Annotated in this window: 37 protein-coding genes (1 of these 37 running past the window's edge); 8 read left to right on the forward strand and 29 right to left on the reverse strand. The window is 46.5% G+C overall.

Going from position 1 to position 57,671, the window contains the following annotated elements:
• The 3 genes from EPL05_RS23325 to EPL05_RS23335 all read right to left on the reverse strand — a co-directional run.
• Positions 1-6,163, reverse strand: a 6,163-nt coding sequence (locus EPL05_RS23325; protein WP_134240090.1) for a cadherin-like beta sandwich domain-containing protein, incomplete at its 3' end; no start/stop codon positions are given.
• A gap of 309 nt (positions 6,164-6,472) precedes the next feature.
• Entirely contained in the window at positions 6,473-7,018 is a 546-nt protein-coding gene (locus EPL05_RS23330; protein ID WP_128536402.1) for a phage tail protein, read from the reverse strand.
• 50 nt (positions 7,019-7,068) lie between these two features.
• On the reverse strand, positions 7,069-7,614 hold the full coding sequence (locus tag EPL05_RS23335) for a phage tail protein (RefSeq protein WP_128536403.1): 546 nt from the start codon (positions 7,612-7,614) through the stop codon (positions 7,069-7,071).
• A gap of 480 nt (positions 7,615-8,094) precedes the next feature.
• On the opposite strand from EPL05_RS23335, the gene EPL05_RS23340 reads away from it, so the two are divergent.
• From EPL05_RS23340 to EPL05_RS23355, 4 genes are read left to right on the forward strand one after another with little or no spacing between them, the layout of a single operon-like run.
• The gene (locus tag EPL05_RS23340; RefSeq protein ID WP_128536404.1) at positions 8,095-8,679 is read left to right on the forward strand and encodes a hypothetical protein; all 585 of its coding nucleotides are present in this window, start codon (positions 8,095-8,097) and stop codon (positions 8,677-8,679) included.
• 6 nt (positions 8,680-8,685) lie between these two features.
• Complete coding sequence (locus tag EPL05_RS23345) at positions 8,686-9,360, forward strand: hypothetical protein (RefSeq protein ID WP_208394825.1); 675 nt, start codon at positions 8,686-8,688, stop codon at positions 9,358-9,360.
• The gene (locus EPL05_RS23350) at positions 9,327-10,115 is read left to right on the forward strand and encodes a sensor histidine kinase (RefSeq protein WP_128536406.1); all 789 of its coding nucleotides are present in this window, start codon (positions 9,327-9,329) and stop codon (positions 10,113-10,115) included. Before EPL05_RS23345 ends, EPL05_RS23350 begins: the two co-directional genes overlap by 34 nt.
• 12 nt (positions 10,116-10,127) lie before the next feature.
• Positions 10,128-10,784: a response regulator transcription factor gene (locus EPL05_RS23355; RefSeq protein ID WP_128536407.1), complete on the forward strand. Its 657-nt coding sequence runs from the start codon at positions 10,128-10,130 to the stop codon at positions 10,782-10,784.
• A 167-nt stretch (positions 10,785-10,951) separates the two neighbouring features.
• On the opposite strand, the gene EPL05_RS23360 is transcribed toward EPL05_RS23355, so the two are convergent.
• Positions 10,952-12,262 carry a hypothetical protein gene (locus tag EPL05_RS23360; protein ID WP_128536408.1) on the reverse strand — a complete coding sequence of 437 codons (1,311 nt, stop codon included), beginning with the start codon at positions 12,260-12,262 and terminating at the stop codon, positions 10,952-10,954.
• Positions 12,263-12,449: 187 nt separating this feature from the next.
• On the opposite strand from EPL05_RS23360, the gene EPL05_RS23365 reads away from it, so the two are divergent.
• Complete coding sequence (locus EPL05_RS23365; RefSeq protein ID WP_128536409.1) at positions 12,450-13,187, forward strand: DoxX family protein; 738 nt, start codon at positions 12,450-12,452, stop codon at positions 13,185-13,187.
• Positions 13,188-13,280: 93 nt separating this feature from the next.
• Positions 13,281-14,468, forward strand: coding sequence for an aspartyl protease family protein (locus EPL05_RS23370; RefSeq protein WP_166727800.1), 1,188 nt, complete (start codon positions 13,281-13,283; stop codon positions 14,466-14,468).
• Between the two features lie 120 nt (positions 14,469-14,588).
• On the opposite strand, the gene EPL05_RS23375 is transcribed toward EPL05_RS23370, so the two are convergent.
• The 5 genes from EPL05_RS23375 to EPL05_RS23395 form a co-directional block, all read right to left on the reverse strand.
• On the reverse strand, positions 14,589-16,337 hold the full coding sequence (locus EPL05_RS23375) for an OmpA family protein (RefSeq protein WP_128536411.1): 1,749 nt from the start codon (positions 16,335-16,337) through the stop codon (positions 14,589-14,591).
• Between the two features lie 8 nt (positions 16,338-16,345).
• Positions 16,346-17,320: a PorP/SprF family type IX secretion system membrane protein gene (locus tag EPL05_RS23380; protein WP_128536412.1), complete on the reverse strand. Its 975-nt coding sequence runs from the start codon at positions 17,318-17,320 to the stop codon at positions 16,346-16,348.
• Entirely contained in the window at positions 17,321-19,111 is a 1,791-nt protein-coding gene (locus EPL05_RS23385; protein ID WP_166727801.1) for a gliding motility-associated C-terminal domain-containing protein, read from the reverse strand.
• Positions 19,112-19,245: 134 nt separating this feature from the next.
• Positions 19,246-20,283: an NAD(P)/FAD-dependent oxidoreductase gene (locus EPL05_RS23390; protein ID WP_128536414.1), complete on the reverse strand. Its 1,038-nt coding sequence runs from the start codon at positions 20,281-20,283 to the stop codon at positions 19,246-19,248.
• Between the two features lie 3 nt (positions 20,284-20,286).
• Entirely contained in the window at positions 20,287-22,902 is a 2,616-nt protein-coding gene (locus tag EPL05_RS23395) for a hypothetical protein (RefSeq protein ID WP_128536415.1), read from the reverse strand.
• Positions 22,903-23,162: 260 nt separating this feature from the next.
• On the opposite strand from EPL05_RS23395, the gene EPL05_RS23400 reads away from it, so the two are divergent.
• Positions 23,163-24,488 carry a cytochrome ubiquinol oxidase subunit I gene (locus EPL05_RS23400; protein ID WP_128536416.1) on the forward strand — a complete coding sequence of 442 codons (1,326 nt, stop codon included), beginning with the start codon at positions 23,163-23,165 and terminating at the stop codon, positions 24,486-24,488.
• A gap of 15 nt (positions 24,489-24,503) precedes the next feature.
• Positions 24,504-25,526 carry a cytochrome d ubiquinol oxidase subunit II gene (locus tag EPL05_RS23405; RefSeq protein ID WP_128536496.1) on the forward strand — a complete coding sequence of 341 codons (1,023 nt, stop codon included), beginning with the start codon at positions 24,504-24,506 and terminating at the stop codon, positions 25,524-25,526.
• A 176-nt stretch (positions 25,527-25,702) separates the two neighbouring features.
• Here the strand turns inward: EPL05_RS23405 and EPL05_RS23410 are convergent, their stop codons facing one another.
• The 20 genes from EPL05_RS23410 to EPL05_RS23505 all read right to left on the reverse strand — a co-directional run.
• Positions 25,703-29,089 (reverse strand): DEAD/DEAH box helicase, encoded by a 3,387-nt coding sequence (locus tag EPL05_RS23410; RefSeq protein ID WP_128536417.1) that lies wholly within the window; start codon positions 29,087-29,089, stop codon positions 25,703-25,705.
• 229 nt (positions 29,090-29,318) lie between these two features.
• The gene (locus tag EPL05_RS23415; protein ID WP_128536418.1) at positions 29,319-30,320 is read right to left on the reverse strand and encodes a hypothetical protein; all 1,002 of its coding nucleotides are present in this window, start codon (positions 30,318-30,320) and stop codon (positions 29,319-29,321) included.
• Positions 30,321-30,649: 329 nt separating this feature from the next.
• Entirely contained in the window at positions 30,650-31,822 is a 1,173-nt protein-coding gene (locus EPL05_RS23420) for a pyridoxal phosphate-dependent aminotransferase (RefSeq protein ID WP_128536419.1), read from the reverse strand.
• Positions 31,823-31,844: 22 nt separating this feature from the next.
• The gene (locus tag EPL05_RS23425; protein ID WP_208394826.1) at positions 31,845-33,428 is read right to left on the reverse strand and encodes a flavin monoamine oxidase family protein; all 1,584 of its coding nucleotides are present in this window, start codon (positions 33,426-33,428) and stop codon (positions 31,845-31,847) included.
• A 365-nt stretch (positions 33,429-33,793) separates the two neighbouring features.
• Positions 33,794-34,267 carry a DinB family protein gene (locus EPL05_RS23430; RefSeq protein WP_128536420.1) on the reverse strand — a complete coding sequence of 158 codons (474 nt, stop codon included), beginning with the start codon at positions 34,265-34,267 and terminating at the stop codon, positions 33,794-33,796.
• 82 nt (positions 34,268-34,349) lie between these two features.
• Complete coding sequence (locus EPL05_RS23435; RefSeq protein ID WP_128536421.1) at positions 34,350-36,737, reverse strand: hypothetical protein; 2,388 nt, start codon at positions 36,735-36,737, stop codon at positions 34,350-34,352.
• Between the two features lie 36 nt (positions 36,738-36,773).
• Entirely contained in the window at positions 36,774-37,943 is a 1,170-nt protein-coding gene (locus EPL05_RS23440) for a DUF4249 domain-containing protein (RefSeq protein WP_128536422.1), read from the reverse strand.
• Positions 37,944-38,029: 86 nt separating this feature from the next.
• Positions 38,030-38,542 (reverse strand): DUF4249 family protein, encoded by a 513-nt coding sequence (locus EPL05_RS23445; RefSeq protein WP_128536423.1) that lies wholly within the window; start codon positions 38,540-38,542, stop codon positions 38,030-38,032.
• A gap of 88 nt (positions 38,543-38,630) precedes the next feature.
• Positions 38,631-41,402 carry a TonB-dependent receptor gene (locus tag EPL05_RS23450; protein ID WP_128536424.1) on the reverse strand — a complete coding sequence of 924 codons (2,772 nt, stop codon included), beginning with the start codon at positions 41,400-41,402 and terminating at the stop codon, positions 38,631-38,633.
• Between the two features lies 1 nt (position 41,403).
• Positions 41,404-42,156: a hypothetical protein gene (locus EPL05_RS23455; protein ID WP_128536425.1), complete on the reverse strand. Its 753-nt coding sequence runs from the start codon at positions 42,154-42,156 to the stop codon at positions 41,404-41,406.
• A 219-nt stretch (positions 42,157-42,375) separates the two neighbouring features.
• Positions 42,376-43,677: a sensor histidine kinase gene (locus EPL05_RS23460; RefSeq protein WP_128536426.1), complete on the reverse strand. Its 1,302-nt coding sequence runs from the start codon at positions 43,675-43,677 to the stop codon at positions 42,376-42,378.
• On the reverse strand, positions 43,661-45,034 hold the full coding sequence (locus EPL05_RS23465) for a sigma-54-dependent transcriptional regulator (RefSeq protein WP_128536427.1): 1,374 nt from the start codon (positions 45,032-45,034) through the stop codon (positions 43,661-43,663). Before EPL05_RS23465 ends, EPL05_RS23460 begins: the two co-directional genes overlap by 17 nt.
• 17 nt (positions 45,035-45,051) lie before the next feature.
• Positions 45,052-46,233: an ABC transporter permease gene (locus tag EPL05_RS23470; RefSeq protein ID WP_128536428.1), complete on the reverse strand. Its 1,182-nt coding sequence runs from the start codon at positions 46,231-46,233 to the stop codon at positions 45,052-45,054.
• Between the two features lie 32 nt (positions 46,234-46,265).
• Complete coding sequence (locus EPL05_RS23475) at positions 46,266-47,495, reverse strand: ABC transporter permease (RefSeq protein WP_128536429.1); 1,230 nt, start codon at positions 47,493-47,495, stop codon at positions 46,266-46,268.
• A gap of 25 nt (positions 47,496-47,520) precedes the next feature.
• Positions 47,521-48,186 carry an ABC transporter ATP-binding protein gene (locus EPL05_RS23480; RefSeq protein WP_128536430.1) on the reverse strand — a complete coding sequence of 222 codons (666 nt, stop codon included), beginning with the start codon at positions 48,184-48,186 and terminating at the stop codon, positions 47,521-47,523.
• 208 nt (positions 48,187-48,394) lie between these two features.
• Complete coding sequence (locus EPL05_RS23485) at positions 48,395-49,852, reverse strand: TolC family protein (RefSeq protein WP_128536431.1); 1,458 nt, start codon at positions 49,850-49,852, stop codon at positions 48,395-48,397.
• A 4-nt stretch (positions 49,853-49,856) separates the two neighbouring features.
• Complete coding sequence (locus EPL05_RS23490; RefSeq protein ID WP_128536432.1) at positions 49,857-51,104, reverse strand: efflux RND transporter periplasmic adaptor subunit; 1,248 nt, start codon at positions 51,102-51,104, stop codon at positions 49,857-49,859.
• 541 nt (positions 51,105-51,645) lie between these two features.
• Entirely contained in the window at positions 51,646-53,673 is a 2,028-nt protein-coding gene (locus EPL05_RS23495) for an alpha-amylase family protein (protein ID WP_208394827.1), read from the reverse strand.
• A 33-nt stretch (positions 53,674-53,706) separates the two neighbouring features.
• Positions 53,707-56,034, reverse strand: a complete 2,328-nt coding sequence (locus EPL05_RS23500) for a glycoside hydrolase family 95 protein (RefSeq protein ID WP_128536433.1) — start codon at positions 56,032-56,034, stop codon at positions 53,707-53,709.
• 145 nt (positions 56,035-56,179) lie between these two features.
• Positions 56,180-57,671 carry the 3' portion of an SGNH/GDSL hydrolase family protein gene (locus EPL05_RS23505; protein WP_128536434.1) on the reverse strand. It continues 485 nt past the right edge of the window, so only the last 1,492 of its 1,977 coding nucleotides appear in the window; its start codon lies beyond the right edge, outside the window; the stop codon is at positions 56,180-56,182.

Here is a 57,671-nt window from a genome sequence, read left to right on the forward strand (position 1 = left end):
AGGTAAGCGATATCGTGCTGGCCAACGAACCTACCGTGGCGGTATAGTTAAGGTCTGCCGGGCCGCTTACCTGGGTAAGTGGCGATAACGGGTTGGTGGCTATTTTGCTCAGGTAAGCATTGCTGGACCCGCTTTTGTTTACCGTTACGGTATAGTTCTGGGTGCTTGAACCATCCGGGGCGGTTACGGCCATCGTGATCACCGTAGGGCCACTGTTCAGCGTTATGGGATCTGAAGCTAAGCCTGAACCGACCGCCGAGCCGTTAACCAAAATGGTTGAACTTGCTTCTACCGAGGTTGGGATCAGTCTTATGGTTGTTAAGCTCAGCGATACCGAGGTGGTAAAATTGTTACTGGTACCTATCCTGGTTACGGTGGATGATGGTGTAAATTCTATTTTGCTTAAGTAAGCCGATTTTAAGCGGGTTACGGTTACCGCATAGGTTTTAACGCCGCCGTCTGTTGCTGTTACTTCTACAGCAATGTTGTTAGCGCCGGGAAGCAGCGTAACCGGGCCCGAGGCTACCCCATTGGTACTGATTGTCCCGTTTACCTTTACGGTCGCCAACGCGTCGCTTGCCGTTGGTGTTAGGGTGAGGCTGGTTACGGCGTTGGCTACGGTGGCGGTATAAGCTACCGTGTTTTTATGGAAGCCAGGGCTTAAACTGCCGCTGCTCAACGTTAAATTGCTCAGCGTAAAGTCGGCAGCACGGGTCACGGTTAACGTATTAACACTCATAGTTGTACCATCCTGTGCAAGGCTGGTGATCACTACGGAATTAGCGCCAATGTTTAGCGGGGCGGTTATCACACCTGCGCTTAGCGCAACATTGCTGCCGTTAAGCGTGGCGGATAGGCTGCCCGTGGTATCAGCAAGTGACGGTGTGATCGCTATGGATGATATTTCATTAGGTACCAATACCGTATATGAATTACCTGCCAATTGGTCGAATACCGGGGAAAGGGTACCAGTGCTCAATAAGATATTCGCCAGGCCCGATTGATTGGATGGTGCACGCGTGATGGATAAGGTATAAGTCTTTGTAGTGGCACCGTCAGCTGCGGTAACCGCAATGGAATAATGATGCACACCTACACTTAAACTGCTGTTGGTAACAGATGCGCCCGAGGCAAGCGGAGCGTTGTTTACTTTTATCGTTGCATTAGGTTCTGTTGCAGTCGGGGTAAAACTAATTGCGGTAGTACTGTTTGGTAAAGCAACATTGTAAGTGGTATCCGTACTGTTAAACGCCGGGTTTAAACTGCCGGTGCTTAACGCTATGCCTGAGAGCGTAGCATCGACGGATGCGTGCTGCACATTAATGGTATAAGTTTTGGTGGTTTCGCCGTCGCCTGCAGTAATTTTTACGGCAATAGTAGTTGAACCATCTTCCGCTATAGTTACAGGTGCAGAAGCATCGCCATAGTTTACGTAATCACCATTTACCAGCATTTGGAAATAGGTTTGGTTGCCCATAGGCGTTACCGTGATAGCCGGGGTGGCCAGATCTACCTTTGCTACGTAGCTGGTAACGTTCGGATCGAAGGCTGGGCTTAAATGGCCAGCGCTAAGCGTAAGTGTTTTTAACCTGATCGGGCGTTTGATCACTAGGGTGTATAACGTGGTGCTGGTACCATCTGCCGATTTAGCAGATATGCTTTTAACGTTGGTACCTTCAAACAGTGCAACCTTCTTTGGCCCGGTGCCGCCGCCTTCACCACCACTTACGCGGGCTGTTGCCAGCGGGTCGTGCGTGGTTGGGGTGATGGTTACCGAATCTGTTTCGGCGCTTACATCAAGGGCGTAGAATCTAATGTTTGGATCGAACGACGGGGTCATGATGCCTGTGCTGGTAACCAGGTTTGATAGTTTAGAATCGGACGGTATCGGCGATACATTGAAGTAATAAGATTTTATGGAGCCGTCTTCTGCGGTTACGTGTACGCCAACCTGCTCGGTGTTATTGTTAGTAAAGTTTATGGTATAAGGCGTGCCCGATGCAATTGGAACAGCAACTGCAGGGTAAGCTCCTATTGTCATAGTTGAAAGCGGATCGGTTATTGTTGCCACCAATGTTGCCGAAGGAACCCCGTTTGGCGTACTTACCGTATAAAAGTCAGTTGCAGGGTCAAAAGGCTCGTTAAAGCCGCCGCCATTTAACGTTGCGCTTGCCAGTGTGTTAATGGTTGATGCAGGCGTTACGGTTAACGTACCGCCTACGGTGGTAACGTTGTAATTAGAGGCGTTTACGCTACCTACAGGGTAAATATTGTAATCGCCGGCCGCCGAGTTTATGGTTGCATCGGTTGTTAAACTAATAGGTGCCAGGAATGTTGTTGCTTCAGCATCACCGTTTCTATAGCCGCTTACGCTATAAGTAAGCGCCGGGTTTGCTTTAGTTGCAACCTTGGTTTTGTTATCAATAGTAATGGTGAGCGGTGAGCGGTCAACCTCAAAATAGCCGCCCTGGAAAGTAAGCTTATAGTTGCTGTCGTTTATGGCTAAAGTACCCTGGGTCACATTATACGGGCCCGCTGTTTCGCCTGCATCACGTGCTAACGCACCGGTAATGGTAGTACCACCAAGTAAGGAACCCGATACAATGCTGTAGTTTATTGCAGGGTCGGCATCGCCATATATTTTTATGGTAGAACCGCCCGATACCACAACTTCCCGCTGTATGATGTTGTAAGGAGCGCTATGGAAAACAAGGTCGTAACTTGCACCATTGGTTATCGCTAATGTACCTAACGTTGTTGCATACGTGCCAATGGCTGTACCCGGCGTGCGGCCGGGAGCGCCTGACAGGGCATCGCCGCTGGCCACTGTACCGCTGTAATAGTAGCCAATACCAGTGTCTGGGTTACCAAATTGCACATCCTGGCTGAGGGTATAAATATCAATGGCGCGTTTATTAATGGTAAAGTTTGCCGGAGTATAATTAAGGGCATAGCTGGCTGCATTGCTTACCGCAAGTGTGCCCTGCCCTATCGGGTAATCGCCTGCTGCCTCGCCCGTGGCCCTTTCAACGTTGCCGCTGTAAGTATCACCTGCTACCAAAGCGTCAGCTGTATAGGTAAGCGCCGGGTCGGTATCGCCAAAGGTTTTGCTGTTTGCAACGGCTGCAACATTTATCGCCTTTTTATCGATAGTGAAGTTTGAGCCGGTAAAGTTTAGCGTATAGTTGCTGCTTAAAGCCAAACTGTTTTGGCCAATAGCATAAGTACTGAAGGTTTCGCCCGCTGCTCTTGAAATTGCACCGGTAAAACTCTCGCCGTTTGGTAATGCTGCATCTGCCGTGTAGGTTAAGGCAGGGTCGGTATCCCCGTAAGTTTTATTTTTAGCATCGGCAGTAACATTAATGGTTTTTTTGCCGATGGTTAAGTTGTTAGTTGTGTAGGTTAAAGCATAGTTGCTGCTTAAGGCCAGTGTATTTTTGTTGATAGCATATGTACCGAAGTTTTCACCCGCAGCTCTTGACAAAGCACCTGTAAAAGCATCGCTAAAAGCCAAACTCACATCGGTGGAATAGGTTAATGCAGGGTCGGCATCGCCGTAGGTTTTGGTTTGGGCACTGGCTGTAACGGTTACAGGTTTTGCTGTTATGGTTACATAAGCCGTTTGAACGGTTACGTCGTAATTAGAGGTAATCTCTATGAAGCCTGAGCTGCCGTTGCTATAGAATTTCTTGGTACCCAAGGTCATCAGATAAGTGCCCACGTTTTCGCCGGGAGCACGCCCAAATTGGTCACCTGTTGCATCCCCGGGTGCCAATGATCCTGCTATGATCTGAAACTGATTTAAGAACGGATCAACCTCGCCATACACTTTGGTTTTGGCTACGGGTAAAACAGTGACAGGCCTTTTGTTTATTGTAAGGTTTGCGCCTACATAGGTAACATTATAATTGTTACCATAACTAAGGGTGCTCTGATCAATAGTATAAGTGCCAATAAACTTATTTTCGTTTGGCAATACCCTGCTTAATGCACCTGTAGGCGCATCAGAAGCTACCACACCTGTTGCGGTGTAAGTAAACGCAGGGTCGCTGTCGCCGTAAACTTTAGTTTTGGCAGCGGCAGTTATGGTAAGGTTTGCTTTATTTACTGTAAAGTTTTGTACCACGTTTGCAGCCGCGTTGTAGTTAGTAGTGCCCGCCTGCGAAGCCGTGATATTGGCAGTACCCTGCCCTACTATGTGTACCTGGTTGCTAACAATGGTGGCAACAGCAGTGTTATCGCTGGCGTAGGTAATAGGCAAAGGACTATTAATAGTAGCACCAGTTACAAAATCGGCGGTGCCGTAGGTTTTTGCGGTTATGGTGCCAAAGGTTATGGTTTGTGCTGCTTTATCAACCGTAAGAGTTTGCGTGGCGCTCGTTGCCGCCAAATAACTGGCGTCGCCGGCCTGCGAAGCTGTGATGGTGGTGCTGCCCGCACCCACGATGTGGATGGTACTGCCCGAAACGGTGGCTACAGCAGTATTGCTGCTGCTATAACTAACAGTAAGCCCGCTGCTTGCGCTTCCGCCGGCTGCAAAATCGACATTGCCGAAGGTTTTTGAATTTGTTGACGCAAACGTAATGGTTTGCACCGCCTTGGGCCTGTTTACCGTGGTGGTATAAGTTTTGGTAGTTGTACCATCCTGTGCGGTTACAACGGTAGAGATAACGTTATCGCCAATACTTAGGTTTAGGTTACCCGATGCAGAGCCCGATGTAACGGTTGTATTGTTAACCTTTATAATAGCATTTGCCTGATTGCGGGTTGGCGTTACCGTAATAGACGTGGTTGCATTTGTTACCGATGCCGTATAAGAAGTTGTGGCCGCAGCAAATGTTGGTGTTAATGTGCCTGAACTGATGCTGAAAGCAGAAAGCGTTGCATCGTTTGATGGGGTTGCGAAAGTTACAACCGGGCCGTATCCTGTACCAGCTGTACTTGTAGCATAGCTTCTTGCATAATAAGTTGTTGATGAGCTAAGGCCGGTTATACTTGCAGAAAAAATACCTGTACCGCTGCCATTTGTAGTCTTATTGTCCGCTATTGTTGGTGTTTGATTGCTGCTGCTGTATACTACGCCGCGCGCGCTCACAGCGGCGTCGGTTCGGGTAACATTGCCCCCTAAAGTTGCCGATGCAGCGGTAATACCGCTTGCGGCGGTAGTTGTTAGCGCCGGAACGTATGCCGATGCCATAGCTGATACTGTTACAGCATTGGGATAACTGGTTAACGACAGTACAGTTGTAACATCACCTGTAGTTAAATTTACTGCTTTAATGGCCCTGTTTGCTATTAAGGCTTCATAAATATACGCCCTGTTGTTGCCTGCGTCCAAAAGCATACACTGGCCCGGAGAACCGGTAACCTGTGCTTTTATTACAATCGTAGTGCTTGCTCCGGGTAATATCTTGTTCAATGCATCCGTAGCGCCAAGGTTTGTTGCCGACCCATCATTCGTTAAATAGTAGATGTAGCCTGTTGGTGAGTCATACGCTATATCAACAACAGTTCCGGCATTTATTGTGGCAGAAGCCGTAATTGTTTTGGAGGTCAGGTCGAACGTTTTTATACCCCTGTTTGCAGGTACGCTTTCATAAATAAACACCCGGCTATTAGCCACATCAAGCGCCAAAAATAAGGGAGATGTGGTAATTGATGAAGCGATTAATGTAGGCGTTGTTTCTGTTGGTTTAACTTTATATATCGCATCCGAAACATCCAGCGCTATACCACCGCTTGTTGTTGTAAAGTAAATATAGTCGGTAGCTGCATCATACCGCATGCAACTCACATTGTAAGGAACAGAGATACTTGCAGTGATCGCTCCGGTTCCGGAATTAACTACTTTGATAGATTTTTGCGCGGCAAGCCCTTCATAAATAAATAGCCGGCTATTTGCCAGATCCTGCTCTATCCGTACAGGTGAGTTGGAAAATGACGAAACCATCCTGGTATTGCTGGTGCCGTCGTAATTCATCCGGTTTAACGCATCATCCGTATTGAGCGACGATGCACTGGCATCAGACGTGAGATAGTATACCTGCGCACGGCTAACATTGCTGGCACACAAAAACAATAACACTAACATCACCAGAGCTTTGCAAGAAAAATGCGCTTTTCTTGTTAAATAAAGCTGTAATAAAAGTAAAGATTTTTCCATAATGAATTGATTGTATTATTTATTTTTTGCCGGCCAAAACCGTTATACTGTACAGATTAACTTTCGCCCGGTTTAACTGTAAACCTGTATGCCGGGCAGGCGTGCAGGTATTATATGTATAAAGTTTATGCTGGCAATTGTAATGCGCTGCATAAAGCTTGTTATTTACGAAGTAAGAGGTGGCCGTTTTTGCGCCGGGTATACTATGGCTAAATAGCAACGCTTAGGTGCCTTTGCAACTAAGTTGTAATGTAAAAATAACAGCCCCCTTTACACATTTTTTAGCAAGGGGGCTGCCTATGTAATTAACTAATCTTGCGGAGGATATGGCCCTTCAATACATATAATATAGTTTATACCGAGTACAGGGGGTGTAGTCTTAACCGGCTGATTATCGCCCGTGTAAGAAACGCTTTTGGGATTTAAAGCCGCAAGCGCAAAAACAGGATCGGTACCGTCGTTGTAGGTGTTAATTGACGCACCAGTAGAACCATCAGCAGGCACCGACAGATAATTATTAAGCGGATCTGACTGGTTAGACGCAGTAGTTACCGCGTGTAATGCATGGCTGTGAGATGGCAATTGCTGTGGCGTTAAGGTAAAGCCTTCTGCGCCTGCCTTTTGCCCGAGTGTGTACGGCGAAAGCCCTTCGCCCTGTCCGGGATGCACCGGTGCCCTGCCTTTTAAGTCAGGAAGTGCGAAAGTATTTACGCCGTCGCCGCCGTAAGTTGTGCCGAGCAATGAAAAAAGAGCCGAATATTGAGCTGTCGACAAAAGTTTTCCGTCGCAAAAAGCCCACCCCCTGGGTGCAAATTTACCGGCAAAAAGAAGAACGGTGGCCATGTATTGATCCATAGTTTAAATTGATTATGTGTTAGGGTTTATAGCTGCTAATTTAATATCAATTATGGTCTCGAAGGATAAATACCTGTCCAGGCAATAATAAATTGCATGGCAACAAACGGAGGAGTTACATCTACCGCTTGGTTGCCACCTGCCACCGAAACAGATGCCGGTGCCAATGTTGCACCAGCAGTTGGAGCCTCGTTGTAAAAGTTTATTCCTGCGCCGGTCTCTGGATCGGCATTAAATCCAATGTAGTTGTTGGTTGCATAACCCTGCGTAGCAGCGGTATTATTTATGGCAACAGTATGGTTGTGCGCAGGCATTTGCTGTGCATTTAAAATAACATTTTGCTGTCCGCCAATTTCACCTAAAAAATAAGTGCCGCCTGGGTGTGAACCGCTAATATTAGTGCACTGCGTAGGGAATGAGCCGCGCAGATCGGGCAATTGAAAGTAAGTAATGCCGTCGCCGCCATAGGTGGTACCCAATATGCTAAATAAAGCGGTATACTGGTTAATAGGCAAACGTTGGCCTTCGCAGGTAAACCAGCCGTTAGGTGCAAAGTTGCCTGCGAATAGTTGGATCGATCCCATTAAAGGTTCCATAGTTGTAATTGTTTAAGGTTGTTGTTTAAAGGTTTATAATTGTTGGGTAAATATAATATATTTAATTGTTAGTAAAAGGTATATTAAATATTAAAAGCTCCTTGTTAATTATTTAAAATGCTAATAAACAGTGATTTATTGGTGTACTGTATACATTTTGTATACGGTTTTTACATATATGACTTATCCCTTTCAGGAATACTTTTAACAACCAATTAATTTATTTAAGTGTACCAGCTAACAATTATTACTATGCACCGACCGGTATATAACCGGTACTTTGTTCCCGGCTATATTTGGTCGCTGGTTTCCCTTAACATTAATTATTTATTACGATCCAAATGTATATGGAAGTTTAAAACTGGTACAGGGTGATAACAGCTTTTTTGAGGGGGTGATTTAAGGGTAAAAAAAGGCTGGATACTTTTTGTGATTATGCGTGCAAATACCCACTTTCGATAACCTTAAAATTAAAACGTTATGACAATCAAACAAACCCTCATGTTAATGGCTTTCGCAGGTTTCGGCCTCGCATCGTGCCAAACAAAAACCGCAGAAACAGCTGCCGCTCCCGGCGGGCAGATAGGCGATGAGCTTAGCTTAGACACCGCTAAAAAATATGTGGAGAATTACAAGCGCCGGGCCGGCATCGTAGATTCGGTATGGGGCGAAAATGGCGGCCTGCAAAAGAAATACCCAAGACCAAACACCCGCTGTGTATGGTTCGACAAAGAAAAACTACGCAAAATACTGGCCGACCTGGATGCAGAAAAAGGAGACGGTGTACGTTTTTACCTGGCCGCTTATGATAGTACTTATAATAAAAATGCACTCTCAAAAACACCCGACAGGAAATACTGGAACTATAACACCCTGGTAATGGTATCTACCGTGCAGAAAGTAGTTGGCGCAGACACGCTGCACTTTGATTCGTACAGTAAAAGAACCGCTAACGCGCCGGGCAAAGGCTTTATAGTAGGTGCAGGCGCCGGCCCCGAAAATCGTGGTGAAATGTGCCCGCCGCCAAGTAACTGCCCTGCCATTGGTGCAACGCTTATCCAATAATCAAAAATGGGATCTGTTCCGTTGAGCAAATTATTTACCCTAAACACGGTAGCCGAACTTATTTGCTTCTTGATTGCGCTTATATTCCTTTACCGGGATAAAAGCGCGGCCTGGAGGTTGCTAATTGTTTACCTGCTGCTCACCTTTACTGCCGAAACTACGGGCCTTATTATACGCAAAGTGTTTTTATCGCCAAACCTGCCGGTATATAACACCTTTGTAGTAGTAGAGTGCTTTTTTACCAGCTATTTTTTTTATACGCTTTTTAAGCCATACGGCTATAGCGTAAAATGGCTTTTTGGCTGGCTGGCTTTGGTCACGGTAATGTACATTAGCGAACTGTTTTACGTGCAGTTTGCCGACTTTGTAGCCGTAACAGCGTCCATAATGTCTATTGTATTTGTATTGGCCTGCATGTGGTTCTACTACCTAAAACTTACCGACGAGCGGTACGAGCCCTTGCTGCAATCGGCCGAGTTTTGGTGGGTTAGCGGCGCGCTGTTCTTTTATTTTGGCAGCACCGCCTGCAATATCTTTTTTGATTATCTTAAACAAAACGAGGTATCTACCTACAATAGTTCCATCAGGTATATTATTTTTAATGTACTAAATATTATATTGTACTCATTCTGGTCATTTTCATCCGTATGCCGATATCGCCAAAGGAAATCGTTTCGTTAATTGGACTAACTTCCATCGTTTTCCTCATCGCCCCTATCTTCCTGATACGGTATGTACTGCTGTATAATCGCAAAAAGAAAAAACACGAAGAAGAAAAATTAGCTATGGTAAAAACACTGGAAACCGAACTGTTGCGTACCCAAATGGAGGTGCAGGAGCAAACGCTTAAAACCATCGCTTACGACCTGCACGATAACATTGGCCAGCTGCTAAGCCTCACTACCATTACCCTCAGCTCTATCAACCTGGACGATAAGGTAAAAACCGCCGAAAAGATTGCCCTGGTGGAAGATCTTACCGCCCGCTCTACCAAAGAGGTGAAGGCCCTGTCGCGGATGCTGCACAGCGAAGAATTACTAAGCAGGGGGCTGTTTTCGGCTATTGAATTTGAGCTGGACTGGATGAAACGCAGCGACCGCTTTACCATCAGCTTTAAAAAACCCACGTTCGAGTCTTTTACCGACGATGCCGGTAAGGAAACCATCATGTTCCGCCTTTTCCAGGAAATTATAAATAATATTATTCAGCACTCAAAGGCAACAGAAATATTTGTTACTTTGGAGCAAATTCAGGATTCGTTAAAGTTAAGCATACGCGATAACGGCGTTGGTTTTGATGTTGACGCAACCCTGAAACGAAAAACCGGTATGGGCCTGTATAATATTAAAAAACGCGCTGCCATTATAAATGGTACTGCCTCAATAGATTCTACCCGCGGTGCCGGTTCTGTTATAGCCATTACAGTACCTTATTAATAACCATTTACCATGCCCCCCCCCGACAAAATAGATATTGCTATAGTTGACGATCATACCCTCTTTAGACAGGGGCTGATGGGCCTGCTCACCGAAAGCGGCCGCATTAATGTTGTGTTTGATGCCAGCAACGGTGCCGATATGATCCAGAAGATAGGCAAGCAAGCCCTGCCAAGCGTTATACTGATGGATATTACCATGCCCGTAATGGATGGTTACGAAACCACCAAATGGCTTAAACAAAACCACCCCGAAATAAACGTACTGGCCCTGAGCATGTTTGAGGAAGACAAACCCATCATTGAAATGCTGAAAAGCGGCGCGGGTGGCTATATGCTAAAACAATCAAAAGTAGCCGACCTGGTTAACGCCATAGCGGGCATCAACGAACATGCGTTTTATATAAACGAGTTGGTATCTGGCAAGCTGCTGCGCAACATCCAAAACAAGCAGGCCGTTAAGAACAATTTCTCGGACCTTAACTCCAACGAGCTCCGTTTCCTGGAACTTTGCTGCTCCGATCTTACCTACAAACAAATTGCCGACCAAATGAACCTGAGTCCGCACACCATCGATAATTACCGCGAATCGCTGTTCCAAAAGTTCGAGACCAAATCGCGCACGGCCCTGGTGATATCGGCATTAAAAAACGGATTGATAAAAATTTAGCCCATCAAAATTCAGGCTGAAGTTTGCCCGGGCTCAGCCAAATTGCTGGCATAAAAACAAGCCCAAAAAACTGCGTAAAAAAAGACTAAAAAGACCAAAAACCGCCCTTTTTTCAATTAAAAACGCAAAAACACGGAGATTTTCGACAGCATTTTGGGCAATTCGGGCTAAAAGTTGTCCTGGTAATTCACTTTTCCGTTAGAAAGTTTCACGTAATCTACCGAGCCGGTACCCTGAAAACTGAAATCGATACCGATAATTTTGGAGCGGATAATGCCGCTGCTTACCGTGTAAACCAGCTTGTCATCCATGTAAATTTTAGCCACCCGGTTATGCGATTCTACACTAACCTTCACAAATTTGCCAAAATCGGCCCCAAACATGGATAGATCCTGCTTTTTGCCCGATTTAAAATAGTTAGTGAATATAAAGTCAACGTTTGATACACAGCCCTTTACGCAAAGCGGGATGCCTACCGCCGTTCCCTTGCATAAAATGTAGATATGGGTTTGCTGGCAGGCGTTAGCACCACCGCTATAATCGTTTTTCAGGAGGGTTTCAAAAACAAAATCGTCGCTGTAGATCTCCCCAAAATCTTTCACGTTACTAAAAAGCACGTATGGCGCAACAGGCTCTGTTTTAATATTATGCGCAATTATCTGCTGTATGGGCAGGCCCATTTTGCCATCCTTCATTACATCTACGCTATCAAAATATACCGGTACCGGGCTCAGCGTAACTGCTGATACCCAGCCGTTTGATTTGATGAGCAGATCGTGCTGTTTTACAACGCGGTTATTCACAATAAGCTTAGCGTGGTAATAATCGGGGTAATAATAGATAGAGGTGTGCTGCTTATCAAGCTTGGAAACCTTCTGGCGCAGCGTTTTATCCCACGATTGCTGTATAATAACCGAATCGCCGGGCGCTTTTTTGGCGTCGTAATTAAAAATGACTGAATTGGGTACCCCCGCCGTAACCACAGTTTTACTACTGAAGGTATAATCGGCATCTACCACCTGCGGCGGGTTTTTATTTATACTTAAATAGGTGATTACAATGCCCGCAATAAGCGCTATCCCGGCTGTAATTTGCCATATACGCCTGTTGGTTGGATTTATGGGAGCAACTGGTTTAGGCGCGGGGATCTGCCCGGGCTCGGGGGTTACTATTACATCTTCTAATACAGCAACGTTTGTGCCGCCGTTTTTTTGGTGTGCCGTTACAAAACTCCTCCAGCCGCTAAAACCAATATAATGGGCAAGCGTGTCCAGCGTGTAGGTATTGGGCAGGCTATCGTATTTTACCTTGCCCCAAATGCGTTTTAGGGTAACATGGCTTAGGGTTACGCCAGTGCGCTGGTGTATGCGCCCGCTTAGGTTAATAAAATCCTGGTTGGACCAGCTGCGGCTGTCGCCCCATCCGGTTTCGGTTTCATACTGCTGTTTAAGCGTTTCTATAAGTTCATCAAAAGGCATGTGCTATCTCCTTAATGCAAAATTAATATCGCTATTCATTTTGTTCGGGCTTGTATCAACTTGTACCAACTTGTACAGCCGCAGCGCATACAAAATGGTTTCGGCGCATCTACATTTGTATCAGCCAGCCGGTATGCAAGTTATAAAATGTACCCGGCTAAATAACCAAATCTCGCTGATATTTTTTATGGATAAGCTTACAATTACGGGCAAATGGTTTTATGCCGCTGCATTTATAATATTTGGTATACAGCACTTTATGTACGCCGGCTTTGTGGCTACCCTGGTGCCCGCATGGATTCCCTGGCATTTGTTCTGGGCGTATTTTGTGGGCGTCGCCTTTATAATGGCATCCATTAGTATCATCATTAATAAATATGCTTTGTTCTCCAGTGTGCTATTGGGACTTATGCTGGCGATGTTTATCGTATTGATACATATTCCAAACCTGGTTAGCCATCCGCAAGAACCACAGCGCTGGACACGTGCGGTGCAGGATGTGGCAATTATGGGCACAGCGCTTATGCTTGCCGGTGAGTTAAAGCTGCAAACCGCCGGCAAATATTTGTTTGCTGTGCCCATCATCATTTTAGCGCTACAGCATTTTACACATACAAGTTTTGTCACCGCCAAGGTGCCCGCATGGTTCACTGGGGTAGAAGTTTGGGATTACATTGTGGGTATAGTAATGATAATTGCTGTTGTTGGAATAATGAGCAACCGCTACATGGGCGCGCCGGCATTAATACTGGCCATTTTACTGCTCACCCTGGCTTTACTGTACCATGTGCCCCTGCTCCTGACCGATGTACACAACGGCCAGCAATGGACGGGCGCAATGCTGGATATTGCCATTGCAGGCGGGGCATTTATTGTGGCGGCTTTGCCCACGGTTTATTATAAACCGGCCGGCATGGCAACTTAACAACCAAGTAATGCGTACATTTATATAACCACCTGCTATAAACCTCCTGCTGCTATGCCGGGCCGTACTATATATTGTTCTTTTTTGCTACTGATGCTAATTTTTGGCTGCGGCGGGCGGAGTTACGCGCAATTTTTTCAGCTTACAGAGGAGCGTACACATGTTAAAGTGCCTTTTAAAGTGGTACGCAACATGGTTATTATCAAACTAAAAATTAATAATAACGGGCCTTACAACTTTATTTTGGATACAGGCGTGGGCTTTATGGTTATAACAGAACCAAGCCTGGTAGACAGCCTGAATATACCGGACCGGCGTACCCTTAAACTGGCGGGGCTTGGCGAAGGAGATGACTTTGATGCTTATTATACCGAACCCCTAAACATAGAGATTCCCGGGATAAACAGCGTAGGCGTTAGTGCTGCTATATTTAAAAAAGACCATTTTGGCTTATCCAATTATGCAGGGATGCCAATTCACGGTTTATTGGGCTATGAGTTTTTTAACAGGCTGGTTGTTAAAATTAACTTTAATGATAGCACACTAACCGCCTACCGCCCGGGCAGTTTAAAAATACCACGCAAGTACGAGGCCTTGCCCATAACTTTAGAGAACAACAAGCCTTTTTTGAAAACCTGTGTGCGTTTTTGCGATAACAGCGAACGCGAATGCAAGCTGATCGTAGATATCGGCGCGGGGCACCCGCTGTCGCTTGATGAAAACAATGCTAACCCCTGGCCCACGCAAAAATCTATCGCGGCCAACCTGGGCATGGGCTTAACCGGGCCAATAAAAGGCGAAATAAGCCGTGTGCGCCAGTTGAACCTGGGCAAATATAGCCTTACTAATGTACTTTCCTCCTTCCCCGAAAAACGTACCGATAATTCTGTTTCTGCCGAACGGGATGGGAATTTAGGGATGGATGTGCTAAAGCGGTTTATCCTGATATTTGATTACAGTAAAGGCTTGCTGTATGTTAAATCGAGAGGCAACCTGAAGGAACCCTTTGAACGCGACATGAGCGGAATGGAATATTACGCAGGCGGCGATGAGCTTAAACGCATCGTAATAAGCCGTGTGGAACCCGGTTCTGCGGGCGATGATGTTGGGCTGCTTAAGGATGATGAGATCACGTCGGTGAATTTTAAGCCCGTGGCAAACATGAGCCTGGAAGAACTCGACCGCCTTTTTCGATCGGGCGATGGCAAGGGTTTGCTGCTGGAGATCTACCACGAAAAAAAATTCACCAATGTGATATTAACTTTAAAAAGAAGGATCTAAGAAACGTTGAGGTGTTAGTTCGTACGGTTCCCCCGATGCGGGAGACTACAGGTGATGGTGAGGGGAATTGTATGACTAATAATAAGCAAGTTTTTTTGTGCCCGTACTAAAACAGGCAGGCTAATTCGCCATTCCATCATACACAATTTCCGTCCTCCGGTTGAGCTGATGCTCTGCTTCTGTACACGATGCACGATCCGGGCAATTGTTCACCAGGTTTTCTTTACCAAACCAGCCCGCAGATAACCTGCCACGCGATATGCCCTGCCCAACCAAATATGCTATTGCCGCTTCCGACCGACGTTTGGATAGGCCGATATTATAGGTCCCGGATGCGCGTACATCGGTATAGGATGCCAGTTTTACTTTTACCGATGGATTAGCCTTTAAAACGATAACCAGCCTGTCCAGTTCTGTTGCAGCATCCGGCCGGATGTTTGCCTTATCCAGGTCGTAATAAATAATTGCACGTAAGTCCTCAGGCTTAAAGGATTGTTTTGGCGGGCCGGCTATTGCCGGTGCTGGCGGCTGTATTTGTTTTACCGGCTCAGGCAGGCTTTCGTATTTAAAAGTGTAGATATCATCGTTACCTGTACCGCCATCCCGGTTAGAGGAAAAATAGCCCGTTGCCCCGTCTTTAGTCAGCATATAAAAGTCGTCTGCCGTGCTATTTATCGGGAACTTTCCGTTTGACGGTACCGACCATTCAGCACGCCCACCCTTTGCTGTAAAAATATCAAAGCCGCCCATCCCGGGCAAACCCTTAGAGGCATATATTAACGTGCCCGCACCCTGCATTACAGGGAAAGCCTCCTCATCTTTTGTGTTGATGTTTTTACCGCAGTTTACCGGTTTGCTCCAGCTACCGTCCACTTGTTTAAGGCAGTACCAGATATCTGTTTTACCCCCCCCTCCCGGCATATCAGATGTAAAATATAACGCGTCGCCATTAAATGATAAAGCCGCGTGGCTCACCGAATACTCCTTAATATTATTATAAGCGAAGTTTTTAAAATTTCCCCAAACGCCATTTGTTTTTGTGGCCATCACCAGCATTAACCTGCGGGTATACAGGCGTTGGTGGCTTGTTCCCTTTTCACGTTTGTCGATGGGGAGGTCGCTACGCGGAACGCTGGTTGTTACCGTTATCCAGGCAGTATCAGCCGAAGCATTAAACAACGCCGGACCGGCATGGTAATCGCCGTTGAATATTTTGCTGGCATCGGTACTTATTGGCAGTAGCACAACGCTATCCTTAATTGCGCTGTATAGTTTAAAATAGCCGTTGCCGGTACGGTTGTCGGTTTGTTTGCCGCTATCCTCGTACCCATTTAGCCTGTCGGAAGTAAAAACGATGCCTTTTTCACCGTAATAGTTTGTGCCCCAATCTGCATAGATACTGTTGATCTTCTTTTCCAGGCTCACCGTGTACTCTTTGCGCGGTGCGGCCATCCATTTGGCGGCAGAATCGCAGGTGGCAACCTTAAAACGCAGTTGCTCCGGGTTATTTACTTTGGCATAGTAAGCCTGGTATTGTACTTTGGCTTCCTTTAATTTATTGTTGCGGAGGAGCGATTCGGCATAATAATACAGATCGATATCGGCGGCCTTTTCATAAGAAATTGCACTGGCGTACCAGTTTTCGGCATTCTTATTATCGTTTATTAAGCGGTAACACCCGGCTATGCGTTCTACCACTTGTACGTTAGAATTATTTTTGTCGGCCAGCGGAAGGTAAAGGTTTAGTGCTTTAAAATACTCGTAACGTTCAAAAAGCTTATCCGCCAGTTGCTTTTTGCTTAGTTGTTCCTGAGCGGTTGCAACCATCCGGCAATTCAACAATAAGGCTATTATTAATAACTTCTTCATATAGTTTATTAAAAAAACCTTGGACTTATTACCCGGGGCTGCTTTCTCCTAAACGACAAACTTAACGACACCTCGTGCGTACCGCTTTGATAAGTACTCAGCGCGCTGGTACTAAAATCGTACGAATACCCAAACCGCAGAAAATCGTTGATATTAAACTGCGCTATCCCCGTTACGCTGTTACTTTTATCGAGCCCTTTATACTGACCGGATCGCTTGAGATTAACACCTGTATTGTACGATGCCCCCAGCCAGAGCTTTTTATCAAATAGCAGATACGTGGTGAGATCTAAACCAGCGGGGCTTTTAAGGTCGCCTTTGAGCATCACCGAAGGTTTTATATCGATAGTATTACTCAGCGCTATTACAGCACCCGTGGTTAAATACCCATGCGGCACCGGGTTTATCACCAGCGTATTGCCTCCCGATACCGGCTTAGAAAACAAGTTAAGCACCGATGCACCCACATAAAACAACGGTGTGGTGTAGTAAACCCCCAGCCTGAAATCGGCCATCAGCGTATTTTCATTGCCGATGATCCCTCCATCTGTCGGGTCGTTCGCGTTAAATTTCGAGGCGTCTATACGGTACTGTACCAGCCCCGCGCCAAAGCCGAAACTTAGGCGTTTGGTATCCTCATCGTCCAGCCGCAGGCGGTAAGCATAATTGGCGTAAAACGAGGTATTGTTCTCCGGCCCCAGCCTGTCGTTGGTAGCTAAAAAGCCAAATGCAACGTTTTTATTATCGGGATTCAGCACACCATCTACAGATATAGTATTGGTACGTGGCGCGCCATCTATACCCGCCCATTGCAGGCGGCTGCTCAGGTTAAGCGTCCAATCCTCTTTATAACCGGCATAAGCGGGGTTTACCACCAGGCCGTTAAACATATACTGGCTAAACTGCACAGTTTGCTGCGCATAGCTATTTTGCAGGGCAGCACCCATTATCAACAGCAGGCTATACTTCTTCAGCCTCTTCATCTATCGTCTGTTTATATAGATCCATCCTTTGTAAACGGTAGGCTTGTCCGCACCTGTATTCAGTTCCAGCAGGTAATAATAGGTCCCATCGGCAAGGCCGGTGCCATCCCAGTTATTATGGTAATCTTCCGATTTGTAAACCTGGTTACCCCAGCGGTTAAATATCAGCAAGCGGCTCCCGGGGTAACTTGCTATGCCAATCACTTCAAACACATCGTTTTTACCATCGCTGTTTGGGGTGATAATATTGGGAACCTTAATGTTACTCGGATCGGGACTTTGCACCCTGATATCCACAGTAGCCTTTAGCGCCGGGCTTATCACATAGGCCCAGGTGTCAATACTGCGTTCGTTCCCAAAATCATCAGCATCGTTAATATTGGCAGCGGGTTTGCCCCATTTATGGCCATTAACCAAACTGCTTAGCCCGGTGGTGTTCTTTACCGGGTTCGATGGCACCCCCACTTCGGTAATATCGCTGTCGTCCCAGTAAATGGTGTTATCCGGCGAATTGCTGCCGTTGATACGGGTAAGTAATATGCCATTGAGGTTTCGTTCCACATCAAAAAACGGAAAGTGTACCTCCGCCGCAAATAGCGATGCCGTAATATTAATGGCGTAGCTTGCCGCGCTCGGCTTTGCCTGGTTGCCCGCTCCGTCCAACCCATCCCAGCTTACCTGGTTGCCCCCTGCGTTAACAGTGCCGGTAAGCTGCCGGTCTATCGCATCGGTAAAAATGTTATTATGGTTTACATCAATATTAATGGCGTAGGTTCCGTTGCCGGTAGCCGTGAATTTTATTTTGCCGCCGGGCAGGGCGGTTCCGGCGACGCCGTCCATTCCATCGGCACCGGTAAAGCCTATATTGGTTAAGGCAGGTACAACCGGCACATTAATTAACCAGGTAGTACCACCGCCCGGCGTATTGGCCACAGCCGGGAGATCTGCCGAAGGGGTATTGAAAAATATTTTATGCGTGATATCGGAAGGGGTATCGTTGTTAACCGGGCTATAGGCATTAGGGTTATTGGTGTTATCCACGCTTTTGTAGGATGCCGTACCATCTGCGTTGCGGAAGCCTTTGTTGTTTACAAAAAAAGTAAAGCCATTACCAGCCTGCCCGTTATTATCAAGCGTGTAACGGTAGCCATCCTTGGTGAGGGTACTTAATATGGCATTAAAGCCGACATTAAAAGTACCCAGTATGCCCGACAATACATTGGTAAATACCCGCCCGGTTAAAAATGCGGTATTAGTACTATTTCGCACAGATACATCAAACGCGGCCACATACCGGTTGGTGGGTTGGATCCATTGCGCGTTCACCGCTATGGCAGGCGGGTTACCGCCAAAATCGGTACCATCGGTAGGCGAAATAAAGTCGATCTCCCAAATGCCCTCCTGCCCGGCAATAACTGTTTTTGTGAACGCCTGGTAACCGCCCGCGTTAGGCAGCGGGCCCGCCAGTTCCTGGGCGCGGGTACCTATAAAACCAATAGAGGAAGATGTGCCGCTGGTATAAACCGAACCATCCGGGGCACGCATATTAATACTGCCCGATCCCTGCCCCTGCGCGCTTGAGCCTACGTAAATAGTTTCTCCGGCCTTTACGTACACCTTCATGGTGCCTAATGTTGGGAAAGGGTATGAAGGGTTGGTTGTTGTTGTGGAAAGCAAGTAGGCGCGGTTGCCGCCGTTGGCAGCGAGTTCTTTACTCCCCTCGGCCAGCGCTATTTTTGCGGATGATAATAACAGGCTTAAAACCGAGCAGTAGCACAACCATTTACCCATATAAAGTTTTTTAAATATTACGCCCATGCTCAGTCCCGGAAATATTTAACAGCAAAAAATATCCGCCATTAAAAGTAAAAAAAACCGGCGTAAAACAATCATTCAAGCAACGGTTGCAGTGGCTTCAGGCAGATTTATTTCTGCACGCTCACATCTATGCCCATCTCCCGGTACCGTTTGGTTAGAGCATCCTTTTTATGGTTAAAGTGATCCATAAACCAGTTATCGTAACGCGAAAGGTACCAATTGGAAAGTTGGGCGTTTGTGATACAGCTGAGAACGGTTTCTCCCGCCATAATGCCAGACATGAGGCCGCTTAAGATCCCCTGCCCTGCCGCGGGATCCAAAATACCGGCGGCATCCCCGGCGAGCAACAGCCCCGGGCATGCCAGCGGCCTAAAAACGCGCCACTGCATATTAGCCGCCTTAATGGTGGCCGCCTGCGACGATGCGGACAATTCTTTTAAAAAAGCATCGCTGTTGCTTTTATCGGCGAGTTTTGTCCAGGTGTAGTAACCCTTGTTGCTGTAGGCGGTCCATGTCCAGCCATGCGGGTTTGGCTCAAAGTATGCTAATTCACGGTCGGGATTTCCACAGGGGTTATCCTTATCTATGCCTGTCCATGATAATAAAGGGCGACTGAGCAGCTCTTCATCAAATTTCAAATACCGCCCGGCAAAACGGCTACGCCCGCTGGCATCTATCAAATAAGCACAATTAAGCGCTGTTCCGTCAGCCAGTACAACACCTGTTACCGCATCCTCGCTGCAAACTATTTCGTTTGCCCGGCTTACAAACCGTACCTCTACGCCAAGTTCTTTTGCTTTCAGAAGACTATATGCCGAGAAAAGCCCTGGTGCAATGTGATGCCCCTCCCAGGTCTCCCCTTCCACTGTACTTAAAGGCGATACGTTGGCACCTGTTTTTATACCGGTATAAATTCCTTTGGATGCAAAGGCCGTCGCCCCGTCGATCTGTAATTGCTTCAACAAGGTTTGCACACCGGGATGCAGGCTTTGCAGAGGCTCGGGGGGCTGCATCTCAGCATCGGCAAGGTCAATTTCGGGTTGATCTGTTAACAGCATAACGCTTAGCCCTCCCTGCACGCAGGTAATAGCTGCCGCGACACCTGCCGGGCCTCCGCCTATTACTATTACATCAGCAGCAACCATGCTTTAAGCGTTCCAAACCAATTTTTGCGCCGGGGTGAGGCGGTCGCCATAGATCATCGTCCAGGCGATGCCTGTTTCGGTAACCTGGCAAACGTAAAGTTTAAGGCAGCCCTGGATGCGGCGTTTGGTTGATAAATTGTCGGCCATTATGGGTTTGGCTTTATCGGTATTGGCAAAAACATACAGGTAACCCGGTCCGCTGATGCCCTTATGAGCTCTGATGGCCCAGTTGATATTATCGCCCACAAGGTCAGCGGGGATACCCAGCCCCTTCGCGCCCTTGCCCCAATCATCCACTTTTTCGGCGCTTACCAGCCACAGGCCGGTTAAACCAACCATTTTTTGTTTGTTATCATCAATTATTTCCTGGTCGAAATTGGTTTGCGGGAGTTTTTTGATGCATAGTTTTAAGCAGGCCATCCGCGACCGTAACTCCGCGCTGGTTAAATTCCGCAGAACCGACATATCCATCTGCCCGTTCATGGCGTTCTGGATATAATCCGCGCAGGCCAGATCGGTAAAGTTCACAAAAACGTTATTGTACACCCTTTCCAGAAAAGGGCCCTGTTCGCCATCCCAGCCGGTACTTTCAAAAAGGTGCAGTTCCTTACAGGCCGGTGAATCTTTGTGCAGGCCTATCTCTTTATCCATCAGCGGCACAGCCGTAGGGTTACGGTAATCGGTATCCATCGATCCCTGGTAGGTACGCGCGGCATCGGGCGAGGCGGCGGGCCACATCCCATTCATGGCGGCGCAAAGCTTCATATCCTCCGCAAAAGGCGAACCCAGCCCCCGGGTGCTCAGGTAGCTGTCTACCTTTTCATATGTGCCATCGGCTTTCCTGGTATCATTGGCATAGGTGATATCCCATCCCGGCGCAAACACACCCGAACATACATCTGGCAGGAAACTGCTCGATTGGTATTCACGCTTGCTCGTTTCAGTATACTTATTTCCCGATATAACTTTGATGTTCTTACTTTCAGAGAATACGGCGGTAAAGGTATCGCCGTGCGTGTCAAAAGCTTGTTTTTTGGTAACCGGGTTCTCCATGGTTTGGTTTGGCCGGGTCCGTTCGGCACAGAAACTGTAGAGCCCGCCTTCGAAAAAGTTGGTAGTATTGTCTTCAAAATCAAAGCCAGCCAGATCGTAATTATCCACCAGCGGGAAAAAATCCGGCGCGGTGATGATAGAGAACGCGGGCAGGCAATTATGTAAAACATGATCGGGCAGCAACTTGCTGCTCCAGTTTTGCGTATCAACGGTCACACAGCCATCGCAAATGCTATCCTCAAACAAAGCGGCCAAATAATTGCCACGGGGGTTGCGTTCCAAATGGATAAAACCGGGCATTGCCCCATCTTTTTTAAACTTGGCATTTACAAACATGGGCGTGTTGCGGGGCACATCATAAGGGTTTACTTCGCGGTAAACCTGCTTATCCAGGTCATCGAAAACCAAAACCTCTTCGTTGCCCACATAGGCAGTATTCATGGCGGCGAAGTAGGCGCTGTCCTGCTTTTTTACGGTGTAATACGCTTGTTTGCCGTTTTGCTTTGCCCAGCGAACCAGTGCCCCCGGTACCGATTTGATAAGCACCGAAGAGCCCGTACCGATGCTTTTTACCAAGGTTGCGGAGTTACGCGAATCTACCCTGAAAGGCGGTTTGTTGATATCGAACAGGTGTTTGCCGGCGGCATCAATCGGGTTGTTAAAATGATCGGAAAAGGTTTTTACCAGGCTGTTTAGCTTCTCGTTAACATGGTATTCGCTAAAGCTGAGTTCTTTGGTATCCAGCAGGGTATCCCCTTTAAATATCTTGCGGATGGGTTGCAGGAATGTGCGTGTCCCGTCTTCACCATCCTTTGCCTTGCCCATCAGCGTAATGCCCGCTTCGCCGGTTACTTTTTTAGCCAGGAATAAACCAAAGCGGGCGGGTGTTACTGCTATATTCTTCACTTTGGCTGGGTCGGCCGGTTTATTGGTGTAGCAACGGTTCAACGCATCGTAATTCATTTCGCAATCACCAATGCGCGAGATCCCGGTACGGGAGAAAACCATATCGGCATGTAAATGATGCGGCGTTTTATAGGCGGGGCGGTATTCGTAAGCAAACACGGCCAGCACCATATCCTTCCTCTCGTCGGCAGTAAAAGCCCTCAGGCCGTATATTACATCCTCCAGCGAGTCGATGATCTCTACCGAAGGATAATTGCAGGTGCCGATAGCCGGCCGCACCCTGGGGCTTGCCAGCGCATGGTAAAGCAAACTGCCGGCAGGGTAACCGGGTTCTATCAGCTTCTCCCCCATAAAATCGTCAAAGCCCTTTGCTTTGGCAAAAGTTTGATTTTTGGTATAGGTGGCCATATCCGCGTTAGCGGGGTTTATATTCAACGATAAAATTTTGTTGAGGTAATCTATCCATCCATTGTCCTGCATCCACTTCAGCAGCGCCTTAAATTTAGCGGAGGTGTCTTCAGTTAAAAGCATCATGATCGCTTTATCGAAATCAACATCCTTTAAAGTACTGCCGGGTGACGCCAGAATATTGAAGGAGGAAAGTTCGCTCAGCAAAAAAGTTGTTAAGGCGGTTTTAGTGATAAAATCCCTTCGTTTCATAATCGGTAAGGTTAGATAATAGGTTGATTTGTAGGCCCAATAAATATATAATATTTATTGGAAAGTACGGCAAATAGCACAGCGGCAAAAGGGTATAAACCGCTGTTTTACAAGGGGATTTTTAGCTATTTTATCATTGGTAAACGTTCAGATAGAAATGCCTTAGAAAAGCAATTAAAATAATAATACATATTCATTTTAAATTAGCATAAATACTTGATAGGGATATAGTTAAACTATCATTTGCGTAAATTTACGGCATGGATAATTTTATGGCCGCGCGCTCGCAGATGGCATTGTCCCTCGGCTTTCACATTATATTTTCGTGTATTGGCATGGTGATGCCCTTTTTTATGGCGGTATCGCACTTTATGTACCTCAAAACCCATAACCCTATTTACCGAAATGTAACCAAGGCCTGGAGCAAGGGCGTGGCTATCTTTTTTGCCACGGGCGCGGTATCCGGCACGGTATTATCCTTTGAACTGGGCCTGCTATGGCCAACCTTTATGAAACACGCGGGGCCGATCTTCGGGATGCCCTTTTCGCTGGAAGGCACCGCTTTCTTTATTGAAGCGATAGCTTTAGGATTCTTCCTTTACGGCTGGGGACGGTTCAATAAATGGTTCCATTGGTTTACCGGCGTAGTGGTTGGCGTCAGTGGACTTGCATCGGGTATATTAGTAGTAGCGGCCAATGCCTGGATGAATAGCCCTTCGGGTTTCGACCTGGTGAACGGGAAATACACCAACATAGACCCAATAAAGGCCATGTTTAACCCGGCATGGTTCTCACAGGCGCTGCACATGTCGGTAGCCGCCTTTGCCGCTACGGGATTTGCTGTAGCAGGCGTACACGCGCTGATGATATTGAGAAAACGAAACGTTGATTTCCATACGCGCTCCTTCCGCATAGCGGCTATATTTGGTGTGGTAGCGGCTATTCTGCAGCCCTTAAGCGGCGATATTTCTGCCAAGATGGTTGCCAAACGCCAGCCCGCAAAACTTGCCGCAATGGAGGCGCATTTTAAAACCGAACCGTATTCGCCCCTCATCATAGGTGGCATTCCCGATGTAAAAAACAAAAAAGTTGATTACGCCCTCGAGCTGCCCGGTATGCTGAGCTTTATGGTGTATGATGATTTTAAAACGCCCGTAAAAGGCCTTGACCAGATACCGCTTGCCGATCAGCCCCCTATCGCGGTAACCCATTATGCCTTTCAATTGATGGTGGGCCTGGGCATGGCCATGATGGCATTGGGCGTTATTTACCTCATCGCGTTAGTAAAAAAGAAAAGTTGGTTTACCAAACGCTGGTTTTTAAAGCTCTTCATCGCCGCTACACCGCTTGGTTTTATTGCCGTGGAGGCTGGTTGGACGGTTACCGAAGTTGGCCGCCAGCCCTGGATAATACAAGGCGTTATGCGCACTGCCGATGCCGTTACCCCAATGCCGGGCATAGGCTACTCGTTTTACCTGTTTACCGCTGTGTATTTTACGCTGAGCATAGCGGTTACATTTTTGCTGTACCGACAAATAAAAATGGTGCCGGTACTTTATGATAATGCAGAACCCTTAACACATTAAAATATAAGGCTTATGATGATCTACGTAGTGATGGGGTTTTTATGGCTGGCGCTGCTGCTATACCTGGTAATGGGCGGTGCCGATTTTGGCGCGGGCATCATCGAACTGTTTACTTCCAACGCCAATAAATCGCGCACACGTAAGATCATGTACAACGCCATTGGCCCTATTTGGGAGGCCAACCACATGTGGCTCATCATCGCCATTGTAATATTGTTTGTGGGTTTCCCGGTGATCTACACCACCATGTCTACCTACCTGCACATCCCGCTGGTGATCATGCTGATGGGCATCATTGCTCGCGGTACGGCCCTCACCTTCCGTAATTACGACGCGGTGACGGACAATATGCAACGTGTTTATAATAAGATCTTTGTGTACTCGAGCTTTATTACGCCGCTGTTCCTGGGTATAATAGCGGGCAGCGCCGTTAGTGGGCGAATAGACACCGGGGCAACCGATTTTTTATCGGCCTATGTGTATAGCTGGCTCAATTTGTTCTCCGTAGCCATTGGCTTTTTCACCGTAGCGCTTTGCGGCTTCCTGGCGGCAATTTATTTAATAGGCGAAGCTAACGATGAGACTGAAACCAAAAGCTTTATCCGCAAAGCCCGGTTTATGAATATAGCAGCCGTAGTAGCCGGTGGGCTGGTTTTTATCGCTTCTATTGAGGAGAAAATACCTCTGGTAGAATGGGTTTTCGGCAGTATTATTGGAGTTTTAGCGGTGAGCGCTGCCAGTATTTCGCTGATGGTGATGTGGTACCTCATTGTAAAAGGCAAGCGGTTTATTATCCGCATACTGGCCGGTTTCCAGGTTACCATGATATTACTGACCACCACCTACAAGCACTATCCCAATATCGTGATCCTGAAAAATGGAGGCTATCTTTCCCTTATTGCAGACCGTGGTGCAGATAAAGCCATTGAGGGTTTAGGAATAGCTTTGCTCGTGGGCAGTTTGTTTATTTTACCTGCGCTCGGCTATCTTATTTACAGCTTTCAGCGGAAGGATAAGGGAGATGTGGCGGAGCATTAAGTAGGCGCAAAAACCCGCCATGTCATTCCAAAGGAAGCGCAGCGACGAAGAATCTTATACGAGCAGCCTTTACGTCAATGCATTATTGCTATGCATACTTAGGATGCATAACGTACAATTTCTCTTTCGCCCTCCCGCTCCTTCCGGCCCATGCTCTATCGAAATTACATGGTTTTTTAAGGCGACGATAACAACCCAAGCAAATCAACCTTGGTAAGCGACTGAAATATCGTATCTGATGAGATCAGCTTGCCTGCCAGCTCCTTTTTGGTTTCCTGTAATACAATGATCTTTTCTTCGATGGTATCGGGGCATATCAGCCTTACGGCAACCACGTTTTTGGTTTGGCCGATGCGGTACACCCTATCAATAGCCTGGTTTTCTATGGCCGGGTTCCACCAGGGGTCTATCAGGTAAACGTAATCGGCGGCCGTGAGGTTAAGCCCGGTACCGCCTGCTTTGAGGCTTACCAGAAACACCCGGGTATTAATATTACCTTGAAAATCGTTCACTACCTGCTCGCGGTTGCGGGTTGCGCCGGTGAGGTAAGCAAAACCAATATTGCGCCTGGTTAGTTCCTTTTTTATCAGATCGAGCATCCCTACGAACTGCGAGAATACCAGGATCTTATGATTGGCCGATTTACCTTCTATTTCGGCTGCCAGCGCATCAATTTTCGACGATCGATTACCCGGAACGCGCACGCCATTAAGCAATTGCGGCGAATCGCAGATCTGACGTAGTTTAGTCAAACCCTTTAAAACATGCATCGAGCGTTTGGGCAACTCATTCTGCGTGGTGGCCGAGATATACTCTCTAAACTCCTTTTCATAAGCCAGATAGATACCCCGTTGTTCCTCGCCCATAGGGCAATGCAACACCATTTCAGTTTTCTCGGGTAGCTCAGATGCTACCTCTTGTTTGGTACGGCGGAGGATGAACGGACTTATCTTATTATGCAGTTCGCGCGAGCGCTTGCTTACTTTAAACTGATCGATAGGCATGGCGTAGATCTCTTTGAAATACTGGTGCGTACCCAGTAACCCCGGGCAGGCAAACGATAATTGCCCGTAAAGGTCGAAAGTATTATTTTCTATGGGTGTGCCGGTAATGGCTATCCGGTTTCTCGCTTTTAGCAGCTTTACAGCTTTATAGCGCTGAGAACCAGGATTTTTGATATTTTGGGATTCGTCTAAAAAGACATAATTGAAAGTATAATCCTTCAGGAAGTTAACATCGGATAACAGCGTGCCGTAGGAGGTTAGAACCAACTCATAATTGTCAAAATCTGCCGTGCTTTTTATCCTGTCGGCACCATAAATGGTGTGGATCTTCAGCGATGGCGCGAATTTAGCCACCTCCGCCTGCCAGTTGAAGATCAACGAAGTAGGCACAACCAGCAAATTGGTATTTTGCTGAACCTTTGCGCGTTGCGACAGGATAAACGCCAGTATTTGTATGGTTTTGCCCAGCCCCATATCATCCGCCAGGCAACCGCCAAAGTTAAAATCATCCAGAAAATTAAGCCAGTTCAAGCCCTGCTTTTGATAAGGGCGAAGGGTAGTGAGCAATGTATCAGGCACTTCAACTTCCTGTATCGATTCGAAATTTTCGAACTTTCGGCGAAAATCTTTTATCTCCAGCTTTACCTGCTCATCCAGCATTTGCCCTTCAAACAGTTGCTCAATGGTTTCGTAATTTGTTTTGGGGATGCGGAGCTCGTCTTCCCAAATTTCGCCCGATTGGAAATAGGCCGCGAATTTTTCCATCCACGCTTCGGGCAGGATGCCCATGGTGCCGTCGTCGAGCTGTACAAACTTGGTTTTGTTGCGGATGGCCTTGTGCAGGTGCTTTAACGATGCTTGCCGCTTACCAAATTTGGCAACAATATGCGCGTTGAACCAATTGATGCCGCTTAGTATCTTTATCGTAATATTTATCTTATTGGGATTCAGCTTATTACCGTCGAGTTCGTTAAAACCTAAAATGGTTATGCCCGCTTTGTTCCAGGCTTCAAAAGCATCTAAAAACCAGTTTTCGTCTAAAAAGCGTTTTTTGTGTAGGTAAAAATATTGAATCTCGTCGCCCGTTTGTTCCTCAAAATAAGGATGTTGCTGAATAATGAGGTTATTAAAGACCTTTTCGGCAGCATCATTCCGTTGTACCAAAAACTCTTTGCCTTTAACATCCGGGGCGTAGATCTGTGTATCTTTTCTGATGGGGATCTCGGCATCGCCATAGCGCATTACGGGCAAAATCATTACATGTTGCCCAAAATCCGACAGGTAGATGATCTGTTCGTTTTTATCAAAATTGTATTTTTTAACCTGCGCGGGGGTGGCTTTCAGAATGAAAGGATAACTAATTAACATACTCTCTTCCAGCTTATTAAGAATCCTCGAGCGAAACTCTTTAAACTGCGACTGGTGGATCAGCAAATTCTCCCCACCCGATCTGAACAGCCCGATAGCACCCATCATCTGCAGATCCTTCACTAAATAAAGCGTGTTATCCAGCCGTATAAAATAACCGAAAATCGTTTCAAGATTGTTTAACGTGTAGCGTTCCTCCCCAATGTGCAGCTCGCCCGAAACCTCGTAGAAATCGCCTTTTTCCTCCACGGTGAGCTGTAAGCCTTTATTGATATTTCGCTGGGTAACCAGCTGCAAGGCATTTGCCGACACTTTTTCAGAAACCTCATTATCAAGTAAATAACATTCCAAATTTAGCGGATTTTTAACGATAGCTTTCAACCCGTCCAGGTTGGATTGGTTTATTTTGGCATCTATGTTTTGCTGGAAACGGGATACCGCGGTATAAAATTTCAGCTCCAGCGGGTCATTGGTCTCTGTAACCAACTGCAGGGGTGCAACCGGCGATAAAGGATTTTTAATCCGTCCATCCTTCGCCATGGCAGCATCATACAATTCTACAATGAGGTGTTTGTAGAATCTGTGTTGCTTAAATACTAAAACCCTTTTAATCAATTCATTAATGTCTGATTTCTTTGCAAGATCTGGCATTTGCCCCAACATCAGCTGCTGCTCCATATTACTGAGGCTGGCGCTGGTAACCGGAAAAAGTGATTTATTTTTTGGTTTGATAATCAGGCGATTATCTCGTAGTTCGGAGACAAAGTACGCGTCTAGGTCGGGTTCACCGGCAAGCCCGTAGTCTGTGGCGAATTTTCTTAATTTGATATCCCTCAGCTCATTATCAAAGAAAACAAGGTAATTCTCGTTGCTGATAATCTGCAACAAAGCCGAGGACTGATGACCGCAAAGTTTGGTTTTGGACTGGCGGCATCCGCAATAGAGCACCAAACAATCCAGCTCCTGAACTATCTGTATATCAATAATTTGCAACCCATCCCGCCCGGTAAATTTTGCTTTATTGATGCTAAATTCAATCGGAGTCAAAGCTTCTTCCCCTAACTCTTCATAAGCAGATACAGGCGAATGCTGCGCGATCGTCACCGCGTTTAATTGAGCGATGCTTTTATCTTTCAGGATATAAATTCCGTCATTTTTTTGTCCATCATTCGCGGTAAAAACGTTCTCCATTGATGGCGGCAAATTACGATATTTTAGCCCGCAAGTACCCCAAATAGCAAAAATCGCCGTCGAAAAAATGCGTTTTTTTGCTATTTTTTATCAAAAAATGGGCCTTTTTAGTGTTTATTTCACCGTTTTTTCGGGCTTACCATCAAAACTGATTTTCATCCGGGCAACGGGAAATACAAAAAAAGGGACGCAAAATTTTGCGTCTCTCCCATTAGATTTTTTCATTGAATTATTTTTGCATCACCATTACCCCATTCATTAAAATTGTGCTGCCTTTTTCGGCAACAATGTTGTATACGTTTTGTAAGCCGCCTGCCTGCTCGTTTTTTTGCAGCACGGTGTAGGCTTCGTATTTGCCGGTTTTATCATTCAGGCAAAGCACCTGCTGGCCCAAAGTTATCTCCCCTATTTTAAAGTTGCCTTCTTTGGTCAGCATGGGGTGATTTGGTGTAGCCTTTAACACTTTGACGCGCAGGTTTACATTGGTACCCTCAGCGGTGTTGTTTTCCTTTGCCAATGCCAGCACCAGTTGGGTAAGCGCGTAGTTTTTGGCAGCATGTACGGTAAGTTCTTTTACTTTGGTGGCAGATGGCTTGCGGGTTACAGGGTCGAGGGTGATCACCTCATCGCCGCTTTTAACATCCTTCAGCAGTTTTTTACTGCCGTTGCCCATGGTAACCATTTCATCACCGGGGAAACAGATATCGTTACCATAGGTAGCCGATTCTTCCTTCAGATCCTTGCCGTTATTCAGCAACTTGTATTGCTGGAAGCTCAGCTCTTTTGAAAGCACATAGCTCAACTTCAGGATAAAGTTTTTCTCCACCTTGTTGATATCATCAATATCCTGGAAATAAGCTGCCCATACTTTGGCATCGGCGGTAAAATCGGGCACCAGGGCCTGGTATTTTTTGCCGGTTTCGCTGGTATAGAACACCATGGTGCCAATTTCCTGCATCCCCTCTTTGGCGACCAGCTTATACAGGTCGATCCGCTTTTTCAGGTTATCGGCACCCGTGATGAAGTAAGGTTTACGCCCCTCGTACCTGTCAAGCACATAGGCGTTATCGAACTTCACGTAAGTATCCTGATCCAGGTTGGCAATGGCGTACGTTTTTGCCTTGGTATATTCTGCCAGCGTAAGCGGGCGCGGGTTAACGGTTTTTTCCTGTGCGAAGGCCGCTGGGGAAGTAACAAAAAGTATAAGTAGTGAAAATAGTAAATTGCGCATTAGTTTCATATTATTCCTGTGTAGTTCACTATTTGACCAAAGACCGCGCAGTGGAAGCATAGAGGCACAGATTTGTTTTTATTTTTTTTCAGTTACCTCCCTCGGGAGGCAACTATATATGAGTTGGGACAATGTATTTAATGTTTATTCGCGGCTTTGGCAATCATGTAAACAATCCATGCTATCACTATGATTACAACAAAGAATTTACCACCATCTGATAGGTCTTCGAATCGTGGATTTTTACGACGGCGTCCCATTTTATTTATTTAAGTGACGTTTTTTTGCATTCGCCATTTTTGGTATTATCACCAACAACAGCTATTAGCTTACGAGATCTCTTTAAACGCAGCGGCAAATGCTTCCATCTCATCCATACGGCCGATGCTGATGCGGCACCAGTCCTGGCCGTTCAGTTTCCAGTCGCGCAGGGCTACGCCGCGTTTATTCATCTCCTCACTAAATTTTTTAGCATCCATCTTTAGTTGAAACATCACAAAATTTGCAGACGAAGGGATGTAGGTATAGTTTTCCTTCTTCAGCGTTTCGTACAAAAACTCTTTCGACGCGTTAGTTTTCTTCAGCGCATCTGCCAGGTAGTCGGTTTCGCGGTACGATGCAATGGCCGCAGCAAGCGCGGTAGACGATAAACAGGCCCAGGCAGGTGTATAAGCGCCAAGCGCTTTAAGCGTATCTGGCTGGCCTACCATATAGCCAAAGCGCAAGCCTGCAAAACCATATAATTTAGAGAACGTGCGCGCAATGATCACATTGTGCCCGGCTTTAATACAATCCATCATGCTGGATGCTTTAGGGTCGGGCAGGTAATCTATGTAGGCCTCATCCACCAAAACAACCGTTTTTTTAGATACGCGCTCGCAAAAGCCTTTCAGTTTTTCGGTATCTACTATAGTAGCCGTAGGGTTATTGGGGTTACAAATATAAACCAGCCCGGTGTTGCCATCTACCTTAGCCTCTATGGCGTCCAGGTCCAGCTTGTAATCGGCTGTTAAAGGCACTTTCACCCATTTGCCGTCAAAGTGCTCTGCCTGGGTAGGCAGGTCGTCGTAAGAAGGATCGGCGGTGATGATGCTTTTACCGCCTTTGCTGTAATACATGGCAGCAGCCTGCAGCAATGGCGACGAGCCCGAAGACATCAATATATTAGTTCCCTTAACACCCTCGTAGGTAGCTATTTTACCACGCATGGTAAACATTGACGCGAAAGTGTACTGGTAGCCAGTATCTAACGAATCTATTATCGCCTTCTTTGCAGCTGCCGATGGGCCGAAAGGGTTTTCGTTGGCCATCAGGCGTGCTTTGAGCCCGGCAGGTGCCTGCATTATCGCGGCTTCTTCCGCCAGCATGGTATTGCCTGCGCGCATTTTGCGGATAACCGGCATCGCGGCCAGCTTATTCATAGTGCCGGTTAAAAAAGCCACGCCGCCTGCCATCAGGGCGCTGCTTTTTATCCAGTTTCTGCGGTTTAGTGAATTTGACATATCGTTTAATTTTAGTTTTTTCTTACTTATTTGCCGGGTAGCTCAACCGCTGCTCGGTTACACGGGCATGTACCTGCGCCACCACGCTCCTGGCCGATTCGAAGGCCCCCGCCATCCAGGCGTTGAGGTACGTTAAATGCTCCCCGGCAAAATACACCTGCTTATCGGGCTTTAACAAAACCGGGTACTGGGTTTTACGGGTCTCGTTATTATAAAGCGCCCATCCGCCTAAATTATACTTGGTTTTGTGCCAGCTTACCGAGAACGACCGCTCAAAATCCGTATCGTACTGCGGGTGTATCAGCCTGCCTTTTTGCAGGGCAAGCTTTTCGCGTTCGGCGTAGCTTAAATCGCCCGTGCGTAGTGCTTTTTCGTTAAAATTATAATATCCTATTAAGATACCCTTTTTACTTAAATAATCATAACTCGGATAAAATATCTGCGTTAAATCGTTGTTAGTGTGCGTTATACCGCCGTAAATATGATCGTCCTCTTCCCAAAATCTCCGCTTAAACTGCAGGCCTATTTTGCCCGTTTGAATGTAGCCGATGTAATCGATAGCCCGGCTTACATCGCCCGAAAAATTGTTGTTAATATTGCTGAGCACAGGTAGCGGCAGCGTACAAATGCACAGGTCGCCCTGTAAAACGTGTTCGCCGGTGGCATCCTTATAGGTTATTTTTACACCCTCGGCCAGGTTGGTGATGCTGCTTACCTCGGCACCCAATTTAAGCGAGGGTGCCACCTGCTTTTGCAGCGCTTTGGCAATCATATCCATACCGCCAACAGCCTGGAACATGGTCATCTGCAACTCGTAGGTGTATTCGGCCACGTTGTAAAAATCCGGGTCAAGCAGGCCCGACTGGATAATTTCCGCCAGTTTATTCGCCTCCGCTATTTTGCCGGGCTTGTTCCCCGCCCCCGGCGATTCGGCATAGCCCCTGCGGGCAGATGCCTTGTACAGCTTATCAATATCCAAACCGCCTTCGGCGGCCAGGTATTCCAGTACTTTTTGGGTATCTTCTTTGGTGAGAGCGCCGTCTAAAGCGCCGTGGTCAACACTTTTGCTCAGCAGTTCGGCCATATAGCCGCGTACATCGTTGTGTACCTCGCGGGCACGGATCTTTTTATTGGATAGCGGGCCTTTGCCTTCGGCGAAGTAGTACGCGCCTTCGTTTACGTTGTTGTAAACCTGTATGGGTACGCCCAGTTCTTTGCAGTAATGCAACGTAAGCTGGTGGTGGTGGGGTATGCGCGAGGGGCCCGCGTTAAAGTACAGCCCGTCGTCGAATTTAGCGGTAGTGGTTGGCATCCCGGTTTCGGTATTGGTGCTGCCATTACGGATGCTCCAACATCGCCCCCCTGCCCTTTCGCGTGCCTCTAAAATGGTAGTTTTATAGCCAAGTTTGTTCAGTTCGTATGCCGATGCCATCCCGGCCAACCCTCCGCCTAAAATAATAATGTGTTTGCCATTGCCGCTGCCGGTGAGGTTGAAGGCATGCGCGGGCGCAGATTTGAGCAGCCCCAGCGCCAGCATAGCCGGATAAGTGCCGCCTGCGAGCATGGCGCCCTTGCTTAAAAAATTTCTGCGGGTTAAATTTTCCAATGTAACAATCAGTGATAGGTGAAGCGCTCCGCCGCGCCCTTTTTACGCGACCCGGCGGGATAAATAGCCTAAAAAGCATTAAAGACTATTTACAGCGGGAATTTACCTGTTTTTTAAAAGAAAGCCAATTAAATTATCAACATCTGTAAAAATGACATGGTTTTTTGTGAGAAAAGCAGGGTTTGGTGCGTTATAGGCTGCGGCGCCCCCGCTGTACGCTCTACGTTGTGCCACTGCCATCGGGTTTAGGTGGGTTGGGTTACGTTATTTATTTAGCTTCTCAACTATGTCATGCTGAATTTATTTCAGCATGACGTGAGAGAGCTTAAGCGGAATATCAATATCGCTTCTTCTATCGCGGGTCTTTACACTAAAACCAACTGCCCGAAATGGTAAGCGATATGATTGGTACGGCTTAGTAATACGCTGAGACGGTTGCGGGTTGGGTCGTTCGCGAAATCTTCGTCGGTCATGGCGTTGTGGCGTTTAAACCAGTCTTCGGCCGGCAGGGCATTAAACAGCTCGGTCAAGCGGTCGTGTACCTCATGCCAGTATTCCCTTAATTTTTCTACGGGGTAGGCATTAACAAGCGGGCCATCGGGCGTGCGCAGAAATACCGGGGCAAGTTCGGGGTACATAGCCTGGCCTAAGCCGAGGGTTTCGCTTAACAGCCCGTGATAACTTGTTAAGTGCCCGTAAAGGTATATGATACGGTTTTTGCCGGGTGCTACCGTTTTCTGAAAGTCAGCTTCGCTAAGGGCGTTGAAATATTTTTCGGCGCGGGTTACCTGGGTGTTCCAGCCCTGCAGCGCCATCTTTACAAACAATTGATGATCCATCTTTTTTTCGGTAAAGATGGATCATCAATTATGTTTTTGGTAACATCCCGCCAAAATTGACGGGCGGTTGACGGTAGCCGGATTATTTCACCTCAAAGGTAAACGACTGCGAAGCGGCGTCCCCATTGGCGGCCATCCCCTGCACTATGCCAAAGTATCTCCCGGCCTGGTCTGATGTGTAAAAGGTAACTTTATTGGCGCTGATAGGGCCTGTATTGATCTCGGGTGCCCAAAATAACAGGTTCCTAAAATCGGGTATGCGGCTTTTTGTCTGCTCATCGGTCTCGTAAATTGGCGAGTAAAACTCGCGCTGTACCTGCATCCCTTCATAATCTATCACTACGGCATGCGGATCCATTTCGGCGCCGCCCAGGTCGCCTTTATAGGTGGTATAGTTCATAATACCCTCAAATGCAGCTGGTCCCCAGAAATAGCGGCTCCGCAGCACCTGCAACCTTTGCACTTTTAGCGGATCTATCGCCATTACTTTATCAATGTTAAATACCGGCACACCATCCAGCATTACCAATGGGTCGCCGGTAAGTATTGCCTTCTCGTCTATAAGGGTAATGTGGAACCGGCCACGAGACCTGGATACGCCAGCTTCGCGCACGTATTCGCGCACTACTTCTTCCATGGTAACAAAGCGGGTAAAATCATCCAGCTTATAGGTTTTGTAAGGAATGCCAAAAAAACCGGTGCTATCTACAACCGGCTCGAAGTAGTGTTTAAGCTTATTACCTGCGTAGATGTTTTGCACCTGCATGCCCAGGCTTTGCTGCTGTAAAGAGGTTTGCATCCCTGGGGTAAGCCCAAATGCAGGCAGCGTGGTTTTTGAATATTGCTCAGAGAAAGGGCTAATAACCTCTATCTTATGCGAAGTATCGCGCTCGGTATTGGTTTGCACCACAATTTCGCTGGGACCGTAAAACTCTTTGGTATTAAAATAAAGCTTGCCTTCGGCATCGCTTTTTGCTGCGTATACCTGCACACGCTTACCCGGCACAGCAAGGAAAGCGATCACATCCTTCGCGATATTTTTTACCGAGTCGGTAACCTTGCCAATAACCAGGTGCCCGTTAAACTCGGGCAGGTATTTAAAGGCTGCCGGGTTGGCCTGTAATATATTATCCCAGCGGAAACGTCTCCAACCCTGGGTTAATAACAGGTTATCGGTTGCCTCATCAATCTCAGCAGTGGTGTTTTTTAAGTAATATCCCGGCGATTCGATACTGCCTTTAAGTTCGGCACCGAGCCAAAAGTAGCTCGCGATATCATCCTGATCTACCGTTTGCAAAGAATCTACCCGGTAAACCGACATGGATAAACCAGCGTTGATCATTTTATTGGCCGCGTTTTTTGCTGCCACGGTAACACTTACCTTTTTACGGGTTGCGTACTGCCCGGCATCGGCACCGGCATTAATAAACAAGGCTTGCTTTGGCCGTTTAAAGTACAACCGCTCGCAAACGGGCTGCTTGCCGCCATCAAATATGGTGAGGGAAGATACGCCTTCATCCAGCTTGTCTTTACTTACCGTAAACTGCGCTGCGCCGTTGCTGCTAACAGCGCTCTGCACTAATTTAGCAACACCGCGAGTGTGTGCAAAAAGGTATAGCGGCTGGTCGCCGGTATTGTTGTTCACCTTTACATTAAGGCTGCCGTTGCCGGCATCGGTTACCTGCATGGTGTAGCCATTATTTTCCACCACGGGCAGTGTTGTAACAATCGGTTTATCGCTGCCGATATTTATAACGGCCCTGTAAGTGCTATTTGCAGCAGGCGTAAATGCAAAACGCGCCATACCAAACTTTAATGGCTTAAAACGGGCAACGGTATCGTTATTATCATTTACAACGGCACCCCTAAAGGTAACGCCCATGCCATTTTTTGCAACCGCTTTAAAGGCAACGTTTGCTGCCAGGCCGCTAACCAGATACCCCCCCTCCGGGAAAAACTGCACATCATAATCTGGTGTTTTGGGTTTGGCCGCCAAATCGGGAGATCTTAACGAGTTTACAATGGTTATCTTTTTTTCGAAGAAACCCTCGGGACCAAAATTCTTCATCCAATTGGTGTATGCCCGTAATTTATAATTACCATTAGCCACAGATGGCGGTATCACCAGCGAGCCGCTGCCCATACCATCGGCCATGGCTATTTTAGCCTGCATAACGCTCACCTGCGCGTTATCTAAAATATCAACATAAACTACTTTACTTAGCGTGAGCGGTTTATTAAAGGCCCCGTCTACACAATAAATTTTAAACCAAACGATCTCGCCGGCCAGATAGGTGCTTTTATCGGTATGCACAAATATTTTTTCCTGCAGGGTGGACTGGGTGTACTTATTAAAAGCGGCTTGTACAGGCTGCAAATCCTGCGCGTTGCCGCGCGGGATAAAAGCAAGCAATATTACCGATACGAGTAAAGTATTTTTAAGCAGGTTTAATTTTCTTTTACCGTTCATTTTTTTTCAAATGGTTATTGTATAAGTACAGTAATCTTATTTATCTCTCCAAAAATCGGGGCGCCTTTTTACACCGCGTGAGGTACAATCGGCGCAGAAAGGGTTTGCTCTGCCATAGCCTATAGCCGGGCCACCCTTTGGGCCTGTTATGGCATAAGTAGGCAAATATATACCGCTGATAATAAATGCAGCAACATCGTTAGCTCTTGATAAAGGGTTTACGAAATAGGTAGAATCCTGTTGGCAATCATAAGGGTACTCTACTAACCATGATTTCGGCAGGTCGTCCTTGTCAACAAATATCCTTTTGGAAGTCATAGTACCCACGCTGATGAAACCTACCACAGGTTCTTTCGCATCGGTTGTGTTGTGGATATTCCCTTTAATTTCTGAAGGCAGGGCATCAAATATACTTCCCAACTGTTCGGTGTTCTTTCTTAGGTTTTCCCAAAAAGCAAAGGCCTCGGCGGTAAGTGCATATTGTTTTATCAGGATGCTGTAACGCAAGCTAACTTTCTCCGAAGTGGGAATGATATTGGTTATGGGCGCATTATTCACTACATCCGAAGCAAGTTTTACGGTTGATGCCAGCGTGACTGTGCTTGATGAATGGTTGCCAAAACAAATAAACACCTGGTCGTCAGACGTACGGGGCAAAATATCACCGTTGACTACTCTATAATTGGAGATGTATTTGGCATGAAACAGCCATGTTTCGTCGTAATCCCAGCGGTAATAGCGCGTGTTAGCGGCAGGGTCATGTGCGCTAACGTTTATTTGCAGCCCACTGCTTTTAATATCGTAAGTTATAGTATCTACAGGTGGCGTTAATTTAACTTCGCTATCATCTGAGAGATATTCTTTGCCATTGGATAGCTTAATACGCAAATGATACTTTTGCGAAGCATCTAAATTTAAAGGCGCTGCCGCATATACGCCGGCTTTTATCTCGTTTAGTTGGTAAGTTTTGCCATTGCCCTCCACTGTAAGGGCAGCACTTCGTTCTGCTGCTGTACTTACCGTATCGCCCAGGTTCACGGTGTGGCTTAACTTAATTAAGGTAGAGTCGTTGCCGCTGTTTATAAAGCCTTCTACAACCAGGTAATTATTGGCCGTAGCCGCTAAGGTTGGGGAATAAGGTTTTTTACAGGCTATGCCGGCAATCAGCAAAACCAGGTAAACAATGTATTTTATATTTTTTCTCATCAGTCTATCTAAAAAATGGCTTTTGGTAAGCCCTCACCTATAATTGATTACTTACAATCCGTTTAAAAAATCTGTTCATCCTTATATCAATTCGTCCAAAAAGCCGGTTTTATTATAGTTCCGCGTAAGGTACAATCAACGCAATACAGGTTTGAAAAGGTATCGGGGCCAACAGGTACATTCAAACCATGTGTGTCAATAATGTTTGCTTCTATATCAGCCGCACTCGCGGCCGCACCAGATACGTAATCCTGATTATTGGTAGTATGAATTTTAAAACGGTATTTCTTTGCGCCGTCGAGATTTAAACCTGCCGATGCATAGGTACCGCCGGTTGTTTCGTTTACATGATAGGTGCTGCCCTCTCCTTCTAATGTAACAGCGGCACCGGTTTCGGGTTTAACAGATGTATTTTGCTTCAACTGCACGGTATGGCTCAGCCTGATAAAAGTTGAATTTGATCCTAAATTTACCACACCTTCAACTACCAATAAATCGGTATCGGTAGCAACAATTTCAGGTAAATACAGCTTACAACAGCCCGATGCCGTTATAAACAGCGCCAATGCCGAAATGATATATGGACAATTTATCCTCATTATTTATCATTAATAAGCGTTGCTATAGCAACCCAAATACGTAATACCACTATATAAAATCCACTAAACACTATCAAATCCATTATTATCAGAACCTTATATTGTAATTGATGAATGGAATTGGTTTTGCAAAAATGGATAGTTTATACCCGGTAATTACCCCACTCTCCTGCGTAAAATAAGTAGAATATGCGTTTTGCCTGCCGGTAAGGTTGTAAACACCAATAGTGAATGAGTTGTGCGTTGCCTGGTGTACCTTGTGGTTACCATCAATATTCATCGAAAAATCGCTTCGGAAATAATCAGGGATGCGGTAGGCGTTCCTGTCGGAGTAGTACACTCGTTCGGAGCCCGCGTAGTAGTATTTACCGGTTGGCAGGGTAATAGGCCTGCCGGTGCTGTAAGTTACGTTTAACGATAAACTAAAACGGTGTGTAAAGCGGTAATTGCCCACAAAATTAAAGCTGTGGGGCTTATCGTAGTTGGCAGGATAAAAATTACCGTTGTTTACCGGCTGGCCAACGGCAGGGTCGTCCTGCTTTAAAAAGGTGCGGGAGTAAGCGTAACTGATCCAGCCGTTAGCTGAACCAGTGTTCTTGCGGATCATAAACTCAACCCCATAGGCCTTGCCACGGGTGTTGATAACATCTGTTTCTATGTGGTGATTTAGCACCAGGGTAGCGCCGCTGCGGTAATCCAGGTAATCTTTCAGCCTTTTATAATATACCTCAACCGAAGTTTCGATAGTGTTTGATTTTAAGTTTTTATAGATCCCCAGCGATACCTGGTCGCCGTACTGCGGCTTAATGTTGGGGTTGCTTAACTGCCAAACATCAGTAGGCGCAATTGCCGTTGTGTTTGATAGCAGGTGGATGTATTGCCTGAGGGTATTGTACCCCCCTTTGATGGACAGGTTATCGCCCAGGTTGTAGCGCGCGGAAAGCCGTATTTCGGGGCCGCCATAGGTTTTAATGATCTTGCCGCTGCTGTAGTTGGTGCTATCAATAAGGCTGGTGCTGCTGCGCGGCAAGCCAGGCGCGTAATTGTTAACGGCTTGCGGGCCAAGGAAATTATATAAGGAATACCGCAGGCCAAAGCTTACAGAAAGATCGTCGTTCACATCGTATTTATCACCCAAATACAAGGCACTTTCCAGGGCTTGCTGGGCAGGTACCACATCTGGCAAGGCTAAAGATTTTGCATCGTTTGGCCCGTAAGTACCCGGGTGCAGCTTGTAATAAATGTTGTTTAGCCCAAAGGTGATGGTGTTACTGGTGTTTAGGTAGTAGGTAAAATCTGATTTGAAGTTGGTTTGATTGATATCAAACTTAAGTTTGTAGGCATTAACAGGGTTATCAAAGCTGGATATATCGTACTGGTATCTGTCGCTGCCTACCAAAAACAAGCCAAAAAGTTTATTATTAAAATTATGCTTCCATTTAATATTTATGTTGCGGTTGCTGTAGCTGTAAGCGGTATCGCTATTGAGTTTAAACTTATCGCGGCTAATGTAACTGCTGATGTAAATATTGTTCTTATCGTCTATCTGGTGGCTTATATCCAGGTTAAAATCATAAAATGATGCCTGGCTGTTTTTGTAAGCATCGGGCAATAGCTTAAGCAACCAATCTGAATAGGTGCCACGGGCACCAAAGATAAAGGAGGTTTTATCCTTAATAATAGGCCCCTCTATATTAAACCTGCTGGTTATTAAACCAATACCGGCGGTACCGGTAAATTTCTTTTTATTGCCCTCCCTATCGGTAACATCCAATATAGAGGATACCCTGCCGCCAAATTTTTCGGGGATGCTGCTTTTGTACAGCTCCACTCCTTTTACAATATCGGGGTTAAAGGCCGAGAAAAATCCAAAAAAGTGCGACGGGTTGTAGATGGTTGCATCGTTAAGCAATATCAAATTCTGATCGGCCGAACCACCGCGAACGTTAAACCCCGTTGAGGCCTCGCCAACGCTTTGCACGCCGGGCAGGGTTAAAACCACCCTTAATATATCGGCCTCGCCAAATACAGTTGGCACCTGTTTTATACTTTTAATATCAAGCCGGGTTACGCCAAGCTCAACAGCCCTTACGTTGGCAACCTTATCGGCAGATATTTTTACTTCTTTTAAGCTGGTAACCTGTTCCATCATCTCTATGATAATCTTGCCATCAGCGTACAGGATGATCTGGCGCCGGGTATCGCGCATGCCAACGCCGCGGATACTGAGCAAATGCCGCCCCTTGGGCAGGCTTAGGGTAAAATAGCCGTATTGGTCTGTAGCTACACCGGTTTTTTGCGCGGTAATGTAAATGCTGGCACCGGTAACAGCCTCGCCCGATTTTATATCCCGGATATAACCCGACAACGTTGCCCTCCCGGCATCAATAGTATTGGTTTTTACCCCAATTTCGTATAGTTTGTTTTCGGTGGTAGCTTCGGGGATTATTTTGTCGCCATCGTTAACAAAAGTTGTTACGGGGCTAACGGGGGCGGTTGAAACGCCGGGCGTTGCCTTTATGCCAAAAAAGCCCGGGGCAAGCGTTGTTTGTAAGATCTTTGTTTTGGTTAGAAATACTTGCTGGCCGTTTAGCGCGTAATGAAAATCGGTGCCGCTGAAAGCAAGATCCAATATGGCCGGCACCGTTTTATCGGTGGCCTGCAGGGTTATCTTCAGGCTATCAAATTGGGCGGCATCATAGTAAAAACGATAGCTGCTTTTACTTTCAATGTCGGTAACTACGGTTTGTATAGTTGCCTGCTGAAAATTTACGCTAATGACAGGGCTGGCAGGCTGCTGCGCTTTTACAAATTGCGCAATGAATAAACACCAGATGCCAAACAAGTAAAATTTCTTCATATTAGTTATTTATTTGGTCGTAATAAGCTATTACTTTAACCATTGCCTGTTCTTTTTCGTCGTAGAAGCTGATGTGATTATCCTTAATGAATTTTTTTAATTCGGGCTTTTTATTTTTTAAAGCTTCGAGCAATGATCTTTGGCTGCTGAAGCTCTTATAAGAACCACCGCTCATTTTGAGATACATTTTCCGGTCTTCGTCTGTAAAGTAGCTATCCAGGGTTGACGAAGCATGAGACTGGATGGTTTTTTCGCGATGGATGATAAATTGCGTTTTACCATTGTACATCAAATCGTAAAAGCCGGTGATAAGGTTTGGCCCATTTGCTTGTGTTACGGCGTCCAACCTAAAAAAGTGGTGCCCAAATATATCAAAACTCTGTACCCTGTTGCTTATCAGTTCAATGCTCGCAATTTTGCTGGACAGCTGCATCACTACCGATCCTTTATAAAGATCGTACATCACTTGCAGGTTTTTATACACAAACCCATCGTACTCTACGGTACAGTTGGTAAATTCTGGCGACTCGGTGAAATAAGCGCTGCCCTTCAGCATTTTGGAGTAAAAAGTATATTCCGGCCCATTAAACAGCCTCGATTGCTCGCCGATGTTTTTGTAATACCCTGCAACAACGTTGTCTATCTGAGTTTGTCTCGCGCTTGTATCGCTATCGGCATTTTGCCCGAAACTGTTTATGCTGACCACGAGGAAGGCAAAGCAACCAAGTGCATTTTGGTATAAGGTTTTGGTCATTGAATTTGAGTAAATATTGGCATTTGAATTTACATAGTTTTAGTTAAAAATCAATGCGTTACCAGAAAAATCAACTTAAAATTTAATTGTAACGAATTTATTACGGGGCAGATGCTATAAACGCTACGGGCACCGGAGAAAAAACACTACCATGTAATTCATGTAACCGATTGAAAAACGGCAGGTTATCCCTCAAGGAAAGTGGATGTTAGATGTATATCAATTAAAATTAATTGAAAACACGGTGCGGTGCTCCGCGATGGTTTTCAGGGAGAACTCGAAACCGTGGTTCAGCATGATCTCGCGAACCAGGGTGAGCCCGATGCCCTGTCCGTCCTTTTTGGTGCTAAAAAAGGGCGAAAAAAGCTGAGCGTTTTCTTCGCCGGTAATGCCTTTACCATTATCGGTAATGGTAAGCAGTCGTTTTTTTGTATCGATATCAAAAGTCACCGCACCTTCTGTTTCAATGGCTTCAATGGCATTTTTTACAATATTGATAAGGGCCTGCTCCAGTTGCTCTACATCCGCGGCAATGATACAGGGTTTGGGGCCGGGGTTAAATACAAGCTGCACATTTTTGCCATGCGCTTTTATCTGCATCAGCTCAATAATCGCTTGCAGCAACAGGTTAAGGTCGGTTTGTTTTTTGTTGGCGGGAGGCAGCTTTACCAGGTCGGCAAAGTTGCGCATAAAGTGGTTCAGGTTTTGGTTTCTGTCGAAAGCCACCTGCAGGGCGTTGTTCAACAGCCCGTCGGGCTGGGTTTGCCAAAGGCTATCAGTACGCAGGGCCGATTGCAAAATAGAATTAACCGGGCCAATGGTATTGTTCACCTCGTGCGCCATCATACGGATCACTTTGCCGTAGGCGTTCTTTTCGGCAGCTAATATTTCGGCAGTAAGTTCTTCTATCATTAAAAACCCACGCTGAAAACCCCTGTCTACAAAGTACGAGCGCTGCAATTTATAGGTGTTAATGCCATCGGGTTTTACGGTAATGGTTTCGCCCGCTTTAAGGCTTGCGGCCTGTAGTAGTAGCGGGTTTTGCATCAGGCCTATCTCCTGCCCTATCAGCACCTTTTCGGTTAGGCCGAGTATTTGGGCAGCTTTGGGGTTAAGCTGCTGCACGCGGTTATCATGGTCAAGTATAACAATGCCGGTTGGGGAGGTGTGGATCAGCTTCTCTAAAAAAAAGTGCTGTTCTTCCTGCCGGGTCCGCTCATCTCTTAATGCGTCTATCATCTGGTTATAAACGTTTATCAGTTCATCAACTTCGTGTTTACCGGTTGGCAAAAATTTCACATTAAAATCCTGATCCTTTATGGCTTCTATCCCTTGCAGCAGCATTTTTATAGGGCGTATCAGCTGCTGGTAAAGCTGTACCGCAATGATCACCGAGATGATGATAAACACCTCCGAAACAATGAAATAAACCCTGTCTTTATCAAAAATATAAAAGCTGAGTGCAAGCGCAAGCGCGTGCAGTAATACTACAAATAGGATGTACTTAGTCCTCAGCTTCATCGTAAGGGATCTCAAATTTATCAAGCCGCCGGTATAGCGCGCTGCGGGTTAAGCCTAATGCCGTTGCCGCCTTGCTTACCCGGTTCTTATGGAAAGCCATGGCGCGTTTTATCATCTCAATTTCCATCTCCTCCAGCGTTACGGTACCCACGCCCGGCCATTTGGTGTTGCCGTTCTTTTGCGGCGACAGCTCCAGCTGCGATTTAAAATCATCAATCTCCAGCACGTTCTTTTTACTTACCAGTATAGAGCGCTCCACCAGGTTCTTTAACTGGCGGATGTTGCCCGGCAACGGCAACTGCTGCAGCCACTTCATGGCGCTTTTACTCACCGTAAGCCCGGGCCGGTTGTAGATCTGTTTGAGGTTATTGATAAAAAACTCCACCAGCAAAGGGATATCCTTTGGCCGCTCGCGCAGGGCGGGCAGGGTTACGGTTATCAGGTTGATACGGTACAACAGATCCTCGCGGAAGGTGCCGGTACCGGCCATTGCCGTCAGGTTTTTGTTGGTGGCACAAACCACACGCACATCCACTGTTTTGGTGCGGCTGCTGCCCAATACTTCGTAGGTCCTGTCCTGCAGCACGCGGAGCAATTTCACCTGGCTGCCGGCATCCAGATCGCCTATCTCATCTAAAAAAATGGTACCTTTATTGGCCATTTCAAAACGCCCGGCCCTATCAAAGCGCGCATCGGTAAACGCCCCGCGAATATGCCCGAACATCTCACTCTCGAACAAAGAGGTGGAGATGCCGCCCAAATTCACTTTTATAAATGGCCGGTTACGGCGGAGGCTGTTATGGTGCACGGCCTCGGCTATCAGCTCCTTGCCGGTACCACTCTCGCCCATGATCAGGATAGAGGCATCAGTACCGGCAACGCGGCCAATAGTTTCCAATATCTGCAGCATCTGCGGATCTTCGCCAATGATGTGCTTAAAATTATACTCCTTATCCAGTTGTTTGCGGGTACGGTTTACAGCGGCGTCCTCGCGCAGGTCTAACAGGGTTTTTACCGATTGCAGCAAATGCCCGTTATCCCAGGGTTTGTTGATGAAATCATTAGCGCCCATTTTCATGCCTTGCACAGCCAGCGCAATGCTGCCCCAACCGGTTATCAGTATCACCGGGAGAGCAGCGTTCAGCTTTTTAATATCGCCTAATAACGTCATCCCCTCCTCGCCCGTAGTGCTGATAGAAAAATTAAGGTCGAGGATGATCAGCTCCGGGCCATCTTCTTTTATGATACGCAAAGCCTCGCCCGGTGTTTCGGCACCGGTTACGGCGTAGCCCTCACTTTTCAGCAAAAGCTGCAGCGAGGTGCGTACCGCAATATCATCATCAATAACCAGTATCATATGCCAAAGCTAAATTTTTATTCCTCATGTAAAGCAACCGCCGGATAAATTGCCGCGGCCTGTTTGCCGGGGTAAAGTGAGCATACCAGCACCAGCAGGTAAATAAATATAACCGCGAACAACATGGCAAACAGGTAAACACTTGCAGGTAAATCAAATACGTTTAATAACGGGAATTGCACCGCGAAGAACGCACCGATAATAAGCGACAAGGTTGCCAGGATCATGGCCTCGCTAACCAGCTGTAAAGATACCGCGGCACCCGGAGCTCCTACCGCCCTGCGCAAGCCAATTTCGCCCCGGCGTTTGTTGATGTTGTACCAAAGCACGCCGAAGATGCCCAGCGCGACATTAATGATCAAGAAAGCAGCCACAATAGAAAGAATGATAAGCGGCACCAGTGTAAACTTGTTATAAGCTACCAGTCTATTATCCAGGTGCTCTATCTCGATATTAGAGTTTTTAAACGTGTTCGCCATCAGCTTGTAAAGTTTCCCCTCAAAAGCAGCATCGGCATCTGGCGTAACTTTTACCAATATTTTGCCCATCCATTTGTAAGAAGCCGTATCATGCCGGTTATAAAGCGCGTAGGCAGGGCGCTGGTAATCTCCATCGGTTTTTATGTCATTTATTACACCAATGATCCTTTGCCTGGTTTTAACGTTATCGCCAAGCATTTTACCAACAGCATCGGCCTTGCCGAAAAGTTTTTCGGCAAGCATCTTATTAACAACAATTACTTCCGACTTGATCACAGGATCGGTTTTATTATACCAACGGCCGGAGAACATGGTAGTGCCCATGGTGTTTATGTAATTTTCATCTGCAAAAAAGTTGTTTATACCGGTAACTTCTACACCCTTTTGGGTTAGGCCCGTAGTGTTGTGATTGTTAGCGAAAGGTACGTTACCACTATGATACCCGGCATTTACCACCTGCGGCATAGATTTGATGTTGCGCAGCAGGGTTTGGTAAACTAAAGTAACCGAATCGGGGTTTTGGGTTTCTAAGGTATGATTATAACTAATAGCCCAAACGTGGTTATAATTAAAACCCATGGGTTTGGCGTAGTTGTTATAGGAGTTGAGCGCGAAGCTGAACACCCCAAATATGACCATGAACGAGAGCAAGATCTCCACAATAAGCAGGGAGTTTTGCTTCTTTTTATTCCAGATCATTTTAAATAAATGCTTGAACATAATATTTTGAATTTTAAGATTGATAAAATTATTTAGGCCTTTAAAGCCAGTACGATGTTGAGTTTAGACATGCGCCAGGCAGGGTAAACACCCGATAGCAGGCCGAAAAACATACAGGTAAACAGCGCGTAAGCCAGTACCGTAAAGTTTAGGCTTAAATTAAGATTGGCTATCAGCTCAGCATCGTTGATGAAATACATCACCACTACTGAAAGCACTACGCCAATTATCCCACCCAAAAACGTCAGGATCAGGTTCTCTACAATAAACTGGTATACCAGTGTTTTTGATGATGCCCCAAAAGCCTTGCGCACCCCAATTTCTGATGAGCGCTCCATAATACGGGTGATGTTTACGTTCACCAGGTTTAGGGTGGGTAGCAGCATTACAAACAAGGCAAACAGGGTTATTGCTGTAAATGCGTAAACCATGCCCGAACTTTTTTCATTTCCGGTACGCACATAACCTTCAATATAGGTATCGGCATGGCTATAGAGGTGGTCCCACTCCTTACCGGGGATGGGTAGTTTGGCTACGATATTGTCATACTCTTTTTTCATTTTTGGTACATCGCTGCTATTTTCTGCCAGTACGATAGCCGAGTAATTGCCCATATAACCCTTATCTGCATCCAGCTTTGTTTTGGACGTAGTAATAGGCAGGTATATATCCGAATATAGCGTGTAAGAGGTTATTGGCAGGCTTTTTACAACCCCGCATACCCGGTATTTAATATTGTCGGCCTCAATGTACTTGCCCACAGCCGGGCTGTTGTCGTCGCCAAAGTACTCCTTTTTCATATCCTCAGATATAACGGTAACCCGCTCTGCATTATCTGTTTGTTGTCTGCTGATGGGTTTACCTTCCACAAACTCAAAATCCAGCACTTCCCAGAATGCGGCATTGGCGTACTTGTAATTGATGACGATCTTACGGTTATTTACATACGTGTTGGTGGAGCCGAAACCTGATGAAACAGCGATTTTAACAGGCGTTTTCATTTTGTTTACAAAGCGGCTGATATAAGAATAACTCAAACCGCTGGAGTTCATAGATTCTTTACCGCGCAACTCGATGTGGCTGATGTATAACGACCGGTCGCGTTTTTTATCGGGGTAATTATCGTTCACTACCTTATCTATAAAGGCAGTCATCACAAGCAGTATGGTGAGCGTAAAGCTGATGCCAAACAAACTGATGAAAGTAAAGAACTTCCGGCGCCTGAGTACGGCTATGGCTATTTTGAAATAATTTTTTAACATGATATTAATGTTTTAGGCTGATAAATTATTGAACCTGCGACCCATCGAACAACCTCACCAAACGGTGCGTTTTTTTGGCCATGTGCTCATCGTGTGTTACCATTACTATGGTGGTGCCTTCGTCGCGGTTGAGCTGTAACAGGATATCCATGATCTCGTTACCCATTGCGCTGTCCAGGTTACCGGTTGGCTCATCGGCCAGGATTATCTCCGGCCTGCCCACAATGGCCCTTGCAATGGCCACACGCTGGCGCTGCCCGCCAGATAGCTGTGTTGGGAAATGTTTGATACGGTTGCTTAGCCCTACTTTTTCCAAAGCCTCGGTAGCCAGTTGCTTACGTTCCTTCGCGGTGGTATCACGGTAAAGCAGCGGTAACTCTACGTTATCCAGTACCTGCAGATCGTTTATTAAATGGTAGCTCTGGAAGATAAACCCAAGCTTTTTATTACGGAATGCCGCCAGCTGCTTATCAGAGAAATTGTCGGTGACTTGCGAATCGATGTTGATGCTTCCCTTCGAAGGCATATCCAGCAGACCCATAATGTTCAGCAGCGTACTTTTGCCGCAGCCCGATGGGCCCATGATGGACAAAAACTCGCCTTTTTCTATATCAAGGTTAATGCTGTTTAACGCTAAAGTTTGGATGGTGTCTGTACGGTACACCTTTTCAATGTTTTGTAATCGTATCATTTTAGTTGTGAATTATTGATTTAGTGGATTTGTGATTTTTGTATGTTGTTAATCGTGTTGTTTGTCTGTTAGTCGCTCGGTTATTTTACTCACCCGCGGGTTCGCTTCGCTGCCCGACCTTCTTTGCGCCGCAAAGAGGGTGAGGAGTTTTTTTGTTTCTTGTCTCGTGATTCTTATTTCTTGATTCTTGTCTCTTGATTCTCTCGCTCTATTTATAGTTTATCTTCTCTTTCCGCTCAAAATCATAAAGGCTTAAATATCTCAATTGGTAATACGCTCCCCAGAAATCGCGCAGGGCGGCTACGTAATCGCGTTTGGCCTGGTCGTTCTCCTGGAAGGCGATGCTGAGGTCGGTAATGCTCAGGTCGCCTAACACGTAGCGGTCACGGGCTATTTTATATTTTTCGGAGGCGATACTGTCCGCCTGCGCTGTGAACACCAACTGGTCTTTCATCATATTGAACAGCGTTACCTGGGTTACTATCTGTTGTTTAAAGGTTTGTTTATCCTGTTCCACCGCGTACTCAATAAATTGTTCGTTGGCCTGGGCCGTTTTCACGCGCGATTTGGAGCGCCCCCAATCCAGCACCGGGATGCTGAACTGCAATTGCAACAGTTGCTGGTTTTGCGGGTTACGGTAAACATCGGGGATGTTCCTGGCCGTGTTAGAAAAACCAATGTTGGCGGTTAAGGTTGCAACCAGCCCGCTTTGACCCCTGGCCTTGGCCACATCGCGTTTGGCCTCGGCAATTTTGCGTACAAACGCTATCGCATCGCTGCGGTTGGCAAAAGCCTCTGTCAAAACCTTATCGGCAGATACCTCCATATTGATGGTTGCACCCGGCAGTTCCAATGAAATTTTATCCTCTCCTTCCGCACCGGTATAGGTGCGCAGGTTCAGGGTGGCAATCTCCATATCGCGCTTGCCAGTGCCTACAGCTTTTTGGGCGTTCAGACGCTCTAACTGTAATTGCAGGATCTCGTTTTTAGAGATCTTCCCAAGGTCGAACTTTACTTTGGCAATGGTGAGGATCTTTTCGGTATTGGTAAAGTTGGTTTGGGCTATCTGATAATTCACCTGCGCCAGCAGCAGATCGAAAAAGTAACCGGTAACCGTAATGGAGATCTGCTCCTGTGATTCGATGTAAGCTTGCTTGCTCTCGTTAAACTTCAGCGGCTCTATCTTTTTATCCCACTGTAAAGCGTTAAACTGGAATAGCGGTTGACTGTACCCGATAGCATAAGGCACGCCGTTAAACAGCTCGTTCTTGCGGTCGAAATCGTAAAAGCGCTGCATAGAGGTAGTGCCATAAACCGTGCCGCCTGTCGCGGTAATACTTTGGCTAAAATCAAGCTGCAGGGATGAATTATCGTTATGCACCGGCTGGAAAATAATGGTGCCATCCGGCTGCAATACCGGCTGTGTTGTTTTACTGTAGCCCGGTAAAATACCGCTTAGCGATAGCTGAGGCTGATAGTTTGATTTAAAGGTACGCCATTGCCAGTATTTGGTTTCGCGCGCGGTGGTGGCTTGTTTGGCAGCTATAGAATTGCCTTTGGCCATATCCACCACCTGCTGTAAGCTCAGCCTTACGGTATCTCCGCCGGTGTTGGCCGAGGCTTTGATGCCCGAAAATATGCAGATGACTATGTATAAATATTTCATGGCCTTAATCTTTAATAGTGAGTTCTTTGGTGTTCTTAAACTCGCTCATGTCTGATGTGATCACCACGTCGCCGGGTTTTACACCGTCTTTTATCTCTACAAAATCAAAATTACTTAGGCCGATGTGTACCGCCCTGCGTTCGGCTTTGCCGCCGTTTAGTACAAAAATATCCTGCTCTGCCGGGCCTTTAAACGCTGCACCGTTTGCTACGCGCATGGTTTTGCTGCGTACCTCGGTAACCACATAAACATCCACTTTCATGTTGGGGCGCAGCTGCTTGTTATTGCGCTCGTCTAACTGCACATCAAAGCTTACAATGCTGTTTTGTACGGATGGGTAAACGTTCACTACGTGGCCCTTCATTTGTACCTCGTTACTGCGCACTACAACCGGCATCCCGGTATGCAGCTGATCCATATAGGTATCAGAGATGCTGCCGTTCACTTTAAAGCTGCTGAGATCGGCAATGCGGGCAAGGGCGTCACCTTCATGCACGGTTGCACCAATATTTTTGTTAACATAAGTGACCACCCCGCTGCGGGTTGCAATAATGCTGGCTAACTGTAATTTGCGCTGCAAACCGTTCAGATCGTTCTGTTGGATGGCCAGAGCTATTTCGGCTTCCTTTATCTCAATCTGCATGGTTTGCTGCTTGCTTTTTATCTCGTTCTCCAGTTGCTTTTTTTCCAGCTGAGCAACTTTCAGGTTCAATTCTGCTTGCTCAATGCCTTCGCGGGTACCGCCGCCGGCTTTAAACAAGCGTTTGGCGTTTTCGACCGCATCGGCCAGGTTGCTGATGCGCAGTTGTTTGATATCATTGTTGGACTGGATATCGAAAAAGCTTTTGTTGAGATCCAGTTTAAGCTTGGCAATCTCGTTGCGTTTGCTCTGCATCTGGAAGTTGATCTTCTCAAACTCGGTTTGCGATGCTGATTTATCGAGGGTGAGGATAGACTGACCCGCATTCACCTTATTACCGGCATCCATCACCACATTTTTGATAGAGGCATTGATGGGGCTGGTTAAGATCTCTTCAAACTCGGGCAGTACTTCGCCGGTGGCGTTCAGGGTGTTTTCTACGCTGCCGATCTCTACGACAGCAGTGGTAATGTCGGCTCTTTTTATGCTCGATTTTAGGGTGGTACGCAACAGCCAAACCGATGCGGCCAGCGCCAGTATTGCGATGGCCCCTATTAAAATGCCCTTTTTCTTTTTGCGGGCGGTTACTTCCTGTTCTATCAGCTGATCCATTTTGTGACAATGTTATATGCACAGGGCTTTGCAATGGATGTACCAAAGTTAAAATATTGACAGTAAGGTAATTATAAAAAATAGACTATGAAAAAGTGCCCGATATCGGACAAAGCATTTCAATAGCGGGAAGAATGGTGTTATTTAGAGGAGGGGTAAAATTTGATTTTAACAAAAAATCCACTTTAGCCTCGTTATTTAACTGGCGACTGCTTCAAAATCAATCGTTGTTAGGAGGCTCCGCTGGAGCCTGAACACCTCAACAAACTTCTTCTATAAACACGTGGCTCCGCTGGAGCCAATTTGCTTTTTCACGAGAATAAAACGCTCCGTTAGGAGCATCGTGTTTATAGAAATTAAAAACAGGCCTCTCAGACTCCAGCGGAGCCCCCAAATCAGTTCAATTACAGCCGCTTGAGGTAGGTGTGGCGGTTGGATCTTTTTATTTCTTATTTCTTACTGTCTTTGCGAAGCAGAGAGGGTCGGGCAGCGAAGCGCACCCGGGGTGAGTCCACTCGACGAGCGCTTTGTCATTATAAACCTATTTAAGCGTAAACTTATACAGCGCGGCGTCCTCCGCATTAAGCTTCAGATCGATATTGTTATTCAACCCGATCTCGTTATCCTGCAAAACCTCTTTTAGGGCAATAATTTTGGTGGCCACTAATCCCAAACGCTGATAGTTTAGCGCATAAGCCTTTTCGTTTTTTGAATAATTGAACACCGCCAGATAGAAGGTTTTACCCACCTGCTTGGTAAACATTTCCGAAGCCCCGGTGCCGGTGTTACCTTCTACCGGGCGGAAGGCCTTGCCGTATTTCACCAGTTTCAACAGGTCTTTATTTTGATAGTATTGTTTAATGCGTTCCGTCCATTGCCCGGTTTTGGATAGATCGTCGCCGCTGATCCAGGTGCCGGTTACCAGGGCAGATAACAGGCGTGCGCGGTTCGCGCCAATTTTTTCGTCGTTAAATACCACGTGGTCGGCATCTATGTAGTTGTATAAATAGGTTTGCCACCAGCCGTAGCTTACGCTGTTGAGGGTATACTGTGTGTTATCAATACTTTTAAAAGCATCGCACGCAATGCGGCGCATGTGAACGTAGCGGCCAGAGGCCATACTTGGCGATATAGCGGCGTAAATAAGCATCTGGCTGCCCAATTGTTGGGTTAGGTATTCCATACCGGCTTTATAGGCTTGCATCCCGGTGGTTACTTTACGATCGTAAAAGTGGTTTGCCTCAATAGCGCCATGGCCCAGAAAATCAATTTTTATCATGGTAAAACCGCAGGCCTTTAGCTTGGCGACAACAAAGGCAATGCGCGCTTTGGTGCCGGGATGTGTTGGATCGAGCGCGCGGGCGCCATCCAGGTCGTGGTAGCCGCTGCCGGTTTTTGTCCACATATCACCGTACTTGTAATTACCGCCATCGGCTATCCGGTCAGGGCCGCCGCCATGTCCCCAATCGGTAAAGGGTGCCCAGTATACGCCGGGTTCCAATCCTTTGCTTTTGCAGTAATCGGCAAGTTCTTTTAGCTTACTGTAATCGCCATGCGACACCATCATATCCCAGTACGAATCGAGGTCGATATAGGCTGTATTCCTGGTGCGGAAAGCAGGGATGCTATCAGCAAAAAAATTGGCCACTTTAATGGTTTTGTCAAAGTTGATGTGTTCCTGTATTACGCCCCAGCTGTTCCAGCCTACGGGGGTGGATTTGCTCCAGTTAAAAACAAAAGGAGGCTCGGCAATGCGGTTGGCCTTGCTGTACTCTTCCATACCGCTGCGCCAATCGCTAAAACTGCCTACAAATATTTTGGGCGACCTAACCGTATTACCGCTGATGAAGCCATGCTGAATTTTATCGCGGGTAACGGCCTCTTCAGTATAACCGGCCCATACTTTGAGTTGGCCCACTGTGGCGTTCGATTGGGTTTCAACACCGGTTTTCCAAACCTCATGCTCTACCGAGCCGGCGATGATGCCATTGCGGTTGTCGTTAGCGTAAACTGTCCCAACTTCGGCGCTCGTTCCCGCGGTGGTAGTAAATGGTTTTGAATTATAGCTGATAAAGGTATCGTTATCAAAAGGCACAAAAAGGCTGCGCACATCGTTACCCGTAATCGGTTTAAAATGCCCTATCAGCGGCATCATATAATTGGTTTTTAGCGGCGCGCCCGTAAAGCAGATCTCCGTAAGGAAGTAATTGCGGCCGGTGTAGGTGTAAAACACCTGCTTCATTATCGGCTTGCCCGCTGCGGTTAACACAATGGTATGCTTTATACCTTTACCAAAGCCATCGGCTATGGCTATTTTGTTATACTGCCGTATCTCATAACTTTTTGTAGTGAGGGTATCGGCATTCACCGTTGCAACGGCGTAAATATCCATAAACACCTCGTGCCCGTTTTGGATAAAGTTGAACGTGCCCGTTTTTAAATTGTAACGGATGCTGCCTGCATCGCCAAAAGCGATATTGACAACCACGGGCGTTTTTGCCCCTGCATTAAAAATAAAAACAAAGGCAAACAGGATGCTTGCAACGTAGCAGATATAAATTTTAAGCATGATGTATTTTTAGGTGTTTACGAAAATAAGCGCTTAGCTTTTTACCGTATTAAGCGTTTTTAGCAAACCATTCATCTTTACCTTCACTTTCCGGGGGTGGGAAGAGATTATTTTACAGCTAATCACCTTCCCGTTTAACCAACTAAAGTCTACTATATAATTCCCCCGGGCTTTCACACCCTTAACCTGGCCCGATGCTTTCCAGCTATCGGGTATTGCCGGCAACAGCTCAATAAAACCGGCGTGGCTTTGTATCAGCATTTCTGCTATGCCGGCGGCCGTGCCAAAGTTACCGTCTATCTGGAACGGTGGCCCTGCTGATAACAAGTTTGGATAAATGCCCCCACCCGCTCCGTAGTTAATATCGGTACGTGTGGTGGGTTTCATGATCTCGGTAAACAATTTATAGGCGCGGTTGCCATCTTTCAGGCGTGCCCAAAACAGTAATTTATAAGCTATCGACCAGCTTGGCCCATCGTCTCCCCTCACCTCTAAGGATTTTCTGCAGGCTTCAGCCAATGCGGGTGTAGCCTCCGGCGTGATCAGCGATGCCGGGTACAGCCCGTATAAATGCGAGATATGCCTGTGCTGCGGGTCGGTTTCTTTGTACTCTTCCAGCCATTCCATCAGGCGGCCATCTTTGGCTATTTGCCCGGCGGGTGGCAGCTGCTTTAACTTCTCGGCCAAAGTTTTGGCAAAGGCATTGTCCTTACCCAGGAGTTTGGACGCGGTAATTACGTTACCAAAAAGTTCGCGGATGATTTGATTATCGATGGTTGGCGCTACGCAGATGCTGGCGGTTTTGCCGTTTGGCAGGTAAAAGGTATTCTCGGGCGATGAAGACGGCGAGGTAACCAGCCAGCCGGTTTTCTCGTCCTTATTCAGCATACTGCTATAAAATTGCGCCGAGCCTTTCAGTATGGGGTAAATATCGTTGAGGTATTTTTTATCCTGCGAGAAAGCGTAATGATCCCACAAGTTATTACACAGCCAGCCCGAGCCTGCCTTGGTTACACCCCATGACGCGCTTTCGCCGGGCTCAGTAAAGCCCCATATATTGGTGATCACATGCGCCACCCATCCATCGGCATTATAGTAGGCCTTTGCGGTGCGCTCGCCGGGTTTTACCATACCTTTTACCAGGTCGGCAAGAGGCAGGTTAAGTTCTGATAAATTGGATACTTCTACCGGCCATTGGTTCATCTGGATGTTCACATCCAGGTGATAATCGCCGTTCCACGGGGTTTGAATTTGGTTTGCCCAAAGGCCCTGCAAATTTGGCGGCAACAGCCCAACCCGGGTACTGCAAATACTTAAATACCGGCCAAACTGGTAAAACAGTACCGGCAGAAGCTTATCGGCATTAGGGTTCTGATGGAAGGTGAGCAAACGCCTATCAGTGGTTTCCTCCGGTGCAGTACTGGTTCCCAGATCTACCGAAACTCTTTTGAATAATTTTTGATACTTAGCAATATGGCTGGCCTTTTCTGTCGCGTATGGTGTTTTTAAAGCAGCGTTAAGCTTGGTATTCACATTCGCGTTAAAATCGGCTCCTTTAAAATCGGTACCTGCCGATAGGTATATCATGGCCTCGGTAGCGTTTTTTACGATAATTTGATGACCATCGTTACTAAGCTCACCGCCTTTTAATACAGCTTTTACTTTGGCAAGGTATTTCATTCCACCTGCATCTGTACCGCTGGCTAACTGACCTGCCATTTCTAACTGGTCGAATTTTCCGATGATCGTCGCGCGCTCGGGGCGGGATAAGTTGATACTGAAATTAAGCGTCCCGGGATGATCTGTGGTGAGTTTAATAATACTTACATCACTACCAAAACTTGTGAAATACTCGCGCTTATATAAAACGCCATTCACTTTAAACGATGCAGAAGCAACCGCGTTATTTAAAGAAAGCTCACGCTTATAATCAGTCGGGACTGCCTTATCACCCGCGTAGTTGAATTTTAATTGCAGGTTGCCTAAAGTTTGGTAGCAGCCAAACGGTACACCGCCGGAGCCAATGCCCTTACAGATAAAATTCTTATCAACCAGCGCCTGCGCTTCATCGTTTTTACCTTCGGAAAGCAACCTGCGAATCTCGGGGAGGCTTTTATAAGCTTCGTAGTTATTGGCATCCTGCGGGGCACCGCTCCACAGGGTAATATCATTCAGGGTGATGTTATCTTCGTAGACACCGCTGGTGGGCATCATACCTAAACGGCCGTTACCCAATGCCAGGGTTTCTTCCCAGCGGGCGGCGGGTTTATCGTACCAAAGCCTTAGCGGCTTGTTTTGCGCGAAGGCATTAAATGCTATAAAAACAGAAACAAGTGTAAACAGGCAGCAGTATCTTTTCATTCTTTTTGGCTTAGCGCCCTCAGCAGGCGGTTAAAACAAGCGGCTTTAGCAGGACTGTTTTAACATTTGTTTAATTCTATTGGCTGCATTAAAAATAAAAGCTTATCAGCGCTTATAAAATGGATAAAAGCATAAAAAGCATGGATTATTCGCTCCTTAAAAAATTCACAATACGGCAGGCGTAACCTTTGCTATTAGGGTTATGCTGATCAGATATTTTAAGTTTCACTATGTGCTTCCCGGCCTTTAAATTCCCATCGAACAAAATATACCATGGCAGATGCAGTCCGCCGCTCCATTGAGTGTACAGGTCGATATTTTTATAAGATCTACCATCTATCGTATAAGAAACCATACCCGCGTCACTGCCCGAAACAATAGCCATACCAATGGCTGTTCCTGTAAAATTCAATGTCAGTTCCGCACCGGGTTTATCTGCGGAGAGGACAGGGATGTTTACAAAACCGGGGCGTGTACCCAGACCATCTGTAGGTGTCCAATTTGGGTTAATGCTCCAATTAGCGTCAAGCTTCGCATTATTGATGCTGTAATAGTTACCGTTTACAAAACTGGCAGCGTTCAATCGTTTAGGGTGCAGTTGCGGGTGGAGACGTTTATTAATGCTATCACTACACGCCTGCAGCAGGGCTTTTATATTGGCGAAGTACAACTCCTGCCCAAACGGCGCGGGGTGCAGGTCTTTAAAATCCCTGTCCCAGTCAAATTCCTTGTTCTTTATCTTATCGTAAACCTCTTTGGCAATATTAATGGATGGCAGGCCGTAACGACTGGCCACCATTTCGTGGTTAGCAACCTCTTCGGGTGTTTTGCCCAATGCGTAATCCCGGTTCTTATCCGGATCGGCAAACTCCATCATAATGATATCCACCATGGGGTTAGCACATTTGGCATGGACGATGATACCCTCCAGATCGCGCACCTGGGTTAAGCTATCGGTGCTGTTGGCGCGGTCGTTTACCGCTGCCTCTAAAAACAGCAGGTCTATCTTGCCCGAATCCAGCAGATCGCGTTTCAGGCGGAAGGCGTGCGGTAAGCTGCCCAAAGATGGAATCCCCGCGGCAATAAACCTGAATTGTGTATTGGGGTAACGCTCTTTTAAATAAGCCGTTACCTTATCGCGCCAGCCGGGGTTAAAGGTGATGGAGCCGCCTAAAAAAGCCACCGTCGCCTTTTTCTTTTTATTGACGTTGTACAAGAAATTATTTATTGCGCCCCTCACTTTATAATAATCATTGTAAGGCAAAACGGACTTCACCGGGTAAGCGTTGCTCATCAAAAAATCCGCGATCTCTTCCGGGTGTTCAATGATAAAATGGTGCCCAAATAATTCCTGTGGCTTCTTATCTATCACTATCTCGGTAGCAGTGCCGCCTAATGCTTTATAATTCTTTACAAGGATGTTGGAGTTTTCGGTAACGGGCACTAATTTATCCGCGTTGCTGATGTAATGCAGTATGGGCACATGGAAAGCTGCCAGCCCCTCCAAATTGTCGATCGGGTTATCCTTAAAAGCCAATGCTTGCTCCTCAGTAAAGCCAAAAACCTGCTTAAACTGTTTCCATGAAGTGGTATCACCCATGCCTGTTCCCTTGCCGCCAGGCCAGCTTATAATATCG

Source organism: Mucilaginibacter gilvus (assembly GCF_004054195.1).
GTDB lineage: Bacteria > Bacteroidota > Bacteroidia > Sphingobacteriales > Sphingobacteriaceae > Mucilaginibacter > Mucilaginibacter gilvus.

What these genes read in the sequence shown, in the direction of transcription:
- EPL05_RS23455 (WP_128536425.1), bottom strand. Translation starts at nt 42,156, where the DNA reads ATGACCAAAACCTTATACCAAAATGCACTTGGTTGCTTTGCCTTCCTC.
- EPL05_RS23405 (WP_128536496.1), top strand. Translation starts at nt 24,504, where the DNA reads ATGATCTACGTAGTGATGGGGTTTTTATGGCTGGCGCTGCTGCTATAC.
- EPL05_RS23355 (WP_128536407.1), top strand. Translation starts at nt 10,128, where the DNA reads ATGCCCCCCCCCGACAAAATAGATATTGCTATAGTTGACGATCATACC.
- EPL05_RS23375 (WP_128536411.1), bottom strand. Translation starts at nt 16,337, where the DNA reads ATGAAGAAGTTATTAATAATAGCCTTATTGTTGAATTGCCGGATGGTT.
- EPL05_RS23350 (WP_128536406.1), top strand. Translation starts at nt 9,327, where the DNA reads ATGCCGATATCGCCAAAGGAAATCGTTTCGTTAATTGGACTAACTTCC.
- EPL05_RS23475 (WP_128536429.1), bottom strand. Translation starts at nt 47,495, where the DNA reads ATGTTAAAAAATTATTTCAAAATAGCCATAGCCGTACTCAGGCGCCGG.
- EPL05_RS23460 (WP_128536426.1), bottom strand. Translation starts at nt 43,677, where the DNA reads ATGAAGCTGAGGACTAAGTACATCCTATTTGTAGTATTACTGCACGCG.
- EPL05_RS23500 (WP_128536433.1), bottom strand. Translation starts at nt 56,034, where the DNA reads ATGAAAAGATACTGCTGCCTGTTTACACTTGTTTCTGTTTTTATAGCA.
- EPL05_RS23370 (WP_166727800.1), top strand. Translation starts at nt 13,281, where the DNA reads ATGCTAATTTTTGGCTGCGGCGGGCGGAGTTACGCGCAATTTTTTCAG.
- EPL05_RS23480 (WP_128536430.1), bottom strand. Translation starts at nt 48,186, where the DNA reads ATGATACGATTACAAAACATTGAAAAGGTGTACCGTACAGACACCATC.
- EPL05_RS23345 (WP_208394825.1), top strand. Translation starts at nt 8,686, where the DNA reads ATGGGATCTGTTCCGTTGAGCAAATTATTTACCCTAAACACGGTAGCC.
- EPL05_RS23470 (WP_128536428.1), bottom strand. Translation starts at nt 46,233, where the DNA reads ATGTTCAAGCATTTATTTAAAATGATCTGGAATAAAAAGAAGCAAAAC.
- EPL05_RS23340 (WP_128536404.1), top strand. Translation starts at nt 8,095, where the DNA reads ATGACAATCAAACAAACCCTCATGTTAATGGCTTTCGCAGGTTTCGGC.
- EPL05_RS23440 (WP_128536422.1), bottom strand. Translation starts at nt 37,943, where the DNA reads ATGAGAAAAAATATAAAATACATTGTTTACCTGGTTTTGCTGATTGCC.
- EPL05_RS23395 (WP_128536415.1), bottom strand. Translation starts at nt 22,902, where the DNA reads ATGAAACGAAGGGATTTTATCACTAAAACCGCCTTAACAACTTTTTTG.
- EPL05_RS23445 (WP_128536423.1), bottom strand. Translation starts at nt 38,542, where the DNA reads ATGAGGATAAATTGTCCATATATCATTTCGGCATTGGCGCTGTTTATA.
- EPL05_RS23415 (WP_128536418.1), bottom strand. Translation starts at nt 30,320, where the DNA reads ATGCGCAATTTACTATTTTCACTACTTATACTTTTTGTTACTTCCCCA.
- EPL05_RS23495 (WP_208394827.1), bottom strand. Translation starts at nt 53,673, where the DNA reads ATGCTTAAAATTTATATCTGCTACGTTGCAAGCATCCTGTTTGCCTTT.
- EPL05_RS23410 (WP_128536417.1), bottom strand. Translation starts at nt 29,089, where the DNA reads ATGGAGAACGTTTTTACCGCGAATGATGGACAAAAAAATGACGGAATT.
- EPL05_RS23485 (WP_128536431.1), bottom strand. Translation starts at nt 49,852, where the DNA reads ATGAAATATTTATACATAGTCATCTGCATATTTTCGGGCATCAAAGCC.
- EPL05_RS23400 (WP_128536416.1), top strand. Translation starts at nt 23,163, where the DNA reads ATGGATAATTTTATGGCCGCGCGCTCGCAGATGGCATTGTCCCTCGGC.
- EPL05_RS23465 (WP_128536427.1), bottom strand. Translation starts at nt 45,034, where the DNA reads ATGATACTGGTTATTGATGATGATATTGCGGTACGCACCTCGCTGCAG.
- EPL05_RS23430 (WP_128536420.1), bottom strand. Translation starts at nt 34,267, where the DNA reads ATGGATCATCAATTGTTTGTAAAGATGGCGCTGCAGGGCTGGAACACC.
- EPL05_RS23330 (WP_128536402.1), bottom strand. Translation starts at nt 7,018, where the DNA reads ATGGATCAATACATGGCCACCGTTCTTCTTTTTGCCGGTAAATTTGCA.
- EPL05_RS23490 (WP_128536432.1), bottom strand. Translation starts at nt 51,104, where the DNA reads ATGGATCAGCTGATAGAACAGGAAGTAACCGCCCGCAAAAAGAAAAAG.
- EPL05_RS23380 (WP_128536412.1), bottom strand. Translation starts at nt 17,320, where the DNA reads ATGAAGAGGCTGAAGAAGTATAGCCTGCTGTTGATAATGGGTGCTGCC.
- EPL05_RS23385 (WP_166727801.1), bottom strand. Translation starts at nt 19,111, where the DNA reads ATGGGTAAATGGTTGTGCTACTGCTCGGTTTTAAGCCTGTTATTATCA.
- EPL05_RS23360 (WP_128536408.1), bottom strand. Translation starts at nt 12,262, where the DNA reads ATGCCTTTTGATGAACTTATAGAAACGCTTAAACAGCAGTATGAAACC.
- EPL05_RS23365 (WP_128536409.1), top strand. Translation starts at nt 12,450, where the DNA reads ATGGATAAGCTTACAATTACGGGCAAATGGTTTTATGCCGCTGCATTT.
- EPL05_RS23435 (WP_128536421.1), bottom strand. Translation starts at nt 36,737, where the DNA reads ATGAACGGTAAAAGAAAATTAAACCTGCTTAAAAATACTTTACTCGTA.
- EPL05_RS23450 (WP_128536424.1), bottom strand. Translation starts at nt 41,402, where the DNA reads ATGAAGAAATTTTACTTGTTTGGCATCTGGTGTTTATTCATTGCGCAA.
- EPL05_RS23335 (WP_128536403.1), bottom strand. Translation starts at nt 7,614, where the DNA reads ATGGAACCTTTAATGGGATCGATCCAACTATTCGCAGGCAACTTTGCA.
- EPL05_RS23390 (WP_128536414.1), bottom strand. Translation starts at nt 20,283, where the DNA reads ATGGTTGCTGCTGATGTAATAGTAATAGGCGGAGGCCCGGCAGGTGTC.
- EPL05_RS23420 (WP_128536419.1), bottom strand. Translation starts at nt 31,822, where the DNA reads ATGTCAAATTCACTAAACCGCAGAAACTGGATAAAAAGCAGCGCCCTG.